Source organism: Kitasatospora sp. NPDC059827, from assembly GCF_042731675.1.
Lineage (GTDB): Bacteria > Actinomycetota > Actinomycetes > Streptomycetales > Streptomycetaceae > Kitasatospora.
Genome location: NZ_JBHWIV010000040.1, coordinates 1 through 55572 on the forward strand (window position 1 = coordinate 1; position 55572 = coordinate 55572).

Consider the following 55572-nt stretch of genomic DNA (forward strand, 5'->3'; position numbering starts at 1 on the left):
GGGCACGCGTACCGGTATCGCGGGTACCCGCCGGGGGAACTCCCCGGGTTTCTGGGGGCGCCGTTCGCCCGGGGGGGGGGGGGGGGCGGGCGGGGGGCCGGGCCCCCCCCCCCCCGCGCCCCGGTGACCTGGCTGTCCCGGTCTCCTGGCTGCCCCTCTCCTGGCTCTCCCCGGCCCGGGCGGCGGTACGGTCCTGCCGACGTGCGGTCAGAGGTCGGCCGGGCGGGGGAGGGCGCCGCGGGCGCCGAGCGCGGTGACGGCGAAGGCCCCGGCGGCGACGGCGGTGGCGGCCGCGTCGGGCAGGTCGGCCAGCCGGGCGAGACCGGCGGCGAGCGCGCCGCAGAAGACGTCGCCGGCTCCGGTGGTGTCGACCACCCGGACGGTGGGTGCGGGCAGCCGGGTGAGTGCTCCGCCGACGGCGACCAGGGCGCCCTCGCCGCCGAGGGTGACCACCGCCCCTTCGCCCTGCCGGGCCAGCGCACGGGCCGCCGCCTCGGCGTCCGCGGCGCCGGTGAGCTGCCGGGCCTCGACGGCGTTGGCGACCACCAGCGGGCGGCGTCCGGTGGGCCCGGGGTCGGGCAGCGCACCGGCCGGGGCGGTGTTGTGCAGCCAACGGGTGCCGCCGCGCGGGCCCGCGGCGGGCAGGGCCGCGGCGACGGCGCGGACGCACGCCGCGGGGACCTCGTTGCTGGTGAGGACGACGTCGACCGGGAGCAGGTGGAGCCGGGCCAGGGCCGCGCCGACCTCGTCCGGGGTCAGGTGGGCGTTCGCGCCGGGCACGACCACGATGCTGTTCTCCCCGGCGGGGTCGACCAGCACGATCGCCTGGCCGGTGGGCGCGTCGGGGTGGGTGTGGACGGCGCCCGTCTCCACGTTCGCGCCGCGCAGGTCGGCGAGCGCCGCCTCGCCCTCGGCGTCGCGCCCGACCTTGGCCACCAGGTGGGTGGCGGCCCCCATCCGGGCCGCGGCCACCGCCTGGTTGGCGCCCTTGCCGCCGAAGCCCCGGGTGGCGTCGGTGGCCAGGACGGTCTCGCCGGGCGCGGGGAGCACGGGGCAGCGCAGGATCCGGTCGGTGTTGACCGAGCCGATGACGACGACCCGGCCGGCGGGGAGCAGCTTCATCGTTCCTCTGTACGCGGCGGGGTGCGGCCCGCGCAAGCGGTGCGCGTGAAGGCGCCGGGCGGGGCGGGCACAGGGCGGTGAGGGTGCCGGGCGGGGGAGTGGGAGGGCGCAGGGACGGCGCGAGCGGCGTACGGTCGGGGCGCGCACCGGAAGTCGGCCGGTCCGACTTCCGGTGCGAACAGTGTGGCGGCGGGGTGCGGCTTTGATGGCGGCCGGTCCGCATTTATCCGTACCGGGCCCGTGGCCTGGGCACATGCCGCTGTCAAGGGGCGGGCCGGGGCGCGCGGGCGGGCGCGGCGAGCAGTTTTGGGGAGCGGCGTAGCGCGGGTACCACCACGGGTGGCGCTGGTTCGGCCGACGGGGGCGCTGCCCGGTGCGAACGGCATCGGGGCAAGTCGAGGGCAGGGGACGTTGTGATCGTCTGGGTCAATGGCACATTCGGGGCGGGCAAGACGAGCGCCTGCCGCGAGCTGGTGGAACTGCTGCCCGGGAGCGTGCTCTTCGATCCCGAGCTGGTCGGCTTCGGACTGCGCCGGATGCTTCCGGCCGACCGGCTGGCCACGGTGTCCGACTTCCAGGACCTCGCGGCCTGGCGTCGGCTGGTGCCCGAGACGGCAGCCGCGCTGCTCGGCGAGGTGGGCGGGCCGCTGGTGGTGCCGATGACCCTGCTCAGAGAGGACTACCGGGACGAGATCTTCGGTGATCTCGCCGCGCACGGGATCACGGTGCACCACTTCGTCCTGGATCCAGAAGAAACGATCCTGCGAAACCGCATAGCCCAGCGCGAGGAATGCCCGGGCGACCCGGAGCGCAGCGAGCGGGTCCGCACCTGGTGCCTGGAGCACCTGCCGCACTACCGGGCGGCCCGCCGCTGGCTGGTCGGCGACGCCCGGATGATCGACAGCGGCGCGCTCACCCCGCGCGAGACCGCGCACCGGATCGCCGAACTCGTCCGGGTCGGCGCCGCGCGCTGCCCGATCGTCCAGGCCCCCGAGCCGACCGGCGACACCGTGGCCTCGGCCGTGCTGTTCTTCGACGAGCAGGACCGGGTGCTGCTCGTCGACCCGGTCTACAAGCCCGACTGGGACTTCCCCGGCGGCGTGGTCGAACGCGGCGAGGCCCCCACCGACGCCGCCCTGCGCGAGACCGCCGAGGAGCTCGGCCTGCGGCTGGACCCCTCGGTGCTGCGGCTGCTCGCCGTCGACTGGGAACCGCGCACCGGACCGCGCCGCGGCGGCCTGCGGCTGATGTACGACGGCGGCCTGCTGGACGACGCGGGCCGGCAGAACCTGCTGCTGCAACAGGAGGAGCTGCGCGGCTGCCGGTTCGTCACCCTGGACGAGTCGGCCGAGCTGCTGCCGCCGAGCCGCTACCGGCGCCTGGCCGCCGCGCTGGACGCCCGGCGCAGCGGGGAGCTGCGCTACCTGGAGGCGGGGTGCCGGGTGGCGCTCGGCCGCCTGGCCAGCACGGCGGACGCCGCATAGGACCGGGGGAGGGCGGGCCCGGGTGCCGGTCGGCGGCGCGGCCCCGGTTGGTGGCGGGGCCGGTGCGGGGGTCAGGATGGGGGCATGCCGTTCACCTTGAGCCATCCCGCCGCCGTCCTGCCCCTGCTGCGTCACGCCGGGGAGCGCGGGCCGCTGGTGGCCTCGGCGCTGGTGGCCGGGTCGATGGCGCCCGACGTGCCGTTCTTCGCCGAGTCGCTGCTGCCCGGGGTGTACGGGCACGGCGGGCTGACCCACGCCTGGTGGGCGGTGCCGACGCTGGACGTGGCGATCGCCGGCGTGCTGGTGGCGGGGTGGCACGGGCTGCTGCGGGCGCCGCTGGTGGGCCTGCTGCCCGAACGGTGGGCGGGCGGCGCCGAGGCGTTGACGGTCCGCCGGGCCGCGGCGGCCGGTGCGGGCGGTACCGGCGGCTGCGGCGGTGCCGGGGGCCTGGGCGCGGACGCGGCCTGGTTCGTGGTCTCGGCGGCGGTCGGCGCGGCCACCCACGTCGGCTGGGACGCGTTCACCCACGGCGGCCGGCTGGGCGTGCGGCTGCTGCCCGTACTGGACCGGACGGTGGCCGGGGTCCCGGTCTACGAGGTGCTGCAGTACGGGAGTTCGGCGCTCGCGCTGGCCGCGCTGGGCGGCTGGGCGGCGCGCGCGGTGCGGGCCGTCGAACCGGTGCGCCCGGCCGTGCGGCTCGCGCCGCGGACCCGGCGGACGGCCACCGCGGTGCTGGCCGCGGCGACCGTGGCCGGGGTGCTGCACCGGATCGGCCCGCTGCGCCGCAACCTCGTCCCGGAGGTGTGCTTCGGGGCCGGGGCCGGGCTCGCGGTGGGTGCGGTCGGCTACGCGGCGGTGGTCGCGGCCGCCCGCCGCTGGCGTGGCGGGCGGCCCGGGACCGGTGCGAACTCCCGTCAGACGGTGCGCAGTTCCGCGTAGCGGCGGAGGAAGAGGGCCTCGGTGAGGGCCATCCGCTCCAGCTCCTGCGGGTCGACGCTCTCGTTGACGGCGTGGATCTGGGTGGTCGGGTCCTCGACGCCGACCAGCACGATCTCGGCCTGCGGGTAGAGCGAGCGCAGGGTGTTGCAGAGCGGGATCGAGCCGCCCTCGCCGGCCGCGACCATCGCGGTGCCGAAGGCCTCGGCCATCGCCTCGCCCATCGCCTCGTAGGCCGGGCCGGTGGTGTCGGCGCGGAACGGCGCGCCGTTGCCGTGGCGCTGGAGGGTCAGCCGGGCGCCGAGCGGGACCTGCGCCTCCAGGTGGGCCACCAGGGCGTCCTGGGCGGCCCCGGTGTCCGTGCCCGGCGGGACGCGCAGGGAGATCAGCGCCTTGGCGGCGGCCTGCACCGAGGAGGTGGCGCCGATCACCGGCGGGGCGTCGATGCCCAGGACGGTGACGGACGGGCGGGCCCACAGGCGGTCGGAGATGCTGCCGGTGCCGGTCAGGGCGACGCCGTCGAGCACCTTGGCGTCGGCGCGGAACTGCTCCTCCGGGTACTGCACGCCCTCCCAGGTCTGGTCGGCGGCCAGCCCGGCGACCGCGACGTCGCCGTTCTCGTCGTGCAGCGAGGCGAGCACCTTGATCAGCGACTGCAGCGCGTCGGGGGCGGCGCCGCCGAAGGCACCGGAGTGCAGGTTGCCGGCCAGGGTGGTGACCGAGGCCTCGACCACCGTCATGCCGCGCAGCGAGGCGGTCACGGTCGGCAGGCCGGCGGCGAAGTTGCCGGTGTCGCCGATCACGATGGCGTCGGCGGTCAGCAGCTCGGGGTGGGCCTCGGCGTAGCGCTCCAGGCCGCCGGTGCCCTGCTCCTCCGAGCCCTCCACGATGATCTTCAGACCGACCGGGTAGTCGTCGCCGTACACCTGGCGCAGCGCCCGCAGGGCGGTCAGGTGCATCAGGATGTTGCCCTTGCAGTCGGCGGCGCCGCGCCCGTACCAGCGGCCGTCGCGCTCGGTCAGCTCGAAGGCCGGGCTGTCCCAGCCGCTCTCGTCGAGCGGGGGCTGCACGTCGTAGTGCGAGTAGAGCAGGACGGTCGGGGCGCCCTCGGGGCCGGGCAGCTCGCCGTAGACGGACTGGGTGCCGTCCGGGGTGTCCAGCAGCCGGATGCCGGTCAGGCCCTCGGCGGCGAAGGCCTCGGCGACCCAGTGCGCGGCCTTCTGGCACTCCTCGACCGGGAACTGGCGCGGGTCGGCGACCGACTGGAAGGCGACCAGCTCGGCGAGGTCGGTGCGGGCACGGTCCATCAGGGACCGGACGGCGTCGGCCAGGGGCTGTGACATCGGGGCTCCGAAGGGGACGGGTCCGCCCGGGGGGTGGTGCGGGCGGAGGGGGTCGGTTGGGGTACCGCCGATCATAGGCGGAGCCGTCCGGGGGGCTTCGGGGAGCTTCCCCGCCGGGGGGTGGTGCGGCGTCCGGAAGGCCGGGCGGACGCATAGGATTGGTCGACGTGACTGACTCCGGAAGCCCTGATTCCCGTAGCCCGATCGACAGCCCGATCGACAGCCCGCCGGACGGCTCGTCGGACGAGGCGCTCGGCGTTCCGCTCGACGAGGCGCTCGACGAGGCGCCGCAGCCGCCCGACGGCGTCTGGGACGTCGTGGTGGTCGGCGCCGGACCGGCCGGGGCCTCGGCGGCGCACGCCGCCGCCGCGCAGGGCCGCCGGGTGCTGCTGCTCGACAAGGCCGAGCACCCCCGCTACAAGACCTGCGGTGGCGGCATCATCGGCCCGTCCCGGGACAGCCTGCCGCCGAACTTCGAACTGCCGCTGCAGGACCGGGTGTCGGCCGTCACCTTCGCCTACGACGGGCAGTACACCCGGACCCGGCGGTCCAAGCGGATGCTGTTCGGGCTGGTCAACCGGGACGAGTTCGACCTGCGGCTGGTCCAGTCCGCCAAGCAGGCCGGGGCGGTGCTGGTCACCGGAGTGACCGTCACCGGGGTCGAGCAGCGCGGCGGCGAGCACCGCACGGCCGTGGTCACGGCCGCCGACGGGCGCACCTTCGAGGCCCGGGCGGTGGTCGGCGCGGACGGCAGCGCCAGCCGGATCGCCCGGCACGTGGGCGTCACCTTCGACCAGATCGACCTCGGCCTGGAGGCCGAGATCCCCGTCCCGCCGCAGGTGGCCGCCGACTGGTCGGGCCGGATCCACCTCGACTGGGGCCCGCTGCCCGGCAGTTACGGCTGGGTGTTCCCGAAGACCGAGACCAGCAGCCTGACCGTGGGCGTCATCTCGGCGCGCGGCGACGGCGAGCGGACCAAGCAGTACCTCGCCGACTACATCCGGCGCCTGGGCCTGTCCGGCTTCCCCCCGCGGATCGAGTCCGGGCACCTGACCCGCTGCCGGGCCGAGGACTCGCCGCTCTCCCGCGGCCGGGTCCTGGTGGCCGGGGACGCGGCCGGACTGCTGGAGCCCTGGACCCGCGAGGGCATCTCGTACGCGCTGCGCTCCGGCCGGCTGGCCGGGGAGTGGGCGGTGCGGATCGCGGAGGCGGGCGACGCGGGCACGGTGCGGCGCGAGGCGCTGAACTACGCGTTCGCGATCAAGGCCGGGCTGGGGGTGGAGATGCGCGCGGGCAAGCAGCTGCTGAGCGCCTTCGAGCGGCGGCCGTACCTGTTCCATACGGCGGTCACCACGGTGCCGGCGGCGTGGCGGGCGTTCGCCCGGACCACCCAGGGGCACACCACCTTCGCGCAGCTGCTGCGGCAGAACCGGGCGGCGCGCAAGTTGATGGCGATGGCCGCCCGGTAGCGGGATCCGGTCCGTGCGGTGGCGGTTGCTCGGGCCCGATCACCTGAGCCCGGCTATTTGAGCCCGGTGTCGAGGGCGGACATCAGGGTGCCCGACGGGGTGTCGCCGGACATCTCCCAGATCATGCCGCCGAGCAGGTTCTTCGATTTGAGGTAGGCCGTCTTCTGGGCGATCGACCAGGCGTCGTCGAAGCTCCACCACTGGCCGTTCGCGCCCGTGTAGCCGTACGTGGCCACGGACTTGGGATCGTGGTAGACGGTGAGGCCCGGCACGCCGGTGACCAGGTTCTGGTACCCGCGGGTGCCGGCCTCCTCGGCGAACTGGCCGGGCGCCGCGCCGTTCGCGGACTGCCAGACGCCGTGGGCGCCGCCGTCCGCCACGCCCTGCCAGCCGCGCCCGTAGAACGGGAAGCCGATGGTCAGTTTGCGCGGGTTGACCCCGGCGGCGAGGTAGGTCTGGACGGCGCCGTCCACGCTGAAGTGGAAGGCGTAGGGGTCGTTCGGGTCGGGGTAGAGGTTGGAGGCCTGGCCGGTGCGGTTGGGCTCCCAGGAGTTGTCGCTGCCGGAGCCGTGGAAGTCGTAGCCCTGGACGTTGGCGATGTCGAGCGAGGTGAAGACCTTGCCGAGGTCCCAGCCGGCCGCGACCTTGGCCGGGTCGGCCGGGGTGAAGGCGGTGAGCAGCTTGTGCGGGCCGCCCAGCGCGTCGAGCTGCTTGCGGAACTCGGCGGCCAGCAGGGTCAGGTCGGCCTTGTCGTTCGCGCTCCAGTGGTTGCCCGGGTGGCCGTCGCCGGAGCCGGGCCACTCCCAGTCGAGGTCGATGCCGTCGAAGATCCCGGCGGCCACGCCGTCACCGCCGGCGCCGTTGTAGGCGGGCAGGTTGCCCTTGATCCAGGTGTCCACGCAGGACTTGACGAACTTCTGCCGGGACGCGTCGGTGGCGGCGACGTCGGAGAAGTACTTGGAGTACGTCCAGCCGCCGAGCGAGACGACCACCTTGAGGTTCGGGTACTTGGCCTTGAGCTTCTTCAACTGGTTGAAGTTGCCCCGGAGTTTGCCCCAGCCGTCGTCGGCCACGCCGTCCACCGACTGGTCGGCGCTCATCGGGCGGGCGTAGTCGGCGTCGGCGTCACCGGCGCCGGTGCCCTGGTCCGGGTCCTCGGGGTTGGCGGTGGTGCCCTTGGTGACGCCCGCGAGGCAGGTCAGGTTGACCGGATCGATGTTCTCGAAGGCGTAGTTGACGATGTCGAGCTTGGCCGCGCTGCCCGAGGTGTCGAGGTTCTTGACGAAGTACTGGCGGCCGTAGATGCCCCACTGGACGAAGTAGCCGACCCGGGCGTACTTGCCGGCGCCGACGATGTCCGCGGTGGTCACGGCGAGCGGCGCGGAGGCGGGTGAGGCGTTGTCGGCGGGGTCGCGGGCCTTCACCGTGAAGGTGTAGGCGGTGGACGGCGAGAGGCTGCCGACGGACGCGGTCAGCGTGCCGCTGTCGACCGTCGTCACCAGGGTGGCGCCCTGGTAGACGTCGTACGCGGCGACCCGGACGTTGTCGGTGGCGGCGTTCCAGGCGAGCGTCACGTCCGAGGAACCGACCGACGTGGCACGGAGGTTGGTGGGCGCGGTCGGCGGGACGGTGTCCGTGGACGGGTCGAAGGTGGCGGCGGTCACGGGCGCGCTGAGCGGGCCGGTGTTGCCGCGGCTGTCCTTGGCCCGGACGGTCAGGGTGTACGAGGTGGCCGGGGTGAGCCCGGTGACCAGGGCGTTGGCGGTCGGGCCGGAGGCGAGCACGGTGGCGCCGTTGAGCACGTCGTAGGAGGCGACCGGGAAGTCGCCGCCGGTGGCGGCCGGCCAGCTCAGGGCGAGGGTGTGCGCGGTCGACCCGGTGACGGTGGGGGTGCCCGGCGCGGAGGGCGGGACGTCGGCGGAGCCGTCGCACTTGTCGCCGTTGATGCGGCAGTTGAGCGGGGTGGAGACCGGGCCGGTGCCGACGAACCAGAAGCTGTACGGCTCGGTGGTGCTGTGGGCGTTGACGGTCGCGTTGTAGTACGCGGCGGTGGCGGTGACGTGCCGGCCGTTGACGGTCGCGGTGCCGTTGCTGGTGTTGCCCATCGTGACGCCGGTGGGCAGGTCGAAGTCCAGGGTCCAGCCGGTGACGGCGGTGGCGTTGTCGTTGTGGACGATGTACGTGCCCTGCCACCAGGAGCCGTTGTCGGCGGTGGTGAAGGTGGCGGTGAGCTTGCCCGCCGCGATCGCGGGGGCGGCGAGCGCGGTCAGGACGGCGAGTGGGAGGAGCAGGACGGACAGCAGTGCCAGCAGTCTGCTGCGCATGCGGGGGCGTCCCGCCCGGGATCGAGCGGACATGGTTCTCCCTGTGGCTGTGGGGGTTGGACAGGGTGACGTAGAACCGGGGTGATCCGTGGGCGATCGGTGCCCGCGCCGTGGGGGGCGGGGCATGGGCACTGTAGGAGGACTGGACCAATGCGTCAACAGGTCTGTACCACTGGGGAGTTGAGTGGTCGCCGGGTCGCCGGGTGGCCGGGCGGCTGGGAGGCGGGCCGGCGGGGCGCTCACCGGCCGCCGGAGAGCTCGTCCCCGAGCGCGCTGCGCCGGTAGAGCACCGAACGGCCGTGCCGGGCCCGGCTGACCAGGCCGGTGGCGGCCAGGACGGACAGGTGCTGGCTGACCGCCCCCGGGGTGACGCCCAGGCGGTAGGCGAGCTCGGTGGTGGAGGCCGGCTCGGCGAGCAGGCCGAGCAGCCGGGCCTTCGGCGCGCCGACCAGGGCCTCCAGCGCGCGCGGCGGCACCGGCGGGCCCTGGCCGGCCATGGCGGCCTGGCCGCGCGCCGGGTAGCAGATCTGCGGGGCGCGAGTGCTGTCGATCATGGTGATCGCGCCCCGGACGAAGAAGGTCGGGCTGAGCACCAGCCCGCGCCCGTCCACGGCGGTCTCCACGTCCCCGTCCGTCCAGTGCCGGTTGATCGACAGCGCGCCGTCCGCCCACTCCAGGCGGTAGTCGAGGTCGGTGAACAGCGCCGCCGCGCCGTGCTGGGCCAGCACCCGGGCCCGGTACACCAGGTCGGCCTCCAGGACCGCGCGGGCCTGCGGCCACCAGGCGGGTGCGAGGCACGCCTCCCAGTACTCCTCCAGGGAGTCGCAGATCCGGTTCAACAGCCGGGCCGGATCCGCCAGTCCGGCGTCGAGCAGGGCGGGCAGCGGCTGCCCGTGCGGCAGGAAGGTCGGCTCCAGTTCGCCGCGCAGCTGCTCCGGCGGGAGGGCGCGGACGGCGGCGAGCTGGGTGCGGAACTCCGGTGCGGGGGAGGACGGTCGGGGGGTCAGGAAGTCGGGGACCCAGCGGTTCTCGGCGACCAGGGAGAGCAGCAGCCGGGAGTCCAGGCGCGCGAACGAGGGGCCGAGCCGATCGAAGGCCGGGCTCTGGAGCCGGTACCGGCCCGGGTGGGTCCACATCCGCAGGCTGAGCACGGCCTCCAGGATCGGCGAGTAGGCGAACCAGGTGCTGGCGAGGTCGGCCAGGCGGAGGGTGAAACGGTGCACCGGGGGCCTCCCGTCGGCTGCCGGTCGTCGAGCCTTTAGCCAGAGCCTAAAGGAGTGTCGGGTACGGCCCGCCCGACGGTGGAATCCTCGGCATGACCACCACACCGGCGGAGTCCTCCGCACCCCCCTTCGGCGTGCCCGCGCACCAGCCGAACGGCCGCCTGCCCGAGGCCCTCCGGCGCCGCCTCCACCCCGATCCGACGGTCCGTCGACTGGCCGGGATCACCCTGGTCAACACGGTGGGCAACGGCCTCTCGCTGGCCGTCGCGGTGCTGTTCTTCACCCGGGTGCTCGGACTGAGCGCGGCCCAGCTGGGGTTCGGGATGACGGCCGCCGGTCTGTGCGGGGTCGCCGCCAGCGTGCCGGCCGGCCGGGCCGCCGACCGCTGGGGCGCCCGGCGGGTCCTGGTGGTGCTGGTCTCGATCGAGGCCGTGGGCACGGCCGGGTACGCCCTGGTGCACGGCTACGCCGCGTTCGTGGCCCTGGCCTGCGCCGTCTCCGCGGTGGACCGCGGCGCGGCCGCGGTGCGGAACGCGCTGTACGCCCAGGTGCTGCCCGCCGACCGCCGGGTGGCCGGCCGGGCGTACCTGCGGGTGGTGACCAACATCGGCATCTGCCTGGGGACCGGCCTCGGCGCGATCGCGCTCCAGCTCGACACCCGGCCGGTCTACCTGGCGGCGATCCTGGCCGACGCCGTCTCGTACGTGGCCGTCGCGCTGCTGATGTACCGGCTGCCGGCGGAGGCGGGCGCGGGGCCGGGCGCCTCCGCGCCTGCCTCGGCCTCGGTTTCGGGCGGGCAGGGTGTCGGGCAGGGCGTCGGGCAGGGTCGGCGGCGCAACCCGGCGCTGCGCGACGGTCCGTTCCTGGCGGTGACCGCGCTGTGCTCCGTCCTCGGTCTGCAGTTCGCCGTCCTGGAGGTCGGCGTCCCGCTGTGGATCGTCCAGCAGACCGACGCGCCGCGGATCACCGTCGCCGGCGCCTTCATCGTCAACACCCTGATGGTGATCACCCTCCAGGTACGGGCCACCCGGGGCACCGAGGAGCGGACGGCCGCCGCCCGGGCCTGCCGGCGCGCCGGACTGGTGCTGGCCGCCTCCTGCCTGGTCATCGCCATGGCGCACGGCCTGCCCGGGATCCTCGCCGCCGCCGTGGCGCTGGTCGGGATCGGGTTGCAGTCGCTCGCCGAGGTGATGGGACAGGCGGGCGGCTGGGCGCTGAGCTACGACCTCGCGGGCGAGCACGAACACGGCGCCTACCAGGGGGTGTTCAACGCGGGCTCGGCGGCCGCGATGATGGCCGGACCGGCGGTGGTCAGCACCGCGGTGATCGGGTACGGGGTGGCCGGTTGGGCGGTGCTGGGCGTGGTGCTGCTGGCGGCGGGCCTGGCGATGGGGCCCGCCGTCCGGTGGGCCGGACGGCGGGAGGCGCGGCTGCGGGCGGCCTGAGGGGGCCGGTGCGAGGAGCGCTGGTGCGAGGGGGCGTACGGGCGTTACTCCGGGACGACCGCCGTCGCCTCGATCTCGATCAGCACGTCGGGCCGGAACAGCGCCGCGACCTGCATCGCGGAGGCCGCCGGGAGCGGCAGGTCGCCCAGGTACTCGTTCCGGGCGTCCCGGATCGCCGCGAGGTGGGCGATGTCGGTCATGAAGAAGGTGAACTTGACGACGTCCGAGAAGTCGGCGCCCGCGGCGGCCAGGCAGCGGCGCAGGTTCTCGAAGATCTGACGCGCCTGGGCCTTCGGGTCACCCGCGCCGACCAGGTCCCCGTGCTCGTCGAAGGCGACCTGCCCGGAGACCTGGACCAGTCGGCCGGTGCCGGTGACGACGTGGGTGTAGCCCTTCGCGGGGAAGACGCCCGGCGGCTGGGTGATGTGGGTGAGGTGCGTGGTGGTCATGGTGCCCGATCGTGCGTCACCGCACGCCGGGACCGCAAGCGGCCGCCCCCGATCAACCCGCCGGTCAGTGCACCACTTCGGGCAGCTCGCGCAGGAACGCCCGGTCGGTGGAGAGCAGTTGGGCAGCAGGGCCGGAGGAGCGCAGCACCACGTCCAGGACCTCGCCCGGGTCGGCGGCGTAACCCCCGCTGGCCCAGGCGGCGTTGGCCTCGACCACCGCCCAGCCCCGGTCCGTCCGTCCGACGTCCACCACCACCGCGCTCGGCAGCGGGGCGTGCGAGGCCGAGGCGGCCAGCACGTCGCGGGCGAAGGCCAGCACCTCGGGGCCGTCCGCCCCGAGCGGTGCGACGGCCAGGTCACCGTCCCGCGCGTAGCGCGAGCCCGTCCGCACCGCGCCGTCCAGGACGAACAGCCGGTACTCCGTGCGGAACCGCACGACCTCGCTCACCAGCACCGGGGTGTCCCCGTCCAGCAGCCCGGGCCCGGGCAGCGCGCCGCCGTCGGGGTAGACCCGGGCGGCGAACAGCTTGTCCGCGGGCGGCTTCACGAAGGCCGGGCCGCCCAGCGCACGGGCCTCGGCCAGCGTGGTCGCGCAGACCCGGCGGCCGGTCAGCGCGAGCGGCAGTCGGGCGAGCCAGTCCTCGGCGGGCTCCAGCAGGGCGAGGCCGAGCTCCCGGCCGACCGCGTCAGCGAACAGCGGCCCGCCGTACACGTGCACCGCGGCGCCGAGCAGTTCGCGCGGCGCCCGCCAGGAGACGGCGGTGCACGCGCGCAGGCCGCGCAGCCCGGCGGCGGTGCGCAGCTGGAGGCCGGTCTCGTTGATGCGCGGGGCGAGCAGCAGGACCGGGGGGTCGGTGGTCATGGGCCCATGCTGACGGGCGGACCGGGGCTGCCACCAGCGGTTTTCGACCCGGCGGCCGGAGGGTGACGGTCGGCTCGGGCCGAGGGGCGCCGGTCGGCTCTGGCCGAGGGGCGGGTGGGCGTGCCAGAGTCGTGCGGGCGCGGTCCGGGCACCCCGGGCCGCGCCCGCAGTCCGACCCACCCTCAGCCGGAAGGCAGGCCCACGCCGATGACCAGCGCAGAGCCCCTCGTCCGCGTCAGCACCGCGGACGCCGTCACCACGCTCACCCTCGACTCGCCGCACAACCGCAACGCGCTCTCCTCGCGCCTGATGTCCGAGCTGCACGCCGGACTGGCGGTGGCCGCGGCGAACCGGGACGTCCGCGCGGTGGTGCTCACCCACACCGGCAAGGTGTTCTGCGCGGGCGCGGACCTCTCCGAGGCGACCGGCGCGGACCCGACGGTGGGTCCGCGCGGCCTGGTCGAGCTGCAGAAGGCGATCGTGGACTGCACCAAGCCGGTCATCGCCGTGGTCGACGGGCACGCCCGGGCGGGCGGCCTCGGCCTGATCGGCGCGGCGGACCTCGCCGTCGCCGGACCGGCCGCGACCTTCGCCTTCACCGAGGTCCGGCTCGGCCTGGCGCCCGCCGTCATCTCGCTGCCGCTGCGCCCCAAGCTGGAGCCGCGCGCCGCCTCCCGCTACTACCTGACCGGCGAGGTCTTCGACGCCGCCGAGGCGGCCCGGATCGGTCTGATCACCCAGGCGGCCGAGTCCAGCGAGTCCACCGGGGTGCTGGTGAAGGGTCTGCTGGACGCGCTGCGCCAGGGCTCGCCGCAGGGGCTGGCGGAGTCCAAGCGGCTGGCCAACGCCGAGGTGGCGCGCTCCTTCGCGCGGGACGCGGACGAGCTGGTGCAGCTGTCGGCGCGGCTGTTCGGGTCGGCGGAGGCGCAGGAGGGGATGCGGTCGTTCCTGGAGAAGCGGCCGGCGGCCTGGGTGCGCTGAGCTCCCTGGCTGGGCCGGGCCTGGCCTGGGCGGATCGAGCCGGGCCGGGCCTGGCCTGATCGCGGCCCGGCCCGGCCCGACCGGGGTCAGATCGCCGCGGCGGTCCGCCAGTGGTCGAACAGGTCCTGGTCGCCGCTGAGCTCGACCCGCCCGGCCCGCTCGACGGTCAGCCGGTTCCAGAGCAGCGGGTAGAGCTCGGCCGCCGGACCGCTGACCGTCAGGTCGGCGGGCTCGGGGCGCTCCTCCGTGGTGACGGCGAGCGGCTCCGGGGAGAGCGTCAGGTGCCAGGAGCCCGCCCCGTCGGTCGGCCGGATCCGGATGGTGCGCAGGTCCTCGCTGTGCACCGTCGGCCGACCGCGGAGCAGGAAGCCGCGCAGCAGTTCGTCGATGCCGTCCAGGGCGAGCGCGCCGTCGACGCCCGGGCCCGGCGAGCCGGCCGCCGCGTCGGCGTCGAAGCGGTGGACGGCGGTCTCGTGCGCCTGGCGCCGGGCCCAGAAGGCCAGCGGGCTGGGCGCGGGCAGGAAGGTCCAGCACTCGACGTCGGCGGGGGCCTCGGACAGCACGGTCAGCAGGGCGGCGTGGCCCTCGCGGTACCAGTCGAGCAGTGCGGCGTCGGAAGGGATCGGGCCGACCACGGCCTGCCGGTCCGCGTCGTCCGGCGGGGCGCTCAGGCCCTTCGCAGGGAAGGCGGCAGCCCAGCGGTGGACCTGGCCGATGTGGCGCAGCAGGTCGCTCAACCGCCAGTCCGGGCAGGTCGGGACGGGGGCGGTGAGGTCGGTGCGGGCGGCGGCGTCGGCCAGCAGCGCGCCCTCGCGGCGAACTGCTTCGATGTGCTCGGAGATCTCCATGGGACGGAGTCTTCCACTGCCGACGGACATCGGTGGCGGATTTCGGACGGCCGCGGGGGACGGTCCGGGAGTGGCCCGGGGGCGGGTCCGAAGGCGAGTCCGGGGGTGGTGCGGAAGGGGGGCGGTGGGGCCGGTGTGATGTCGGCCTCCCGGTCACCGGACGGACGCTACGGGCCGGTAACGTGAGCGCATGCCGATAACCCGTTCCCTCCTCTCCGCCGTCCGGGACGGCGGCCGCCGGGCCGCCGGGCGCCTCGTCCACCGGGGCTGGCGCTGGGTGCAGCGGACCGGCGCGGTCAGCAACCGGAACCCCGGTCCGTACCGGTTCGGCGAGCTGGGCGACGGCACCACCCTCGCCTTCCCGCTCGGGGCGGTGTTCAACGAACGGTGGATCACCATCGGGCCGTTCTCGATCATCGGCGAGCGGGTCACCATCAGCGCGGGCTTCCTGCCCGGGCTCGACCTCGGGCCGGAGCCGATCGTACGGATCGGCGGCGGCTGCGTGATCGGGCGGGACAGCCACATCGTCGGCCACCAGTCGATCGTGATCGGCGACGACGTCTGGACCGGCCCCGGGGTGTACGTCAGCGACCAGGCGCACGAGTACCGGGACACCGAGCTGCCGATCGGCAAGCAGTGGCCGCGCAACGAGCCGGTGGAGATCGGCACCGGCAGCTGGATCGGCACCGGCGCGGTGATCATGCCGGGGGCGCGGATCGGCCGCAACGTGGTGGTCGCGGCCGGTGCGGTGGTGCGCGGCGAGGTGCCCGACCACAGCGTGGTCGCCGGGGCCCCGGCCAAGGTGGTCCGGCGCTGGACCGAGGAGGAGGGGTGGCAGCCGCCGCTGCGGCACGAACCGCCCCGGCCACTGCCGGACGGGGTGACGGCGGAGCAGCTGCGGGCCCTGGTGGGGTGGGACCTGCGGCTGCCGGGGGAGCAGGACTGAGGGCGTTCTGTCGACCCCGAGTTGCTGACCCCGGGGTGTTGGCCCGGGGGTGTTGGCCCGGGGGTGTTGAGTTCGGGACGGCACCCGCGCCGCGGTCGGCGCGGGTGCCGTCGTTTCACGACCAGTGGGCCGGGGCCGACCGCTCGGCCGTACGGGCCGCGATCGCGGCGGTGATCCGTAGGACGTCGGCCGGGCGCGCCGGATCCAGCCCGGTGAGCACGGCGATCCGGCGCAGCCGGTAGTCGACCGTGTTGGGGTGCAGGTGCAGGGCGCTCGCGGTCTGTCGGCGGTTGAGGCCGCCGGCCAGGTGGATGCGCAGGGTGGTGAGCAACTCCCCGCCGTCGGCGAGGGGTTCGAGCAGGGCGGCGAGCCGGGCGCGGGCCTGGCTGGGCCGGGTGAGCTGGTACTCCAGCAGCACGTCGTCCAGCCGGTGCAGCCCGGGCGGTCGGCCGAACGCCCGGGCGACGTCCAGGACTTCATAGGCGAGGGCGGCGGCGCCGGGCACCTCCGCCGGCACCGCGGCGGCTGCTCCGGCCAGCACGGGCACCCCGGCGGCTCGGGCCGAGGCGGCGAGGGTGGCGCCGAGCCGGGGCCAGTCGGCCCCGTCCTCGGAGCCGTCGGCGGGCCCGTTGTCGGAGCCGTCGGCGGGTCCGTCGGCCCGGTTCGGCGGGGCCGGCAGCGGGAGGAGCAGCAGTCCGCCCGAGGGGGTGAGTGTGGAGAGCGCCGACTGCCGTGTGCGGTGGTCGAGTTCGGCGACGAAGCGGCGCAGCTTGCGGCGGGCGGCGATGGCCGGGTCGATGCCGGGGGAGTGTTCGTCCGGGTGGTCGGCGAGGGACAGGCAGAGCACGGCGTAGCCGGCCGGCAGTTCGGTGCCGGCCCGGGCGGCCACCTCCTCGGCGGGGGTGCCGGCGAGCAGTGCGGTCAGGAGGGACTGCCGGGCGGTGGAGCTCCGGTCGCCGGCCGACTGCTGCCCGTCCAGGTAGCCGGCGCCGGCGGCGGTGGTGGCCCGGCGGAGCTGGTCGAGCAGCAGACGGTTGAGCAGCACCAGGTCGGCGGCGTCCCCGGCGTGGGCGTCCCGGGTGAGGAACTCCCAGCAGACCTCCAGTCCGAGGTGGTGGGCGAGCAGGACGGCGTCCAGCGGCAGGCCCTCCTCGGCGCGGCGCGCTGCGGCCTCCCGTACGGCGGTGAACTCCTCGGCGGGGGCGGGGAGTCCGGTGCGGACGGCGTGGGCCAGGCCGCGGATGCGGCGCTCGGTGTCCCGGGTGAGTTCGCCGGTGAGCTGCTCGCGCGGGAGGCGGTGGTAGACCGGCACCCGTTCCAGCAGGGCGGCGACCACGACGGCGGCCAACTCGCGGGCGCCGCCGAGGAGTCTCTGGTCGGCCGGGAGCCCGCCGATCACCGGGATGCGCCACGGCGAGGGGTGGTCGGCGGCGCCGGTGGCCGGGTCGGCGGCGCCGGTGGCCGGGTTGGTGGCCGGGCCGGCGGAGGCGTCGGCGGGCCGGTGCGCGGGGAGTTCGGCGGAGCGGCTGGTGGGGCTGCAGTGGGGCGCGTTGTGACCGGTCACAGAGAACACCGTCCAGGTCTGGGGGACGCCCAAGGGCCGGGCCGGAGGGGTGACCGCATCATTGAGCCACTCGGGTTACCTGTTGGTAACAAACTTCCGCTGTGGAGGCAACAGTTGAGAACCCCACTTCTCCGCTTCTCCGCAACTCCGCTGCGCCGTCGGTTCGGCGGAGCCTTCGGTGCGGCCGTCCTGGCGGGCGCGCTGCTGGTCGCCGCCGCGGCCCCCGCCGCGGCCGCCCCGGCCGTCGCCACCCCGGCCGCTGCCGCGGCTGCTGCTGCGGCCGCGCTCCCGCCCGACGGTGACTCGGTGGCCTCGCCGCCCGGCGCCAACGACTGGAGCTGCCGGCCGTCCGCCGCCCACCCCGACCCGGTGGTGCTGGTGCACGGCACCTTCGCCAACCGCTACGAGAACTGGCTGGCGCTCTCCCCGCTGCTCAAGGGCCTCGGGTACTGCGTCTTCGCCCTCGACTACGGCACCGTTCCGGGCGTCACCTCCACCGGCAGCGGTCTGCTGCTGCCGATCGGCGGCCTCGGTCCGGTGCCCGCCTCGGCGGCCCAACTCGCCCACTTCGTCGACCTGGTGAGGTCCGCGACCGGTGCGGCCAAGGTCGACATCGTCGGCCACTCCCAGGGCGGCATGCTGCCGAACTACTACCTCAAGTTCCTCGGCGGAGCCTCCAAGGTGGACAGGCTGATCGGCCTGGCACCGTCCAACCACGGCACGACCCTCGACGGGATCACCAAGCTGGCGCCGTACTTCCCCGGCGTCGCCGACCTGATCTACACCGTCTGCCAGGCCTGCCGCGACCAGGCGGTGGGCTCCGCCTTCAACGCCACCATGGCCTCCCGGCCGGACACCGTGCCGGGCGTGCACTACACGGTGATCTCGACCGTGTACGACGAGGTCGTCACCCCGTGGCGGACCCAGTTCCTGAACGGGCCGGACGTGGACAACCAGGTGCTCCAGGACCACTGCCCCGTCACGCTCGCCGAGCACGTCGCCATCGCGTTCTCGCCGACGGCGCTGCACCTGGTGACCAACGCGCTGGACCCGGCGCACGCCACGCCGGTCTTCTGCGGCTGACGCGGCCGGTGCCGCCGCTGCCCGTGCCCCCGGTTCCGGCGGGGGTACGGGCAGCGGGCTGCTCGGTCGGTGGTGCCCAGCCCGTGGTGCCCAGCCGGTGGTGCTCAGTCCGTGGTGCGGAGCGCGGCGGTGCGGAAGGTGATCGCGGCGGTGACGCCGTCGGGCCGCAGCTCGTGGGTGCCCGGTGCGTCGAGGGCCGGTGTGTCGAGGACCGCGGCGTCGTAGCGGCCGAGTTCGGTGCCGCCGTCGACGACGGCCGTACCGGCCAGGCAGACCAGCAGGACGGTCGACCCCTCCGGGACGGCGACGCTGCCGGGCCCGGTCCGGAGCTCCACGACGGCGTCGGTCCGGCCGCGGCGGGTCATCACGTTGAAGTCCACCACCGGGCCGCCGAGCAGTCGGCAGTCGGTGGCGGCGTCGCCCGGGAAGGCGAACGGGCGGAACGGGGCGTCGACCAGCTGCTCGACGCCGTCCACGGTGAGCGCCATGCCGGCGCCCTCGACCAGGGTGATCACCCGGTCGATCCCGGGGAACGGCGAGAACGGGCCGGCCGAGGCGACATCGGCGAGGCTCACCCGCCAGTCGAAGTCGGCCATCCCGGCCCCGGCGGGGGACCCGGCGACCTCCCGGGTCACCCCGCCCCCGTTGAGCCACGGGGTGGCCGGGCGCTCGCTCGCCCGCAGTACCTGGATGCGTCCGGTGGTGGTCATGGGTCCGCATCCTGCCACTGTCGGGGCGGGTCCGTCAGCGCCGCCCGGCCGTCAGCGCGGTTCGGCCGTCAGTGCCGCCGGACCGTCCGGCCGCCCGACCGCGAGCGCCGCCCGACCGTCAGTGCCGCCGGACCGTCAGCGGCAGCAGGGCCGCGGCGGTGGCCGCGACCGCGACCGTGGTCAGGGCGAGCGGCAGTCCGATCGCGTCGGCGAGGAAGCCGATCACCACGGGCCCGATCAGCATCCCGCCGTACCCGAGCGTCGAGGCGAGCGCGACGCCCTGCGGCCCGCCCGCCGCGCCGGCGCGCGCGATGGCGAGCGGGAACAGGTTGGCCAGCCCGAGGCCGACCAGGACGAACCCGCCGATGGCCACCGGCACCGAGGGGGCCAGGGCGGCGAGCAGCATGCCGGCCGCGGCGGTGAGCCCGCCGAGCAGCATCAGCCGGTTCTGGCCCAGCCGGATGGACAGCCAGGTGCCGCCCACCCGTCCGCTGGTCATGGCGAAGGCGTACGCGGCGTACCCGGCGGCGGCGGTGCCCGCGCCCGCGTGGACGTCGTCGGTGAGGTGGAGGGTGGTCCAGTCGGCGACGGCGCCCTCGCCGTACGCCGTGCACAGGGCGGTGAGGCCGAGCAGCAGGACCAGCAGTCGTACGTGCCTCCCGCCGGCCGGAGCGGTGGCCGGAGCGCTGGCCCGGTCGGGGGTCGGGCCGTCGGCCGGGCCGGGGGTCCGGTCCGGGGCGACCATCGGTGCGGCCGGGCTGCGCAGCAGGACGACGCCCGCGCCGACGGTCACGGCGAGTCCCAGCAGTCCGCCGAGCGCGAGCGCCCACGCGGTGGTCAGTCGTTCGGCGAGCAGTCCGCCGATGCCCGCGCCGAGCAGTCCGCCCAGGCTGTACCCGGCGTGGAAGCTGGGCATGACGGGCCGACGCAGCTGGGCGACCAGGTCGACGGCGGCGCTGTTCATGGCGACGTTGGCGCCGCCGTACCCGGCGCCGAACAGCACCAGCACCCCGCCGAGCGAGTACACCGAGTGGGTGTGCGCGGGCAGCGGGACGGCGAGGGCGAGCAGGGCCAGCGAGGCCACGGTGACCGGGCGCGAGCCGTAGCGCAGGCAGAGCCGGCCGACGGCCGGCATGGTGAGGACGGCGCCGACGGACAGGCAGAGCAGGGCCAGGCCGAGGGCGCTGTGCGAGGCGTTGACCTGGCTGCGGACGTCCGGGATGCGGACGACCCAGGCGGCGAACAGGAAGCCGTCGACGGCGAAGAAGGCGGTGAGCGCGAGCCGTGCGGCGCCCCAGGGGCTGTCCGCGACCGGGGGTGTGCTGCGAGACTGGGGGGAGGTCGGGTCGGCGTGGCGGTGGGAACTGATTTTGTTTCGAAGCGACACAAAGTCACAATAGGGGCGTGCAGCTCTCACCTTCAAGCCCGCGGCCCCGCTCCGGGACCGACGCCGACGCGCAGCGCGACGCCCACCGCCGCGCGGCGCCCGACCGCGGTCGGACGCTGCTCGGCCCGGCGCTCTCGCTCATCCACACCGGCCAGACGCCCACCCGGTCCGCGCTGACCCGCGCGCTGGACGTCACCCGGGCCACCGCCGGCGCCGTCACGGCCGAACTGGAGGCGCTCGGCCTGATCACCGTCGACTCCCGCCCGGCCGGCGGCGGCCGCGGCCGTCCCTCGCACCGGCTGGCGATCGACCCGCAGGGCCCGGTCGTGGTCGCCGGCCAGATCCACGCCGACGGGCTGAGCGTCACCCTGGCCGGACTCGGCGGACTGCTCGACCCGCCCGTCCACCTGCCGCTGCCCGCCGCCACCGATCCGGTCCGGATGCTGCGCGCCGTCGCCCAGGCCGGAGCCGAGCTGGCCCGCGCGACCGACCGCCGCTGCCTGGCCGCTTCGCTCGCGCTGCCCAACCCGGTCACCGAGCCGGACGGCACCGCGCTCGCCGCGCTGCACTTCGCCTGGCCCAGCGGCACCCCGGTCGCCGACCTCTACGACGTCGAGGTCGGCCGCGCCGACCACGGCCCGAAGGCCGTGCGGCCGCTGCCCGCCGTCATCGCCAACGACGCCAACCTCGCCGCCCTCGCCGAGTACCGGCACGGCGCCGGGCGCGGTGCCCGGCACCTGCTCTTCGTCACCTCCGGCCACCGCGGCGTCGGCGGCGCGCTGGTGATCGACGGGCACCTGCACACCGGCAGCGCCGGGCTCGCCCTGGAGGTCGGCCACCTCACCGTCGACCCGCAGGGCCGCCCCTGCGCGTGCGGCAACCGGGGCTGCCTGAACGCCGAGACCGACCCGGACGCGCTGTTCGCCGCCGCCGGCCTCACCCCGGAGCCCGGCCGCCCGCTGCTCGACCAGGCGCGCGAGCTGTGCTGGGCGGCCGCGACCGACGAGCGGGCGCGGGCCGCGGTGGAGCACGTGATCGACCGGCTCGGGCTCGGGCTGGCCGGGGTCGCCAACATCCTCAACCCGGACCGGGTGGTGCTCAGCGGCCTGCACCTCGACCTCCTGGAGGCCGCCCCCGACCGGCTGCGCGCGGTGGTCGCCGACCGCAGCCTGTGGGGGCGCAGCGGGCGGGTGCCGATCGTCGGCGCGGAGCTGGCGCACGGCGCGCTCGCGGGCGCGGCCGAGCTCGGCTGGGGGCCGTACCTCGCGGACCCGCAGTCGGTGCCGGTCTGACGCGGCGGGCGGGGCGGGGAGTGGTGCGGCGGGCGGGCCGCGAGGGGCGATAAGCGGAAGCTGGGTCTACGAAAACGGTCACTTATCGTGACTCTCGTACACTCGTAGTGAGCAGCGGGGGGCCGCAACGAGGGAGTACGTAACCATGAGCACCCAGTCCGGTGGGACCGTCGGCGCCGAACCGGCCGTCGGGATCGAGCCGACCGTCGACGTCGACCGCTCCGACCAGCAGTACCGCGACTGGCTCAAGGAGGCGGTGCGCAAGGTCCACGCCGACGCCAACCGCTCCGCCGACACCCACCTGCTGCGCTTCCCGCTGCCCGCCGAGTGGGGGATCGACCTCTACCTCAAGGACGAGTCCACCCACCCGACCGGCTCGCTCAAGCACCGGCTGGCCCGCTCGCTCTTCCTCTACGGGCTCTGCAACGGCTGGATCCGCCCCGGAAAGCCGGTGATCGAGGCCTCCAGCGGCTCCACCGCCGTCTCCGAGGCGTACTTCGCCCAGCTCATCGGGGTGCCGTTCATCGCCGTCATGGCCAAGAGCACCAGCCAGGCCAAGATCGACCTGATCGAGTTCCACGGCGGCGAGTGCCACCTGGTAGAGCGCTCGGACGAGGTCTACGAGGCCTCCGCGCGGCTCGCCGAGGAGACCGGCGGGCACTACATGGACCAGTTCACCTACGCCGAGCGGGCCACCGACTGGCGCGGCAACAACAACATCGCCGAGTCGGTCTTCGCCCAGCTGCGCCTGGAGCCGCACCCGGAGCCGGCCTGGATCGTGGCCACCGCCGGCACCGGCGGCACCTCGGCGACCATCGCCCGGTACGTGCACTACATGCAGTACGACACCCGGATCTGCGTCGCCGACCCGGAGAACTCCTGCTTCTTCGAGGGCTGGGTGAACCACGACCCGGACGCCGTCTGTACGAGCGGCTCCCGGATCGAGGGCATCGGGCGGCCCCGGATGGAGCCGAGCTTCGTGCCCGGGGCGGTCGACCGGATGATGAAGGTGCCCGACGCCGCCTCGATCGCCGCGGTGCGGCTGCTGGAGCAGGTGCTCGGGAAGAAGGCCGGCGCCTCCACCGGGACGGGTCTGTGGAGCGCGCTGCGGATCGTCGCGGAGATGCGGGCGGCCGGCCGGACAGGCAGCGTGGTCGGCCTGATCTGCGACCCGGGGGACCGCTACCTGGACAAGTACTACTCGGACGACTGGCTGGCCGGTGAGCGGATCGACATCGCCCCGTACCGGTCCGCCCTGGAGGACTTCCTGGCGGGCGGCGCCTGGACGGGCTGACGGGCTGACGGGCCGCCGGCTGGCGGGTGACGACTGACAACTGACGGATGACAACTGACAGATAACAGATTTCAAAATCTGTTATCTGTCAGTTGTCATCCGTCGCCCGTCACCCGCCCGCACCCCGCCGGATCACCGCCCGGCCGCCCGCGAGGTCGATCCCGGTGCGCTTCGGCGCACCGTCGTGCTCGTCGTCCCGCAGCACCAGCTCGACCCGGCGCTGCTCCAGCTGCGCCCGCTTGCCCGGGTAGAGCAGCGCGTGCAGCTCCTCCGTCGCGGTCGCACCGGCGCCGCGCCCGGCCGGGGCGGCGTGCCGACTGCGCAGTCGCCGCACCACCGCGCCGAGGAAGAACAGCACCACCAGCCCGGCCGGTAACAGCAGTCCGCCCGCGGCGCCCGTCAGAAGTGTTTCCATGACCGGCCCAACGCCCCGTCGCCGACGGGGAGTTCCCGTGTCGCCCCGCCGCCCCGCCGGCCGGCCTACGGCAGAGTTGCAGCCGGTAGGTCCGCCGGGACGAGCAGCTGCAGTTCCTCCGTGGACGGGTCGGCCAGCGAGGCCACCCGCACCGCGTGGCGCTCGACCATGGTCTCGAACACCTGCCGCGCGGTGCGCCCGTTGCCGAAGTTGGGGCCGCGCTCCAGTCCGCCGAAGTGGTCCAGCAGTGCGCCCTCGGCCGCCTCGGAGAGCGCGTACTCGTGCTCCGCGCACTGGGCCCGGGCGATCTCCAGGAGTTCGTCCGCCGTGTAGTCGGGAAAGGTGACGGTCCGTGAGAAACGGGACGAGACACCGGGGTTGGCGGAGAGGAAGCGCTCCATCTCGGCGGTATAACCGGCCACGATGACGACCACCTCGTCCCGGTGGTCCTCCATCAGTTTGACCAGGGTGTCGATCGCCTCGCGCCCGAAGTCCCGGGCGCCGTCCTCGGGGGCGAGGGCGTACGCCTCGTCGATGAAGAGGACCCCGCCGCGGGCCCGGTCGAAGGCGGCGGCGGTGCGGATCGCGGTGGAGCCGATGTGCTCGCCGACGAGGTCGACCCGGGCCACCTCGACCAGGTGGCCGCGCTGGAGCACCCCGAGCGAGGCGAGGATCTCGCCGTACAGCCGGGCGACGGTGGTCTTGCCGGTGCCGGGGGCGCCGGTGAAGACCAGGTGGCGGCGGAGCGAGGGGGCCTTGAGGCCGGCCTGGCGGCGGCGCCGGCCGACCGAGATCAGGTCGATCAGCGTGCGCACCTCCTGCTTCACCGTGGCCAGGCCGACCAGCGAGTCCAGTTCGGCGAGCGCCTCGTCGGCCGGGCGGCAGTCCGGGATCGGTGCGATCGTGGCCGTCGCCGGGGTGGCGGAGCCCGCCACCGGGGGGGTCGAGAGGGCGGTCAACACCGGTGCCGCCGTGGCGTGTTGGGCGGGCCTCGGGGCGGGCAGCTCGGGCCGTCCGGCGGTGCCCGGGCCGGCCGGGGCGGGCGGGGCCACGTCGTCCGAGGTGCACCCTTCCGCGACCGGTCCGGGCTCGGAGAACTCGAAGCCGGCCCGTTCGTTCTGCTCCGCCCGGCAGCGGGTGAGCTGGGTGCGGCACCCGTCGATGATGTGGAAGCCGAAGCCCTTGCCGTGCGAGACCCGGCAGTTCTCGAAGGTGCCGCGGCCCTGGGCCGAGACGTACACCCCGGCGTCCGTGCTGGCCCGTACGGTGCACTCGCGCAGCACCGGGTCGGCGCCCTTGGTGACGATCACCCCGGTGGCGACGTCGGAGATCTCGCAGTCGGTGAGCAGTCCGCCGCTGCCGTGGTCGCGGAACCAGAGCCCGGTCCCGGCCTCCTGCACCTGGCAGGAGGCGAGTGTGACGGTGGCCCCGCCGCTGACCGAGACGGCCGAGCTGCGGATCCGGCTGAACGAGCAGCCCCGGGCGACGGCCGCGGAGTCCCGGTCGAGGACGAACAGCGCGTCCGGCAGGTCGTACAGCGAGCAGTCGGTGAGGGTGAGCCGGGCGCCGTCGCTGACCCACAGCGCCGGGTACTCGCCGGTGGAGCCGTGGATCCGGCAGGACTCGGCGACCGCCTCGGTGCCCTGGTCCCAGACCGAGAGCGCGCCGCGCCCGAAGTCCCGCACGGTGCTGTTGGAGAGGCGGAGTTTGGCGCGGCCGCGCAGGTCGGCGCCGTTCTCCGGCAGGTCGTGCACCCGGCAGCCGGTGAGCACCAGTTCGGCCTCGCCGTCCAGGGTCAGGCCGTTGCCGGTGACCCGGTGGATGTCGCAGTCGACCAGCCGTCCGCCGGCCTGGGCCTCGGCCTGCACGCCGCTGCCGCGGATCTCGTAGATCTCGCAGCCGGTGAGCTCCGCGGCGCTGCCCGGGTCGGAGAGCAGCACGCCGGCGCCGGAGGCGTGGTGGATCCGGCAGCGGTCCAGGGCGGCGGTCGCCCCGCCGAGCACGGCGAGCCCGGCCTGGCCGGCCGCGGCGACCTCGCAGTCCTCGAAGGCGGCGGCGGTGCCCTCGCCGCGCAGCCGCAGCCCGAGGCCGCCGGGGTTGGCGACCACGCAGCCGCGCAGGGTCGGGCGGGCGCCGCCGCCGATCTCGACCCCGGTGGCGGAGCGGGTCTCGATCCGGCAGCCGCTGAACGCGGGCGTCGCCTGCGCTCCGGTGACCAGGACGGCCGGGGCGGAGCTGTCGCCGCCCTCGACCACCAGGTCGCGCACGGTCGCGGCGGCGGTGACGGTGATCGCCACCCCGGAGGCCGGTTCGATCCGGACGGTGCCCGGGCCCTGGGCCGCGACGATCGTCACCGGCTTGTCCAGCAGCACGTTCTCCCGGAAGGTGCCGGGCCGGACGGTCACGGTGTCGCCCGGCTCGGCGGCGGCCAGGGCCTCCGCGAGCGTGTCGTACTCGCCCGCGCGGCGGCGCCAGCGGGATGCGCTGTCCTGGGTGACCCGGACCCTGTGCTCAGCCATGACGGTCTGTCGTCCCCACCTTCGTCGTGCCGGCGATCAACGGGCCGTGGGCGCGGGGGTGCGCGGGCCGTCCGCCCACCGTAGCGCGCCCGGACGGGTGATCCGTCCGTCCGTCCGGACCGGCCGGTGCGCCCGCCCGGAGCCGCTCGGCACGGGCGGGCACCGGGGGCGCCCACCGCGGCCACAGGTTCCGACCACTTGCTTCAACGAGCGCGCACAGCCGGAGTTCCGTGCCGGCGGGCCGGAGGCCGCGCTCCGGGCAGGGCGCGGGAGTCGGGGCAGGGCGTGGTGGTGGCGTCAGCGCCGGTCGGCGGACCAGTGCGCCCCGTCCTCCAGGACCTCGACGTCGTCGCCGAGGCGCAGCGTCCCCAGCACGTCGCCCTCGACACCGGCCGGGCGCTCGGGGATCAGGTTCTGTCCGAACGCGGCCATCCGCAGCAGCCGGTGGTGCCGGGCCAGGGTGCGCAGCGGCTCGGGGCCGCGCCGCTCGCCGCTCTCCTGGTCGGTGGTGGTGACCACGCAGCGGCCGCAGGGCTTGACCACCTGGAAGGTGAGCGCGCCGATCCGGATCCGGCGCCAGCCGTCCTCGGCCCAGGGCTCGGAGCCGGCGACCACCACGTTGGGGCGGAAACGTTCCATCGGCAGGGTCTCGTGGCCGTCCGGGTGCTCGGCGGCGATCAGTTCGTTGAGCCGCTCCAGCGAGCCGGTGGCGGTGAGCAGCAGCGGGAAGCCGTCGGCCATCGAGACGGTGTCGCCGGGCCGGCCGTACTCCGGGTCGACGGGCCGGGCGCGCGGGTCGTCCAGGTGCACCAGGCGGTAGTCGCCGAGGCGGTCGGCGATCCACTCGTGGGCGTCCTTGGCGGCCTCGACGGCGCGGAAACGGGTGCCCCAGACCTCGACCTCGGCGATCGGGTCGCCGGCGTCGGCGGCGGGCGCGGCGACCTCGATCCGGGAGCCGTCGGGGGCGGTCAGCGCCAGTGCGCCGTCCGGCAGCAGGTCGACCCGGACCTGTCCGAGGGCGGCGTTCTCGCGCTGGCTGACGAAGCGTCCGGCGGGGTCGGCGAGCATCCAGCGGCGGTCTCCGGCCAGACCCCAGGGATGGACCGCGGCGCTGTCGGGGCTCAGGCGGTACATCGACTTGACGGGGTAGACGTGGAGTCCGGTGAGGTGCATCCCTCCATCCTGCCAGCAGCGATCGGGCTGGTCGCGGCCCCCGTACGCGCACGGACCGCCCGGTACGCCGTGGGGGGCGTTCCGGGCGGTCCGTGGATGACCCGTTCTCCGTTCGCCCGGCGTTCGGGGGGCGCCGGGTGGTGCTCAGGTGGTGCGGGTGGCGGCCGGTGGGGGCGGCCCCGTGGTGCGCTCGGGCTCAGTAACCCTGGCCCTGCGGCTGGTAGCCGCCCTGCTGGTAGCCGCCGGGCTCGCCGTACGGGCCCGGGCGCTGCGGCTGCATCGGGCGGACCGGCGCGACCGGCGCCATGGCCGGGCGCAGCTGGGCGCCGCCGAAGCTCTGGTCGCCGCCCTGGCCCTGGAAGCCGGGGCCGGCCGGGTTCTGGCCGCCGAAGGACTGCTGGCCGCCGAAGCCCTGCGGACCGCTCTGCGGGCCGCCGGGCTGGCCCTGGCCGAAACCGGCCGGTCCGCCGGTCGGCTGCGCGCCGAAGGTCTGCTGCCCGCCCTGGCCGATGAAGGTGTTCTGGCCGCCGAAGCTCTGGCCGCCGGTCGGCTGGTAGCCACCGCCGGCGGTCTGCGCGAAGGTCGGGGCGGCGGGCTGCGGTCGCTGGTACGGCTGGGGGGCGCCGTAACCGGGGACGGGCGGCTGCGGCGCGGAGGCGTACGCGGGCGCGGGCTGCGCCGGGATGTACGCCGTGGCCGGGCCGGCGGAGGGGCCGCTGCTCGGGCCGGGGCCCAGGGCGAGGCGGGCGGGCGGCAGCGCGGGGAGGTTGCTGCCGGCACTCTCGTACCCGTTGCCGTACCGGTTCTCGTAGGACTGGCCGAGGCCGGATCCGTAACCGGAGGACAGCGCCGGGGGCAGGGCCGCCGGCACGTTGATGGGTGCGATCTGGGGGACGCCGCGCTCAGCCACGAGGCTGTCGTAGATCGGCGTGCCGGAGGAGAAGGACGGAGAGGGGTAGCCGACTCCGTCGTAGGAGCGGGGCGAGGTCATGGGGCATACGGTAAGCCCACAATGCGCCTGCTGAGGAGAGCGGGAGGGGGAGCAGTTCGAGTGTTTACACAGTCTTCGCCCGCACAAAGGTTTCGAAAGTAGGAAGAACGGACATACCGGCGTTCAGTTCCGGACAGTCCTGGCACCCCGTCAGTGATCGAACAGCACCCGGACGCAGCCCCCGCAAGGCCTTGTGGTGACCGGCCGATGGCCGTTCGGGGACGCCGTGGAGAAACTTTTGCGGACAGGGCGTGCGCCGGCGCATTCGAGCCCCCGCCGACGGTCCGGCGGAGGCTCGTGAATGTTTGGGGAATAAATTTCCCGTCAGCGCCCACAGCGGGCGTTCCGGACGCGGTCCGGACGCGGTCCGGTAGTGGTCCGGCAGCGATCCGCACGCCGTCCGGATGCCATCCGGGGCGTCAGTGCGACTGCAGCGCCTGGGACTGCGCGGGCAGACCGGGCCGGGCGGCCACCTCGCTGGTGCAGAAGGAGCAGCGGGTCGCGGCGGCCGGGATCGAGCTCAGGCACTCCGGGCAGTCGGCCTTGGCGGCCGGCGCCGAGGCCTTCTCGAAGCGGTCCTGCAGCTTGCCGACCGGCACCACCACGGCGAAGTAGATGAGCGCGCTGACCAGCACGAACCCGATCAGCGCGTTGACGAAGAGGCCGTACGGGAACTTGGTGCCGCCCACCTCGAAGGTCTTCTGGGTGAAGTCGCCGACCGCGCCGGTGGCGACCCCGATCAGCGGGGTGAGGAAGGCGCTGACGAACCCGGTGACGACGGCGGTGAAGGCCGCGCCGATCACGATGCCGACCGCGAGGTCCACCACGTTGCCGCGCAGCAGGAAGCTGCGGAATCCCTTGAACACCGGGTGACTCCAAATCCGAACGGGGAAGGGGGAGATGGGGCAGAACGGCGGGAGCCCCGGCCGGACATCCTGCCGACCGGCGCGGGCCGAGGTCCAACCGCGTTCACCCGATCCGCGTAACCGGTCGGCGGCCCGGAGCGGGCGCGCCCGGGCGGGGCACGGGCCCTGCGCGTACCGGCCGTCCGGCCGCCCGCGGCCCGAGGTTGACCCGTTGGGGTGACGCGCGGGTACGCGCCGTCGATGCGAGCCGCCGGTGCGCGCCGTCGGTGCGGCCCCGTCGGTGCGGCGCCGGCGGCGTGAGCCGGTCCCCGACGCGGCGTGCGGGGGAGCGGAGGGCGGCCCTGTGGAGCGGCGGGGGGCGAGGCGGGGCGCACGGCGGTCGCAACCGGCGCACGACGGCGGGTCCTCAGCGCACACCGGGTGTACGGGCGCGGGCGCACGGGCCACCACGAGGTTGCGCGAAGGGGCTGTACCGCGCCGGGCGCTGTGCCAAGGTCGGTCCATGCCCGACCCTACGGCGGCCGATTCGGCCGGAGCCCGCCCGCGCGTCCTGCACCTGATCAGCGACGAACGCCGGGGCGGCGCCCAGAACTTCGCCCGTGACCTCCACCGGGAACTGCGCCGCCGGGGCCAGGCCTCCGCGCTGTGCGCGCTCGCCCCGCACCCGGCCGTACCACCCGCCCGACCGGGTGCGGGTGCGGCCGGGGTGTGCACCGCGGGGACGGTCGTCCCGGGGACCTGCGGCGAGGGCTGCCCCGACACCGCCCGGCTGCGTGCCGCCGCCGTCCTCGGCCCCGGCCGCCTGCGCCCGAGCACCCTGTGGGCGCTGCGCTCCGCCGCCCGCGCCGCCGACGTGGTGCTCGCCCACGGCTCCGACACCCTGGCCGCCTGCGCCCTCGCCCTGGCCGGCACCCCCACCCCCTTCGTCTACGTCTCGGTCGGCCACCCCCGCTACTGGACCGCCAACCGGCTGCGCAGGCTGCGCGGGGGCGCCCTGATGCACCGCGCCGCCGCCGTCACCACGCTCACCGACGAGGCGCGCGAGGTGCTGGAGGAGCAGTTCGAACTGCCCGGCGGCAAGGTCCGGGTGATCCCCAACTCCCGTGCGGCCGAGAGCTATCCGCCCGCCGACGGCCGGGACGACCGGCGTGCCGCCCGGCACGCCCTGGGCCTGCCCGCCGACGTCCTGCTGGTCGCCTGGATCGGTGCGATAGCTCCCGAGAAGCGGCTCGACCTCGCCCTCGACGTGCTCGACCGGCTGCCCGACGTCCGGATGGCCGTCGCCGGGGACGGCCCGCTGCTGGAGGCCCTGGCCCGCCACCCGGCCGCCGCCCGCGCCCACTTCCTCGGCCCGCTGCCCGACCCGGCCCCGCTCTACCGGGCCGCCGACGCGCTGCTGCTCACCAGCGACAGCGAGGGAGTGCCCGGGGCGCTGATCGAGGCGGCGCTGGCCGGGGTGCCCGCCGTGGCCACCGACGTCGGCTGGGTGCGCGAGGTGGTCCGGGACGGCGCCACCGGAGCGCTGGTCGCCCCCGGGGACCCGCTCGCGCTGGCCGAGGCGCTGGCCAAGGTGCTGGCCTGCAACCGTGCGGGCCTCGGCGCCGCGGCCCGGGCGCACGCGCTGGAGCACTTCGAACTGGGCGCGGTGGTGGACGACTGGCAGCGGCTGGTCGCCGAGGTGTGGGCGGGCGGCCCGCCGAGCTGAGCCGCGGCCCGGCTACGCCGTTCGGGCGAATCCGGGCCCGCCGCCCCGCACCGACTCGCCGGTAACGGGGCGTCGGCACCACACTGCCCGGTGTGAACTCGAAGTCGCTGCTGCGGTCCACCGTCCTGCTCGCCATCGCCGCCGGGATCGCCGTGTCACCCGTCCAGGCCGGTGCGGTGGCCCACCGATCCCCCTCCGAGGGAACGCAGTTCGTCAAGCTCGACCACCCGCAGCCGGTGCGCGAGGACACCCGCACCGAGGCGGTCGAGTTCTTCTGGTACGACTGCGGCCACTCCCAGGCGCTGGAGCAGCCGCTGGAGGCCTGGGCCGAGAAGCACCGCTCCGACGTCGCGCTCCGCCGGGTCCCGGCGATCTGGCCGGGCGGCTCGGACGAGGGCGTGCAGCGCGCTCACGCCCGGCTGTACTACACCGTGGAGCGCCTCGGCCTGGTCGACCGCCTCCAGGTCAGCGCGTTCCGCTCGATCCACACCGACCACGCCGACCTCACCACCGAGGCCGCCGCCACCGACTGGGCGGTGCGCCACGGCGTCGACGCCCAGCGCTTCCGCGCGGCCTACCGCTCCGCCGAGGTCGGGCGGTCGGTGGACGACGCGGCCGCCCAGTTCGTCCGGTACGGCATCAACGAGCTGCCGACGGTGGTCGTCCAGGGCGAGTACCGGACCTCGCCGACCAAGGCCGGCGGCGTCGGGGCGATGCCCGAGGTGCTCGACTACCTGGTGCAGCAGGAGCAGGTGAAGAGCCACCGGACCCCGACCGGCGAGTGACACCTGGTCAGCTCGCTCCCGCACAGGCCTATGCCTAACCTTTCAGATGCGCTTTAATGGTTAGCATGAGTGAGCTGACGATCCCCCAGGTCCACCACCGCCACGTCGACCTCGACGGTCTGCGCGTCTTCTACCGCGAAACCGGCCCGGCCGACGCCCCCGTCCTCCTGCTGCTGCACGGCTTCCCCTCCGCCTCCCACCAGTACGCCCGGCTGCTCGACGCGCTCGGCACCCGCTACCGCCTGATAGCCCCCGACTACCCCGGCTTCGGTCACAGCGACAGCCCCTCGCCCGAGACCTTCCCGTACCGCTTCGACACCCTCGCCGACGTCATCGAGCGCTTCTGCCTCGCCCTCGGCCTGGACCGCTTCGCGCTCTACGTCTTCGACTTCGGCGCCCCCGTCGGCCTGCGGCTGGCCACCCGCCGGCCGGAGTGGATCACCGGCCTGGTGGTCCAGAACGGCAACGCCTACGAGGAGGGACTCTCCGACCAGGCGAAGGGGTTCATCGCCAACCGGCGCGGCGTCCCCGGCGCCGAGGAGGCCGCCCGCTCGATCCTCACCCTGGACGTCACCCGCAGCCAGTACGAGGGCGGCACCACCGACCCGAGCCTGGTCGCCCCCGACGGCTGGACCCTCGACCAGCACTTCCTCGACCTGCCCGGCCGCAAGGACATCCAGGTCGAACTCGCCCTGGACTACTTCTCCAACGTCGAGCTCTACCCGGCCTGGCAGGCCTGGCTGCGCGCCGAGCAGCCGCCCACGCTGGTGATCTGGGGGCGCAACGACCCGTTCTTCATCGAGGCCGGCGCCCGCGCCTACCTGCGCGACCTGCCCGGGGCCGAACTGCACGTCCTGGACACCGGGCACTTCGCCCTGGAGGAGAAGCTGCCCGAAATCGCCCCGCTGATCGACGACTTCCTCGCCAGGACGCAGAAGTAGCGCCTTCGGAAGGGGAGTTCAGCCCCGGCGCAGCAGGTAGCTGACGAAGCCGAGCGCCCCCCGGTAGCCGTGCAGCCATCCGGTGCGGTGCGCGTCCGCGGCCTCGCGGGCGGCCGCCGCGTCCGGGTCCTCCGGGTGGTCCAGTGCCCACTCGGCCAGCGAACCCGTCCAGGAGAACTCGTAGTCGTCCCACTCGCGCACCGAGCTGACGTGCCCGTACACCGGTGTCCAACCCGCCGCGAGCACCCGGTCGGTGGTCGTCGCGAGGTCCGCGAAGACCTCCGGGACGGCGCCCAGTCCGTCCAGCGCGGCCCGGGACGGCTCCCGCTCCCAGAACCCCTCACCGACCAGCAACCGCCCACCAGGAGCGAGCAGTTCGCGGGCCGCCGCGAGCGTGGGCAGCAGTCCGTCGAAGGCGTGGGTGGCGCCCACGCACAGCACCAGGTCGAAGGGCTCGCGGTCGGTGAACTCCCGGGCGTCCCGGTGGTGCAGGCCGATCCGGCGCACCACGCCGAGCGCCGTCGCCGCCTCCCTCGCCCGGGTCAGCGCCGCGGCGTCCACGTCCACCCCCACCGCCCGCCAGCCCGGCCGCGCGGCCAGCGCCCGCAGCAGCCAGGCGCCCTCCCCGCAGCCGAGGTCCAGCACCCGGCCGCTGTCCCGCCCGCCCAGCGCGCGCTCCAGCAGCCGGGACACCGAGCCGTCCGACAGGGGCGCCGCGATCGGGCGGTGGGCATGGGCGAGCCGGGAGATCCGCTGACGGTCCATCCGAGCAGTATGGGCCCCGACCGGCCCGCCGTGCCCGCTTTTCCCCGCCTCGGGGATCACCTCGGGGCTCACCGCCCGGCTCACCGCCCGGCTCACCTCCCGGAGTACGTCCGGCCCTTCCAGGCCGCGCCCCGGCCGCGCCAGTGCTGCACCGCCGAGTCCACCGTCATCAGCAGGTACAGCGAAGCGGTGAACGGCAGCAGCAGCACGGCCACGGCCGGCTGCCCGTAGTACCGGACCATCGGCAGATAGGTGCCCGCCATCAACGCCCAGGCCGCTCCGCCCGCCGCCGCCACCCACGGCGCCCCCGCCACCAGCCCGGCCACCAGCGCCACCGGCGGCACCAGGTACACCAGCGCCAGCCCCAGCACCGTCCCCAGCAGCAACAGCGGCGAGTGCCGCAACTGGGCGTACGCGCTGCGCGACACCATCCGCCACAACTGCTCCAGCCGCGGGTACGGGCGGACGCTGTCCACCTCCTCGGCCAGGCCCAGCCAGGTGCGCCCGCCCGAGGACTTCACCGACCGGGCCAGCGAGACGTCGTCGATCACCGCGCCCCGGATCCCCGCCACCCCGCCCGCCCGCTCCAGCGCCTCCCGCCGCACCAGCGAACAGCCGCCCGCCGCGGCCGCCGTCCGCGCACCCGGGCGGTTGCTCCGGCGAAAGGGGTACAGCTGGGCGAAGAAGTACACGAAGGCCGGCACGACCAGCCGCTCCCAGCCGGTCTCCACCCGCAGCCGGGCCATCTGCGACACCAGGTCCAGCCCGTTCGACTCGGCCGCGGCCACCAGCTCGGCCAGCGAGTCCGGGCCGTGCGCGATGTCCGCGTCCGTCAGCAGCAGGTACTGGACGTCCGGGCCGGCCAGCTCCACCCCGTGCCGCAGCGCCCACAGCTTGCCCGTCCAGCCCTCGGGCAGCGGGGGAGGGGTGGTGACCGTCAGCTCCAGTCCGTCCAGCGTCCGCAGCTCCGCCGCCACCGCGCCGGTGCCGTCCGAACTGTGGTCGTCCACCAGGATCACCCGCGCCCGACCCGGGTACTTCTGCGCCAGCAGCGTCGGCAGGCTCACCGGCAGCACGGCCGCCTCGTCCCGGGCCGGCACCACGATCGCCGCCTCCGGCCAGCGCGCCGGCGGACGGCGCGGCGGCAGCCGGACGTCGGTGCGCCAGAACGAACCGTGGCAGCACGCCAGCCAGAACCAGACCAGCAGGGAGAACGCGGCGATCCACAGCAGCACGGTCACCCCGGCAGTCTGCCGCAGAACCGGCGGCGAGGGGTGGATCGACTAAAGTCTTGCCTCGTGAAGATCGCACTGATGGACTCCGGAATCGGCCTGCTGGCCGCCGCCGCCGCGATCCGGGAGCTGCGCCCGGACGCCGATCTGGTGCTGTCCTCCAACCCGGCCTCGATGCCGTGGGGGCCCCGCACGCCCGAAGAGGTCACCGAGCTGGCCCTCGGCTGCTGCCGGGCCGCGGCCGCCCTCGGACCCGACGCCCTGGTGATCGCCTGCAACACGGCCTCGGTCCACGCCCTCGACACGCTGCGCGCCGAACTCGAACCCGGACTGCCCGTCATCGGCACCGTCCCGGCGATCAAGCCCGCCGCCGCCCTCGGCGGCCGCGTCGCGATCTGGGCCACCCCCGCCACCACCGGCAGCGCCTACCAGCGCGGGCTGATCCGTGACTTCGGCGGCACCGCCGAGGTCACCGAGGTCGCCTGCCCCGGCCTGGCGGACGCGGTCGAGCACGGCGACGACGCCGCCATCACCGCGGCCGTCGCCGACGCGGCCGCCCGCACCCCGGAGGGCACCGACGTGGTGGTGCTCGGCTGCACCCACTACGAGCTGGTGGCCGACCGCATCCGGGCGGCCGTCGCCCCCACCGCCGCCCCGGGCCTGATCCTCCACGGCTCCGCCGAGGCCGTCGCCGCCCAGGCCCTCCGCCGGGTCGCCGACCCCACCCGCATCGGCGGCGGCACCCTCACCGTCCTCCACGCCGGCGCCCCCGCCACCCTCCCCCCCACCGCCACCCTCTACCCCCAGGGCCTCACCCTCACCCCGATCCCCGCCTGACCCCAGCGCCCCGGGGGCCGCAGCCGGTGACCTATCCCTGCGCGGCCCCTTCGGCGCTCCCGCGCACAGGAAGTCGGTCCAGCCGACTTCCCATGCTGCGGCGCCTCAGCCCGAAATCCGTTGCGTCGGGGGGCAATCCCCTCCCGTCGGCGCCCGGCATGCCTCGATCCGTTGCTGCGCCGCCCATCGGCACCCCGTACCGGAAGTCGGGCGGGCCGACTTCTCCTGCGTCAGGGCCCGCCGGTGAGGGGGCGGGGCGATTGCTGGTGCGGTCCCGTGCTCCAAGGCCGCCAGGCCCCCACGACCGCGTGCCGCACGGAAGGTCGGCCTGGTCGACTTCCCGTGCGCGGGGTGGTGCCGTTCGGGCAGGGAGCCTGCCTGGGAGGCAGGTCGGGGTGCGTCCCGGAGCCCCGCGTCGCGCCGCGCCGCGCGGGGAGTCGCCCGGGTCCGACTTCCCGCGCGGCGGTGTCGCCGGTCAGGCCACCTCTTGGCGGCGCCAGCGGCGGTAGGCGGGTTCGAGGCCGGAGAGGATGGTGTCGAAGCGGCGGATGCTGGTGGTGGAGTCGACCTGGAGGCGGCTGATCTGGAGCGGGTGGGAGGGGAGCCGGGGGCCGAGGCGGTGGTCGGAGAGGAAGCCGAGCCGGTAGCCGAGCTCCTGCAGGACGGTTTCGGCACGGGGGTCGTGGCCGCCGTCGGGGTAGGCGAAGGCGGTGGGGGGTTCGCCGAGCCAGTGGGTCAGGGCTTCGTGGGCGCCGGTGATCTCGGCGCGGACGGTGGCGTCGTCGCAGCGGCCGAGGCACGGGTGCCCCTGGGTGTGGTTGCCGATGGCGACCCCGCCGTCCCGCAGGGCGAGCAGGTCGGCCGGGGTGAGCTGTTCCTGGCGGGGCGGCCGGCGGTCGGCGCTGACCCGTAGTTCGTGCAGGCTGCGGCGCCGGTCCGGGTCGGGCATGGCCTTGAGCCGGGGGAGCAGCTGGGAGGGGTGGCCGCAGTCGAGTGAGCGGGCGCGGCCGCCGTGGCGGGCGAGGAAGTCGGCCTCGTGCCACCAGAAGGGGCGTTCGGTGCCGATGAGTTCGGAGATGACGAAGGCGGTGGCGGGGATGCCACGGGCGTCGAGGGCGGGCAGGGCGTGGGTGAGGACGCTCCGGTCGGCGTCGTCGAAGGTGACCAGGACGCTGCGCGGTGGCAGCGGCCGCCGCTCGGTGACGGCCTGGAGGACGGCCTCCAGCGAGACGGGGGTGGCGAGCCGTCGGAGCCGGTCGAGCTGGGCGCCGAAGGAGCGGTGGTCGGTCACCCCGTGGTAGGCGAGGACGGCGAGGCGCTGGGCGGCCCGGGCCCGGAACAGCGGTTGTACGGGGGCGAACCGCAGCCATTCGCCCCGTGCGTCCTGCTGTTCCTTCGCGGTGTGCTGTGCGTCTGCCTGCTTCGTCTCCAGATGTTGGGTGTCGAGGCGTCTGGCGGCGAGCCGGGTCGAGTCGAGCAGGGTCGGGTCGATCCGCACCGTTTCGAGCCGACCCGCGTCGAGGCGCTTGGTCTCGACGGCCGGTCGGGGTCGGCCGGCGCCGTGGTGGTCGGACGCGCAGCCGGTGGTGGGTGGGAGGGGGCGTAGGCCGGGCCGGGGCCTGGCGCGTGCAGTGGCGGTCGATGGGGTGGACTGGGTCTGCGGCAACGGTTCCCCCTTGGTCGCCGAGCGGCGTGGCGGTACCGCCGGAGGACGGAGCCCGGCCTCCGGCTCCAGGGGGCGGCGGCTCCGCTCCCTGGGTATTCCGGTTCTCGGTGGGGGTTTCTCGCCCGTCCCGTGAACGGCTCCTGGATCACTCGATGCCATTGAGACCGCTGCACCGGACGGATGGTTGTACCGGGGGGACGAGGATTTTTCGTGGACTGATTGTGGAGCCCGTACACGCGTGACCAGGCCAGGGGCACCCCCGCGGGGGTGCTCGCGCAGGGTGTCCGGAGCCTCACTCCCTGCGGGCTGCCTCGGGGGCCCGCCCGGGGTACCTTGGGCTCATGGCAGATGCGGACCGTGATCACTTCCACCTGCACGGCGCGACCCGTTGGAACCGCGCGTGCAGCGGCGGAGCCCTGGTCACCCACCGGATTCCGCTGGCGGCGGCGGGTGTGGCCTGTCTCGTGCTGGGCATCGTGGTAGCCGTGATCATTCCGGACAGTGACGGTCCGGCGTGGGCGATGGCGGTGGCCGGCTGCCTGGCGGCGGGGGTCCTGCTGCTCGGTCGGATCGCCTTCGGGGTGGTCCGGCGGCGGGGTGCCGCGCTCTGACGGAGCCCTCGGGGTCACTCCGTCGGACGTCCGATCGGATGGTCCGGCGTGAGCCGATCAACTTTTCAACAGATGTATTAACAGATAGAGCGAATTTGGTCAGAACGACCGAATTTCATCTCATCGGACAATCCAGCACCCCCTTCTCCCGCAATTCCGGGCGACGCCCCTTCCCCCCTCTCCGGATAATGCGTTCCCGCGGCCCCGACCGCCCCGACCAGCTGGTGGCGGTGACCGCCGGAGGCCCGAGTGGCGGGCTGGATAGGCTGCGTCGCATGGCGATCCCTCCCTTCCTCCTCGAACTCCGCTCCCTCGTGGGCCACCGTCCGCTCTGGCTGAGCGCCGTCGCCGCCGTCGTCGTGGACGACCGGGGGCGGGTGCTGCTCGCCCGCCGGGCCGACGACGGCCGGTGGGCGTCGGTCGGCGGCATCCTCGACCCCGGCGAGCAGCCCGCCGACGGCGTGGTGCGCGAGTGCCTGGAGGAGACCGGCGTGGAGGTCGTGCCCGAGCTGCTCGCCTCGACCACGGTCACCCCTCCGGTCCACTACCCGAACGGCGACGTGACCCAGTACCTGGTGCTGACCTTCCGCTGCCGGGCGGTCGGCGGCGAGGCCCGGGTGAACGACGACGAGTCGCTGGAGGTGGGCTGGTTCGGGCTGGACGAGCTGCCGCCGATGCTCGACTTCGAGCACGACCGGCTGCGCCACGCGCTGGAGTGCCAAGGCCCGGCGGTCTTCACCTGGGAGGGCCGGGAGCGCCCGTAGCGGGCCCGGCGGCTCTCCGTCCCGGCGGAGGCCCTCCGCCCTCGTGGCGGGCCTCGGCCCATCCGACGGACCTCGGCCCGTGGGACGGATCTCAGCCCTTGTGCTGCCGGTAGGCCTCCTCCGCGGCGTCCAGCACCGCGGCCAGGTCCCCGCCCGCCGTGGCGGTCGCGGTGGCGGCCACCGCGCCCTCCACGAACGGCGCGTTCGCGAAGCGGACCGGGAACGGCAGGCCGTGCTCGTCGGCGTCCGAGAGCAGGGCCCGCACGGTGGTGACGGCTCCGCCCAGGTCGGCGAGCACCACCACGCCGTGGCCCTGGTCGACCCGCCGGGTGGCGGCGGCCACCAGGACCGCGCTGATGCCCGGTCCGTCCGCCGGGTCGCCGCCCGTCGCGGCGACCGGCGCGGGGGAGTCGGATCCGGTCAGCGCGAGCGCCAGGGAGCGTACGGCGGTGGCCAGTTCCTGGCTGTGCGAGACCAGGACGATCCCGACCCGGCCGTGCGTGGCTGTCCGCGCCGGCGTGGGGCGGGGCAGCGGGGTGGGCGAGGGCGGGGTGCGGGGGGCCGGCGGGTGGGCCGAGGGAGCGTCGGAGATGGGGATGACGTCGGCGCGGGTGCCGTCCCGGCGGCTCATCGGCTGCTCCCTGGGGCGAGGTGGCGGTTGGGGTGGTGAAACGGGGCGCGGGCGGGACCGTACGCGCCCTGGCAGCACTCTGGCAGCTGCCCGCGGCCCGGTCCGGCGGGACACGCCCCACCGGGCCCCGACCGCTCCTCCGTGGACCCCCGGCCTCGCGCGGCCGAGGCGCGGCAGGAGACCGGGCCGAAGCGTGGCGCAGACGTGGGGGGTGACCTCGCCAACCCGCTGACCGGGGCCGGTGGCTGTGGTTAGGCTGGCGCTGGAATGCCGTCGGGAGGAGATCGGTCAGTGGCAGTCAACAGCGGTACGGACACCGGGGCGAGCACCGGGACGGTCGGCGCCGAGCCGGAGCTCGCGCGGAACGGGAAGCCGAAGGTGGACTTCACCGGGGCCGAGTGGCTGTGCAGCAGCCAGGGCGTCGGGGACGTCCAGATCGCGTTCGTGGACGGGTACATCGGGATGCGGGACGGTCGTCAGGAGGACGGGCCGGTCCTGGTCTTCACCCCGGCCGAGTGGCGGGCCTTCGTGCTCGGCGCCCGGGACGGCGAGTTCGACCTCACCTGATCGTCCGCGCCGTCCGGGCGCACCCGCGGAGCGGTCCGAGCTGCAGGGAGAAGTGCGGCGTCCGGGTCCGCTCCGTCGGTGTGTCCGGGGCGGGCGGGTCGGGTGGGTCGCTGATTCCGGTACCGAACATCACAACTGATGATCTTTTGAGCGTGCCCCGTCAGAATTTCTGTTGACTGTTAGACAAACGCAGCTCAGAGTATGAGCACAGGCAGACGCCGTGCCCACCGCCCCCACGCGGCCAGACACGGCGCCTGCTGTTGCGGCCCGGCAGCACTGCCAGGCCATACCTCCCAGTCATCCCCTGCGCACCGGGGTGCGTCGGCCGGTCCCGGCCCACGAGGGGCCGGCAGTCGCCGGGAGGCTGGCACCACCGCCGAGAGCGACTCGGCGGACGGCACCGTTTGCTCGGGACCCGCACGCCCCCACGCGGCGGCGTCCCGAGCAGATCCACGGGAGCGACGGGCCGGGGCCCCGCGGATCTGGCTCTTGTTGCATGGAACTGCAGTGGAACTGTTGGCTTGTGTGTTCGTGCTGTGTGCGACGACGAAGCTGGGTGCTCGGCAGTTCGGCACGACGAGTGCACAGTGAGGGATACGCGTGTAGGGCCGCGTTGCGACATGCCGTCCCCCCGGAGGGTGAAACCCAGAACGGCTGTCGTGCTGAACCGAACGTAGCCCGGACGGTTGCTCAGAGTCAACATTGGTCTCTGAGCGTCGACCTCCCGCCCGCCCCCCGTCGGCGTCCCACCCGCCTCGCGAGTGTGGTGTGCCGGACACGTACGATGTTCCCATGTCTTTTCTCCGCCGTCGCTCCGGACAGCCCGCCGGCCCGGACTTCGACGTGCTCGCGATGGACCCGGGTGACTGGCCCGGTGACTTCGGTGCGGCCATGATGACCGGCCCGGACGGCTCCTGCCAGGGGATTTTCCTGCGCTACGACCTGTTCGGCGGCAGAGGCCCGGCGATGTTCATCGGCAACCTCCCCGAGGGGTCGCCCGCCCGGGACACCGGCGACGAGGTGCCCTTCGAGGTGCGGCAGCTGCTCGCGGCGCTGGAGAACGACGAGCCGGTCGAGTTCGCCTCGGCCGAGGACTTCCCGGTGATGCTCGGGGACGACCTGCTGATCGTGAAGAAGGTCAAGGTCAGCGAGGAGCGCGTGTTCTGCGCCCAGTTCGGCCGCAGCGACGGGGTGCTCGTCACCATCGCGTCGTGGGACCGACCGATTTCGGACGACCTGTATCAGCTGTTGAAGCCGCTGCCGGCCGACATGTTCCAGCAGGGCTGATTCCGGCGGGGCCGATTCCGGTACGGCCAACCGTGCCCGCCCGCGGCCCGGTCGGAGCCCGGTCAGGGCTCGGACGCTGCTTGACGGTATCGATCACCGGTTCGTACAGTCGCGAACATGCCGTGCCGTCTCCCGCTGTTGACCCGTCGCAGGCATCTGGACCTGTGCCGGACCGCCGGCGCGGTGTGTCCGGGTCGCTGAGGGGGGATCTCGCCCCCGTGGCGGCGGGTGGCCGACCGGACCGGGTCGGCGCCGAGACCGGGGGGCGGGCCGCGGGCCGGCCTCCGGGGCCGCCGGCCCGTTCGCGCGCCCGTACGGCGTGCCGTCCGCACCCGCTGAGCCCATGCTGCCGCCCGGAGGCACCAGCCCCATGACGACCATCGCCGCCAACGATCGTTCACCGAACGATCGTCCCCGAACCGATCCGTCGGATTCCGGCCATCCCGCACCTTCCGCCCCGCCCGCGCGCCCGGCGGCCCCCGCCCGGCCCTCCCGCCCCACGGCGCCCGTCCCACCCGCTCCCACCGAGACCGCCGCGACCGCCGAGCCCGACCGCTCGGCGGTCGAGGCCGCGCTGGCCGGCCTGCCCCGGGTGGTCGACCTGCTCGCCGCCCGCGCCGAGGAGCACGACCGCGACGCGACCTTCCCGTACCAGGGCATCGAGGCGGTCCACGAGGCCGGGCTGCTCACCCTGACGGTCTCCCAGCGGTACGGCGGACCGGGCGGGACGCTCGCCGACACCGTCCGGGTGCTGGCCCAACTCGGCCGCGGGGACGCCTCGGTGGCCGTGGTCACCGCCTTCACCCTGCTCCAGCACGCCGAGCAGGCCCGCCGCGCGAGCTGGCCGGCGGCCGGCTACCGGCGGCTGCTGACCGAGTCCCGGCGTGGGCCCGCGCTGGTCAACACGCTGCGGGCGGAGCCCGGCGGCCGGCCGGACGAGCCGCTCGGGACGGTGGCCCGACGGGACGACGAGGGCTGGCTGCTGACCGGCCGCAAGACGTACTGCACCGGCGCCGAGGCACTCGCCTGGATGGCCGTCACCGCGCGGACCGACGAACCCGAGCCGCGGGTCGGCACGTTCCTGGTCCGCGGGGAGAGCGAGGGCCTGGAGATCGACCCCACCTGGGACCAGCTCGGCCTGCGGGCCAGCGCCAGCCACGACGTCGTCCTCGACGCGGTGCGGGTCCCGCTCGAACTCGGGCTCGGGCTGCGCACGCCCGGCCGGGAGGACGCGCAGGAGGCCGAACTCGCCCGCGCCTGGCACGACCTGGCCCTCGCCGCGGTGGCGGTCGGGGTCGCCCGGGCCGCCGAGGCCTGGCTGGTCCGCTTCCTGAACCAGCGCACTCCGGCCAATCTCACCGAGCCGCTCGGCACCCTGCCGCGCTACCGCGCCGGGCTCGGCGAGATCGACGCCCAGCTGATCGGCGCCGAGGAGCTGCTGCACGGCCTGGCCCCCCGGGTGGACCGGGGCGAGGCGGACGCCGTGGCCCGGACCGGACCGGCCCACCTGCTGGCCACCCGGGCCGCCACCGCGGCCGTCCAGCAGGCCGTCGCGCTCACCGGCAACCCGGGGCTGAGCCGGCGTCACCCGCTGGAGCGCTACCTGCGGGACGTGCTCAGCAGCCGGGTGCACCTGGCGCCCGAGGAGGCGGTGCTGGACGCCGCCGGCCGGGCCGCCCTGGCGCAGGGCCGCCGGGCATAGCGTCACCGGCCGAGGCGCCGTGCGCCAGGGCCGGTGACGGGTGGTTCGGCGGAGGTGGTCAGCGGGTGCCGACCGCCGCCCGGACCGCGCGGCGGGCCAGTGCGGCGTCGTCGTAGAGCCGGCGGATCATGATCCGCTGCTCCTCGCCGGCGCCCGGCACGTCGTACAGCCGGATCTCCCGCATCAGCACCAGCACCAGGTTCACCAGGAACGCGTCCCGGGCCATGGTGCCGCCGCTCTGGGCGAGTTGGCTGATCTGGCGGCGGGCGGCGGTGTCGCCGGAGAGCACGCCCCAGAGCACCGCCAGGTCGTAGCCCGGCAGGTACCAGCCGGCCTGCTCCCAGTCGACCAGGACCGGCCCGGACGGCGCCAGCAGCATGTTGCTGAGCAGCGCGTCGCCGTGGCACAGCTGCAGCGGGGTGTTGCCCAGGCCGTGCAGCAGGCCGCGCAGGTCGCCGGCGTCCCGGTCGGTGAGCTGGCCCACCGAGTGGTAGCGGGCGATCTCCAACTGGTAGTCCAGGCGCGGCTGGAACACGTCGCTCGGCGGCCGCCAGAGGTTCAGCGTCCGGACGGCGCCGAGCAGCGCGCGGACCTCGCCCGGGGTGGGCGCGTTGACCGGGTGGCGCTCCCGGGCGGCCGGGCGGCCGGGGATCCGCTCCATGACCAGCACGCACCGGTCGTGGTCGGCCGCGACCAGCCGGGGCAGCCGCACCGGCGGGCGGTGCCGGACGAACGCCCGGTAGACCGCGACCTCGTGGTGGAAGTCGGCCACCAGCTGCTCGAAGTACTCACTCCGCACCGCCTGCGGCGCCAGGCACTTGGCGACCACCGGCGCCCGCCCGATGGTGCCCGCCACCAGGATGTGGCGGCTGCCCTCGCGCAGGACCTGGCGCGGGGTGAACGCCGGACATATCCGCGCGATGCTCCCCAGCGCGGCCCGCACCGACGGGGTCTGCAGCGCCGCCGGGTCGATCCGCTCGGGCCCGAGCGGCTGGCCGGGTCGCCGGGTGCGCAGCACCTGGCCGTCGGCCTGCCGGGCCAGCGGGAGGCGGTGGCCGGCCGGGGGGGCGGCCTCGGGGGTGCGCAGTCCCAGCGCCGTGCGGCCGACCGGGACGCGGGCGTCCGCGGCCCGGCCCTCGGTGCCCCGCGGGGCCACCGGACGGCTCGCCGGGGGCACCTGCCTGGGCCCCGGACGGCCGGTGGCTGCGGTGGGGGGGCGCAGCGCGGTGCGGCTCGCGGTCGGCGTGGGGGTCGTCGCTGAGGAGTACATGGGCTGAGGGTGGTCCCTTCCGGTCCGTCTGCGGGTTCGCCCCGCGGGGCGGGGGAGGGCTGGTGCCGCGTGCTTCCTGGCGTGACGGCGGCCCTGCTTCGGTGGGTGGTGCGCGGGCGCCGGGCACGGACGAGGGGTCAGGAACCCCTGTTCGACGGCGTCCCGGTCGTCCGCACCCTGGGGAATGCGGTCGACCGGACTGCCGTGGCCGTGCCCGGCGCCCCCGCGCCACCCGGCCGCGCCACCCCCTCGGGTGAGGACCGGGAGCGTCCCGTGCCACGGTCGGGGGACTGCCCCGACGCTGGTGGGACGCCGCCCGACCCGAGGGGCGAGGTGGCGCATCCCTACAACACACCCGTCGGGCACTGGCTTAGTAGTCTGGCGGGCCCTGGCGAACGGTGGCGAATGCTCGCCTGGCACTTGCCGGAGCCTCTAGCCTCGGAGGTGCCGAGGAACCTGGGGGCTTCATTTGAGCAGGGAACCCAACACCCGACTCGCCGATCTGTTCGTCCTGACCGGATGGTCCAAGGGCGAACTGGCCCGGCTGGTCAACCGTCGGGGTGCCGCGATGGGTCAGCAGCAGCTGTCCACCGACACGTCGAGGGTACGGCGGTGGATCGAGCAGGGGGAGATCCCGCGCGATCCGGTGCCGAGGGTGCTGGCGGCCGTGTTCACGGAGCGGCTCGGACGTGTCGTCACCACTGAGGACCTCGGTCTGGAACGACACCGGCCCACCAGGTCCGGAGCGGAGCCGTCCGCAGCAGTCCCGTGGTCGCCGGATCGAACAGCCGCGGTCCTCACCGAGTTCACGGGAATGGACCTCATGCTGAACCGACGTGGATTGGTGGGCGCCGGAGCCGCGCTCACGGCCGGGGCGGTCGTCGCCGACTCCCTCAAGGGCTGGCTGGGCGGGGACGCGGTCGCGTACGCGGCCTCCCTGCCGGGCCCGCGCCAGGTGGTCACCGGGGGCGGCGCGCGCCCGGTGGTCGAGGTGTACGACGCGGGCCCGGTCGGGCTCGACGAGGTGGAGTCGCTGGAGCGCTCGGTGCAGGTGTTCCGGGCCTGGGACGCCGCGCGCGGCGGCGGGCTCCAGCGCAAGGCGGTGGTCGGCCAGCTCAACGAGGTCGGCGGCCTGTTGACGCACCGGCACGCCCCGGTGGTGGAGCAGCGGCTGTGGCTGGTCGCGGCCAACCTGGCGGTGCTGGCCGGCTGGATGTCGCACGACGTGGGCCTGGAGCCCACCGCCCAGAAGTACTTCACGATGGCGGCCGAGGCCGCCAAGGAGGCCGGCGACCGGCCGCGGGCCGGCGAGGCGATCTCCCGGGCGGCCCGGCAGATGGTGCACCTCGGCCGGGCCGACGACGCGATCGACCTGATGTCGGCGGCCAAGGCGGGCGGCGGCCTGCTGCTGCCCAGAGCGCGGGCGATGTTCAACACCGTCGAGGCCTGGGCGCACGCCTCGATCGGGCACTCCCAGGACACCTACCGGCTGCTCGGCGAGGCGGAGGACCTCTTCGCCGAGGACGCGCCGGAGCCGCCGCCGACCTGGATGCAGGTCTTCGACGAGGCCGAGCTGCGCGGCATGCAGGCGCTGGTGCTGCGCACCCTGGCCGAGCACGACCCGGCGGCGGCCCCGCGGGCGCGGCGGCACGCGGAGCGGGTGATCACCCTGCGGGAGGGCACCGGACAGCTGCGGTCGGCGCTGTTCGACCGGATCACCCTGGCCTCGGTGCACTGGATCACCGGGGAGCCGGACGCGGCGGAGTTCCAGGCCAAGATGGTGATGAACCTGATCGGCCAGAACTCCTCGCACCGGACCTGGGACCGGCTGCGGGAGATGTACCGGCTGACCGCCCGGTACCGGGGGCTGCCGGTGGTGGACGAGCTGCGGGTGGAGCTCGGGCGGGAGCTGCGGGCGGCGGACGCGAAGAACCGGCCGCGGCCGTCGTGAGACGGGCGGCCGGTCCGGGGTCGGAGCGGGACGGAGCCGGTCGGGCGGGGCGCGAGCGGGAAGGGCCCGGTCGGGAAGGGCGCGAGGGGGAAAGGCCCGGGCGTGAAGGGCCCGGGGTTCAGGTCGGCGGGGCCGGCCGGAGCAGCATCCGCAGCGCGGTGACGGTGCCGTCGGCGTCGAGCACGGGCTCGCCCGCGCACTCGACGTGGTCGTGCCGTCCGCCGGGGCGTCGGATCCGCAGGGTGCCGGCGGCCGGCCGGCCGTGCACCAGGGCGTCGGTCATCATCCGCCGCAGCAGCGGCCGGTCCGCCTCGGGGAGGCGGTCGGGCAGCCGGTCCAGGCTGAGCGGGCCGCGGCCCGGGTCGCAACCGAGGAGGAGGTAGGTCGCCTGGTCCCAGCGGACTCCGTCGGTCAGCAGGTCCCACTCGGCCGAGCCGACGGGCCGGTCCTCGCCGGTGCCGCCGCCGAGGTGGGGCCCGGACGGCTCCTGCGCCGTGCCGTCCACTCTGCCGTCCGTTCCGCTGTCGGAGCCGTCGTCGGCGTTGCCGTCCGCGCCCGCCCGGGCGCCGTCCACCACCGTGGCGGTGTCCGGCGGGCGGGCGGTGCCTGAGGACATGTTCATGACGGGTCCATCGCTCGGTGTGTCCCCCCGTGTGCGGGGTGTCGTGGTGGTGAGAAGACTGTCGCACAGCGTTCCGGGCGGTGTGGGCGATTTGGACAGAACGCAGGCAAAGTTCCCCTGGCATATGCCACTGTGGCAGCGGCCTTCGTCGCCCTGTGTGCGGAAGGGGGTCCGAGGCGGTAACCTTCGGTGATTCCGGCGCCCGGGCGCCCACCGCAGTACCGACCAGAGACCCCGGCGACGGAAATCCCGTTGCCACTACGACCGCCGCAACGGATGCTGACCTCATGTTCGAGCCAGTGATAGCACCTAGCGCCAGCCTCCTTGGCCTCCTGCAACGAGGCCGTGGTGACGGGCAGCTCCATGCGCTGGCCGCCGACCGTGCCGAGGCCATCGCCGCGCTGGAGGAATGCGTCACCAGGGATCCGCGGGCCGACTGGCAGGTCGAGAGCCGCTCCCTCTACTACGCACGCCTCTACATGGAGCTGGAGGCCTCCCTCGAGGGCATCGAGGACCACCTCCACTCCGCCGAGGACCTCGTCAGCGACGACGAGAGCCGCACCGGCCTCGCCCTCTCCGTCCTGGGCCACCTCGCCGCCTACGGCCGGCGCGACGCGCTGCTGATGCTGCGCGAGTACGCCGCCACGGGGGCCAACTGGGCCTGGGCCCTCGACGAACTCGCCCTGCGCGACGACGACCGGGGCCTGCTGCTGCTCGGGACGGCCGTGCTGGACCGGTTCCCGCCGGGCCCGGAGGGCGACGCCGAGCTGCGCGACTTCATCCGCAACGCCTACGAACCCAGGCCCTGGCGGCTCTGGGCGGCCTACCACCCGAGAGTGGCCGCCGCCGCCGAGCAGTCGCCCTTCGACCTCTGGCAGCGCCAGCTCAACCGCGGTGGCGTCACCCCGGGCTGGTCCACCGCCGACGTCCTGGCCTGGGCCGACCAGGGCCAGCTGGGCGACCTCGGCGCCGGTGCCTTCCTGAGCCGCCCCGAGCCCGTGCGCACCGACGAGGACCGTTCCGGCCCCGACGCGGTGGACCGCCGGGCCGCCGCGGCCGCCCGCTGTCTGACCGCCGTGGTCCGCCCCGAGGACCGTCCGCTCCTGCTGGAGGCCGCCCGGGACGGCCTGCCCGGCGCCCGGCGGGCCGCCCTGCGCTACCTGGTCGACCAGCGCGACCGGGCCGCCCTCGAACTGATCGAGGCCGCCGCAGCTGACGTGGACGACCGGATCGTCCGGGCCGCGTTGGAGCTGCTCGGCCGGATGCGCGGCCCCGAGGTGCTGGCGCAGGCCCGCCGCTGGGCCGACCCGGCCAGCGGGGGCGCCGACAGCGCGCTCGGCGAGACCGCCGTGCGCCTGCTCGCCGACGCGGGCGAGCCGGCCGACGCCCCGCTGGTGGTCGCCGGTCTGCGCCGCTGGATCTCCGTGCACGGGGTCAGCGGTACCGGGCTCGGGTCCCTGGTCGACGGTGCGGGGCGGCTGGCCGCCGCCGACGCCGTCCCGGTCCTGCGCCACGTCTACGGGGAGGCCGCCTCCTCCGAACTGCGCGGCCGCGCCGCCCGGGCGCTGGCCGTGACCGATGTGCGCTTCCCCGAGGGGCCCGCCGTCGAGTGCCTCTGGGACTGCGAGGAGTCCACCCGCGAGCTCGCCGCGCGCCACGTCGCCACCACCGGCGACGCGCGTGTGCTGGAGCGACTGCGCAGGCTCGCCGCCGACCCGGCCGAGGAGGCCGAGGTCCACGCCGCCGTACGCGGCCGGCTGACCGCCCGGGAGCCCGGGCGGTAGGTCCGTCGGCACCGGGTGGGCCGGGGCACCGTGTCGGTGCCCCGGCCCACCGCTTTCCCGGGCCGTTCCGGCCACCGGTGGAACGGCGTTCTACTTGACCGAGCCCGCGTCCGGCGCCAGCACGCCGCCCGCCACCAGACCGATGATCAGAACGCCGAGCAGCACCCGGTACACCACGAACGGCAGGAAACTGTTGTTCGAGATGTACCTGAGGAACCAGGCGATCGCCGCGTAGCCGACCGCGAAGGCGATCAGGGTGGCCAGGATCGTCGGACCCCAGGCCGGTGCCGGGCCCTCGCCGATCTTGAACAGCTCCAGCGTCCCCGAGGCGAGCACCGCCGGGATCGCGAGCAGGAACGAGTAGCGGGCCGCCGCCTCCCGGCTGTAGCCGAGCAGCAGGCCCGCGCTGATCGTGCCGCCGGAGCGGGAGACCCCGGGGATCAGCGCCAGCGCCTGGGCGAAGCCGTAGGCGGCCGCGTGCGGCAGGGTCAGGTCGGTGATCGGACGGGCGTGGCGGACGGCGCGGGTGCGGTCCGCGAGGGCCAGCACGAGGCCGAACACGATCAGCGTGGTGCCGATGACCCGCAGGTCGCGCAGGTGGGTCTCGATGGAGTCCTGGAACAGCTTGCCGAGGACGCCGATCGGCAGCGTCCCGAGGATCACGAACCAGCCCGTCCGGGCGTCCGGATCGGAGCGCAGCGCCGGGCGGAACAGCGACAGTGCCCAGGTGCGGACGATCGAGGCGATGTCCCGGCGGAAGTAGATCAGTACGGCGGCCTCGGTGCCGAGCTGGGTGACGGCGGTGAAGGCGGCGCCCGGGTCGTCCCAGCCCAACAGGGCCGAGAACACCCGCAGGTGGGCGCTGGAGGAGATCGGCAGGAACTCGGTGAGCCCCTGGACCAGGCCGAGAACGGCCCCGTGGAACCAGTCGATCACCGAACACCCGCCGGGGGTATCGGGCGGGCGTGGCGGGGGTGCGGCATGGGCGGGTCCTCGCGGGTCGGAGCGGGCGTGCGGACGACCGCGACCCGCGCGACCCCGGGCCGCGCACGGGCCCGGCGCGCGGCCGATGGTACGGGGTGAAGGTAACAGTTCTTTGTTCACCCTTTAATCGGACTTTGCGCACCGGGCTCGCACCGGGCTCGCACCGGGCCCGCGCCGGGCTAGCCGGCGGGCCGGGCCCGGACCCAGGTGCGATCGTCCGTCAGGTACGTCTCGATCCGCAGCCCGGCGTCCGCCAGGGCCTCCTCGAAGGCCGCCGTCGAGAGCGGGCGGGACAGGAAGGTCTGGGTCCAGGTGCCGTCCGGGAAGACGTACTCCGTCCGGACCGAATTCACCCCGGCACCGACCGGTGTCGCCGAGAGGATCCTGGCCACCCCGTCCGTCCCGGCGATCCGGCTCTCCCGCGGCACGTTCCGGTGCCAGTCCTCGCCCTCGCGCTGCACCAGGACGCAGCCGTCCCCGGCGACGTGGCGACGGCAGGTCTCCAACAGGCCCTGGCGGACGGCCGGATCGCCGGCGTGCACCAGGAAGGAGGCGAGCAGCACGACGTCGAAGCGCTCGCCGAGGTCCAGCCGCTCGATCGGGCTGCGCACCGTACGGACCTCCGGGCGCACCCGGGCGAGCATCTCGGCGGACTCGTCCACCGCCGTCACGGCGAAGCCGCGCTCGACCAGCGGGTGGGTCATCCGGCCGACGCCGCAGCCCAGTTCGAGGATCCGGGCGCCGGGCGGGGCGGCCGCCTCGATCACGTCCGGGGCGTCGCCCACCGGGAGGCGGGTCCACACCTCCACCGCGCAGCCGTCCGGGGTGATCGCGCCCGCGCCCGTGCCCTCGTAGCCCTCACGCCGCCCGTGGTGCTCGTGCGCGCCGCCGTTCTCGTGCAAGTCGTTGCCCATGGGGGCCATCGGAACACGCGCGGGGCGGGGAGGGAAGGCGGTCCGGGCGGCTTTCGGTCAGCCCGTCAGGAGCTCCAGATCCGCCAAGGTGGCGCGCAGCCAGGCGAGTTCGGCCTCGGTGGTGGCCCGGGCGGTGAGCAGCAGGCCGCGCCGGAAGGGGTCGGCGAACTCCTCGGCGCTGCGTGGGCGCTCGCCCTCGTAGAAGAAGCTGGCCGGCTCGGACAGGAAGGTCAGCCGGCGGCGGAGCACGGCGGCCTGGGCGGCCGGGTCGTCGAGGTGGCGGAGGAAGGAGACCACGGTGGTCCAGCGGTTGCCGTCGCTGATGTCGAGCGGCTCGGGTGCGCGCAGCCGGTCGAGCAGTGCGGTGCGGCCGGCTCCGGTCAGGTGGAGGGTGTGCCGGGGCGCGGCGGCGCTGCCGGGCTCGGTCTCGCGCACCAGCAGGCCGTCGGCCTCCAGTCGCTTGATCGCGGGGTAGAGCGAGCCGTCGCTGATCGGGCGGATGTGACCGGTGAGCGCGGCGAGGTGGCGACGCAGTTCGTAGCCGTGCAGCGGGCGGTCGTACAGGAAGCCGAGGATCGCGAGCTTGAGCATGGGGCCACTCTCCCAGATCGGTGTCTCGGTGCGCCGGTATATCGATTCCGGTATACCTCGGTTTCGAGGTATGGTCTGGCCTCGGCAGTCCCGAACCGGAACCGCCGAGCGACCCGACCCAGGAGTGTGTGCACGTGCGCGAGGCCCCCGTCACCCCGAACGGCGACCGGATCCGCTGGGTCGAGCTGCCCGGCGCCGAGCCCGCCCGGCTCTACCTGCACGGCCTCGGCGCCAGCTCGCCGGTCCACTTCGCGGCCGCCGCCGCCCACCCGCTGCTCACCGGACGCCGCGCACTGCTGCTCGACCTGCTCGGCTTCGGGATCAGCGACCGGCCCACCGACTTCGGCTACACCCTGGAGCAGCACGCCGACGCGGTCGCCACGGCCGTCGCGGCGGCCGGGCTCCGGCAGGTCGAGGTGGTCGCCCACAGCATGGGCGGCGCGATCGCGATCGTCCTGGCGCACCGCCACCCCGGGCTGGTCTCCCGGCTGGTCCTGGTGGACGCCAACCTCGACCCGATCGCGCCCGACCCCGAGCGGATCGGCAGCAGCGGGATCGCGGCCTGCACCGAGGCCGAGTTCCTGGCCGGTGGCCGGGCGGAGGTCGCCGAACGGGTCGGCCCGTCCTGGTGGGCGACCATGCGGCTGGCCGGGCCCGAGGCCCTCCACCGCAGCGCCGTGCACCTCGCCCGGGGCAGCGAGCCGACCATGCGCGCACTGCTGCTCGGACTCGACCTCCCGCGCACCTTCCTCCACCCGGAGGCGGACGCCCCCGCGGACGCCGACGGCCTGCGCGCGGCCGGGGTCCGGGTGGTGGAGGTGCCGGACTGCGGGCACACCATCATGCTCGACAACCCGGACGGCTTCGCGGTGGCGGCCGCCACGGCGCTCGGGGGGCCGACTCAGGCTGCCGACCAGGTCGGGGGGCCGACGCAGACTGCCGACTAGGTCGGACGGGACGGCCGGAGAGGTTCCGGACGGTGGTCGGCGGCCCGTACCGCCGTGAACCGGACCCGTACCCCCGGCGCCAGCAGTGCCGCCGGCTCCCGGGCCGGGTCCCAGAGCGCCAGCGCCGTCCGCCCGATCAGCTGCCAGCCGCCGGGGGACGGGCTCGGGTAGACGCCGGTGTACGTCCCGGCCAGGGCCACCGAGCCGGTCGGGACGGCGCTGCGCGGGGTGGCCCGGCGCGGCACCCCGTACCGCGGCGGCAGTCCGGTGAGGTAGCCGAAGCCGGGGGCGAAGCCGCAGAAGGCGACCACGTACTCGGGCTCGGTGTGGATCCGTACGGCCGCCTCGGCGGAGACGCCCCAGCGTGCCGCGACCTCCGCGAGGTCGGCGCCGTCGTACACGGTCGGGATCTCCACCAGCGGCCCGCCCGCGGTCGTGGCCGCCGTCGGGCGGGCGGTGCGCAGCAGCGCCGCCAGCGCGGTGACGTCCGCGACCTCGTCCAGCAGGACGGTGCGGGCGGCGGGCACGATCTCGCCGACCTCGCCGAGCTCCCCGCCGGTCTGCCGGTCGCGCAGCCAGCCGTACAGCGCGGCGACCTCGGCCGTCCCCGGGAGCTCGACCAGCAGCGCCCGCTCGCCGACCCGCCGCACGGACGCGCCCGCGCCGAGCGGGTCGCCGAGCGGTCCCCTGTCGGGCGGGTCCCCGCCGAGCCGCTCCCCGGCGCCGCCCGTCACGCGAACGCCTCGACCCGCACCCCGGCCGAGGCGAGTGCCCCACGGATCCGCCAGGCGAGCTGGGCGGCGCCGGGGGTGTCGCCGTGGACGCACAGCGAGCGGGCCTCGACGGCGATCCGGTCGCCGCCGACGGCCTCCACCGTGCGGTCCCGGGCGATCCCGACGGCCCGGGTGATGACCGTTTCGGGGTCGTGCACCACCGCGTCGGGCTCGCGGCGCGGCACGAGGGTGCCGGCCCAGGTGTAGGCGCGGTCGGCGAAGGCCTCGGCGACCACCGGCAGTCCGACCCCCTCGGCGACGGCGAGCAGCCGGGAGCCGGGCAGTCCGAGGACGGGCAGCGGCCCGTCGCAGACCGCGCCGGCCCGCAGCACCCCGGCCACCACGGCCTCGGCCTGTTCGGAGTCGGAGACCACCCGGTTGTAGAGCGCGCCGTGCGGTTTGACGTAGGAGACCCGGGAGCCGGCGGCCCGGGCGAAGACCTGGAGGGCGCCGATCTGGTAGGCGATCTCGTCGGCGAGTTCCTCCGGTGGGACGTCCATGGCGCGGCGGCCGAAGCCCGCGAGGTCGCGGTAGGAGACCTGGGCGCCGATCCGGACGCCGCGTTCGGCGGCCAGGGCGCAGACCCGGCGCATCGTGGACGGGTCCCCGGCGTGGAAGCCGCAGGCGACGTTGGCGCTGGTCACCACGGAGAGCAGGGCCTCGTCGTCGGTCAGGGTCCAGCGTCCGAACCCCTCGCCGAGGTCCGCATTGAGATCGATCACCGCATCGGCCACGCCCGTCCGCCTCCCAGCAGCTGTTGAGCCAGATGGTAGGGCCTGGCGGTGAAGCCCGTTGCCCGTCACCCGGACGGCCGACGGACCCACCGGCGCGCAGCCGTCACGCACGCGCCCCGGGGCGGCACCCCGGGGCGGTCGGCTCAGTTCGCGGCAAGGCGTTCCTGGAAGGAACGTTCCAGCGGGCGCAGGGCACGGAGCACGATCAGCAGCGGAATGACACCGAAGACGCCGAACGACATGTCGATGAATCGCCACGCCAGCGGGATCCCGCGCAGCGGTCCGCAGATCAGCGCCAGCGGGATCACCGCGCCGCAGGCGAGCACCGCCCAGCGGATCACCCAGATGTTGCGGACCGGGTCCTTGAGCGGCCCCCAGAAGGCGGCGCCGATCACCAGGTGGGCGAAGGCCAGCCAGTCGCTGCCGTACGCCAGGAAGGGGTAGCTCCGGTTGGTCTCGACGAGGCCGGTGTGGACCCGCTCGAACCAGGCCGCGGCGCCCGGGAAGCGGTCGGCCAGCGGGGCGGCCGGGCCGGTGGCGAGGTCGACCAGCCAGCCGGTCTCGGTCTCCAGCGGGAAGGCGGTCAGGCCGCTCAGCACCAGGCAGACCAGGAAGAACCCGAGCCAGCGCCGGACCCGCCGCAGGATGACCGCAGGATCGCCGTCCATCACGCACACCTCCCGCGCGCGCCGGGCGCGCGCCCATGCCGGTTGTGCAGGCGGGCCTTGTCCCGTCTGCGTACGGCCGACTCTAGACCCTCGATTTGAACGTGTTCAACACGGCCCCCGGGAAGCCGACGACGCTCGGGCGACCGCCCCCGGACGACCGCCCCCGGACGCACCGGTGCCCGGGCGCCGAAGCGGCACCCGGGCACCGGGAGGGGGTGCGGCTACGCCGTGTACGTGAACGTCATCGGCGCGCTGGTGCCGCCCGCCGTGGTGACCGTCACGTCCACCGGCCCGGGCCCGCCGGCCGGCGGCGCGTACGCCGTGCAGTACTGCGGGCCGCAGGAGACCCGGTTGGCGGGCACCCCGCCGAACCGCACCGCGCCGTACGTCAGGTTGCGGCCCGCGATGGCGACCGAGGTGCCGCCGGCCACCGGCCCGGTGGCCGGGCCCAGGTAGGTGACCACCGGCGCGGGCGGCGCCGGCGGGGCGGCGCCGGTGTAGTCGAAGGTGACCGGTGCCGCGGCCGTGCCGCCCGGGGTGACCACGCTGACCGGGGCGCTGCCGGATCCGCCCGGGGTGGTCACCGTGCAGGCGGTGTCGGTGCAGCTGCCCGGCGCCGGGACGCCGCCGACCAGCACCATGCCGTGGGCCAGGTCGCTGCCGCTGACGGTGACCGCGGTGCCGCCGGTGCCCGGGCCGGTGGTGGTGTCCAGGCCGGTCACGGCCGGCGCGTTCGGGACGGCCGGCGTCGGGGTGCTGCCGTCCAGTGCCACGATCGCGACGTGGCCGGTCGGGTCGGTGTCGTTCGGGTTGCCGACGGTGGCGACCAGCCGGCCGGACGCCTTGGTCGGGTCGCCGTAGAGCTTCACCTTCATGAACTCGGAGAACCCGGCCCGCCGGGAACCCACCAGGACGGCGTCCAGGTGGCGGCCGTCCGGCGAGACGGTCTCGGTGAAGGTGTAGTCGTACGGCGTGGAGTAGAACATCGCGCCGTCGGTGGTGAGGCCCTGCGGCAGGTCGAGGGTGATGTGGGTCGGCCCGGTGAGGTCGGCCGTGCCGGCCGAGGTCCAGCTGACCGAGAACTGGCCCGGTCCGGGCGGGGCGGTGCGCGGCAGGTAGCCGTTCAGTGAGACCGTCACGTGCTGCGCGGAGGGGCCGGGCGTATCGGTCGGCGCGGCCGTGGCGGCGGCGGCGCCGGTGACGAGGGTGGTCACGGACAGCGCGGCGGCGAGGCCGGCTTTCGCCAGTCGGGTGATCATGGGTCGATCATCACCGAACCATCGCGCTGACCTCACGGTTTTCTCGCATGACCGTTCGAGAATGGCGGAATCCCGTCGAAACCCCGTTCCGTTTCGGCCCCGGGGACCGCCGCCCAGCTGCCGCTCCGCCCGTCCACAAGGTCCGTTTCGGTCGATGTCGGTGCGAACCTCTAATCTTGTCCACCGTGACCGTCATCGCTGACCCGCCCACCGAGCCCGGCCTCCGCCCGGCCGCCGGCGCCGCCGTGCCTGCACCGCGGCCCGCGCCCGGCCCCGCCGCCGACGAGGGCCTGGCCCGCCGGCTCAAGGCGCTGGCCTGCACCGCCCCGCTGCACGACCTGGACAACCGCAAGGTCAACCTGGCCGGCGAGTACGGCGGCTACGCGATGGCCGAGGTCGGCCTCGCCGCGATCGACCTGGTCACCCTGCACATGGACTTCGACACCGGGGCCGACCGCGAGATAGTGCTCGCCCGGATGCTGCCCCGGGTCGCCGCCCAGGCCCCGCGCCGGCCCGCCCCCGAGCACGAGCGGGTCGCCCGCTGGGTGCTGGAGTCGCTGATCAACGTCGGCAGCGTGGACCGCGGCTTCCGCGCCGTCTACGGCACCTTCGGCGCCGACGGCGAGTACGTCCGCCGGGACTACGACTTCAAGCTGATCGAGGAGGTCCCCGGCCCCGACGGCGGCGTCTACCTGCGCACCACCGACGAGGCGGTCAACGTCCTGGTCGGCGCGCTCGACACCGACGTCACCTCGGCCCAGATCGCCGCCGAGGTCAAGCTGGAGGTGCTGATCCGCCGCGGCCGCCTGGCCGACGCCCAGCTCGCCGCCGAACAGGCCCGCTACCGCACCGTCCA

The 55572-nt window shown here is 75.0% G+C and carries 51 protein-coding genes (1 of these 51 only partly in view); 23 read left to right on the forward strand and 28 right to left on the reverse strand.

The window, feature by feature from the left end; translation table 11 throughout:
* Positions 1–207: 207 nt before the first annotated feature.
* Positions 208–1122, reverse strand: a complete 915-nt coding sequence (locus ACFV8H_RS23955; protein ID WP_380403377.1) for a PfkB family carbohydrate kinase — start codon at positions 1120–1122, stop codon at positions 208–210.
* A gap of 413 nt (positions 1123–1535) precedes the next feature.
* On the opposite strand from ACFV8H_RS23955, the gene ACFV8H_RS23960 reads away from it, so the two are divergent.
* Both ACFV8H_RS23960 and ACFV8H_RS23965 read left to right on the forward strand, forming a co-directional pair.
* Complete coding sequence (locus ACFV8H_RS23960) at positions 1536–2606, forward strand: NUDIX domain-containing protein (RefSeq protein ID WP_375892402.1); 1071 nt, start codon at positions 1536–1538, stop codon at positions 2604–2606.
* A gap of 84 nt (positions 2607–2690) precedes the next feature.
* Entirely contained in the window at positions 2691–3545 is an 855-nt protein-coding gene (locus tag ACFV8H_RS23965; protein ID WP_380403380.1) for a DUF4184 family protein, read from the forward strand.
* On the opposite strand, the gene ACFV8H_RS23970 is transcribed toward ACFV8H_RS23965, so the two are convergent.
* On the reverse strand, positions 3521–4885 hold the full coding sequence (locus ACFV8H_RS23970; RefSeq protein WP_380403383.1) for a dipeptidase: 1365 nt from the start codon (positions 4883–4885) through the stop codon (positions 3521–3523). The two genes, ACFV8H_RS23965 and ACFV8H_RS23970, sit on opposite strands and share 25 nt — an antisense overlap.
* Positions 4886–5202: 317 nt before the next feature.
* On the opposite strand from ACFV8H_RS23970, the gene ACFV8H_RS23975 reads away from it, so the two are divergent.
* Entirely contained in the window at positions 5203–6354 is a 1152-nt protein-coding gene (locus ACFV8H_RS23975) for a geranylgeranyl reductase family protein (RefSeq protein WP_380403516.1), read from the forward strand.
* A gap of 53 nt (positions 6355–6407) precedes the next feature.
* Here the strand turns inward: ACFV8H_RS23975 and ACFV8H_RS23980 are convergent, their stop codons facing one another.
* Both ACFV8H_RS23980 and ACFV8H_RS23985 read right to left on the reverse strand, forming a co-directional pair.
* Positions 6408–8678: a glycosyl hydrolase family 18 protein gene (locus ACFV8H_RS23980; RefSeq protein ID WP_380403386.1), complete on the reverse strand. Its 2271-nt coding sequence runs from the start codon at positions 8676–8678 to the stop codon at positions 6408–6410.
* Positions 8679–8917: 239 nt separating this feature from the next.
* Positions 8918–9901: an ArsR/SmtB family transcription factor gene (locus tag ACFV8H_RS23985; protein WP_380403389.1), complete on the reverse strand. Its 984-nt coding sequence runs from the start codon at positions 9899–9901 to the stop codon at positions 8918–8920.
* 92 nt (positions 9902–9993) lie between these two features.
* On the opposite strand from ACFV8H_RS23985, the gene ACFV8H_RS23990 reads away from it, so the two are divergent.
* On the forward strand, positions 9994–11346 hold the full coding sequence (locus ACFV8H_RS23990; protein WP_380403392.1) for an MFS transporter: 1353 nt from the start codon (positions 9994–9996) through the stop codon (positions 11344–11346).
* Positions 11347–11390: 44 nt separating this feature from the next.
* Here the strand turns inward: ACFV8H_RS23990 and ACFV8H_RS23995 are convergent, their stop codons facing one another.
* Both ACFV8H_RS23995 and ACFV8H_RS24000 read right to left on the reverse strand, forming a co-directional pair.
* Positions 11391–11795 carry a RidA family protein gene (locus ACFV8H_RS23995; RefSeq protein WP_375892389.1) on the reverse strand — a complete coding sequence of 135 codons (405 nt, stop codon included), beginning with the start codon at positions 11793–11795 and terminating at the stop codon, positions 11391–11393.
* Between the two features lie 64 nt (positions 11796–11859).
* A complete protein-coding gene (locus ACFV8H_RS24000; RefSeq protein WP_380403395.1) occupies positions 11860–12657 on the reverse strand; it encodes an ATP-grasp domain-containing protein in 798 nt (265 codons plus the stop codon).
* Between the two features lie 207 nt (positions 12658–12864).
* Between ACFV8H_RS24000 and ACFV8H_RS24005 the strand changes: the two genes are divergently transcribed.
* Positions 12865–13638, forward strand: a complete 774-nt coding sequence (locus ACFV8H_RS24005; protein WP_375892385.1) for an enoyl-CoA hydratase family protein — start codon at positions 12865–12867, stop codon at positions 13636–13638.
* A gap of 86 nt (positions 13639–13724) precedes the next feature.
* On the opposite strand, the gene ACFV8H_RS24010 is transcribed toward ACFV8H_RS24005, so the two are convergent.
* On the reverse strand, positions 13725–14486 hold the full coding sequence (locus tag ACFV8H_RS24010) for a maleylpyruvate isomerase family mycothiol-dependent enzyme (protein WP_380403398.1): 762 nt from the start codon (positions 14484–14486) through the stop codon (positions 13725–13727).
* 190 nt (positions 14487–14676) lie between these two features.
* On the opposite strand from ACFV8H_RS24010, the gene ACFV8H_RS24015 reads away from it, so the two are divergent.
* Entirely contained in the window at positions 14677–15432 is a 756-nt protein-coding gene (locus ACFV8H_RS24015) for an acyltransferase (protein ID WP_380403401.1), read from the forward strand.
* Between the two features lie 115 nt (positions 15433–15547).
* Here the strand turns inward: ACFV8H_RS24015 and ACFV8H_RS24020 are convergent, their stop codons facing one another.
* Entirely contained in the window at positions 15548–16996 is a 1449-nt protein-coding gene (locus ACFV8H_RS24020; RefSeq protein WP_380403403.1) for a PucR family transcriptional regulator, read from the reverse strand.
* A gap of 189 nt (positions 16997–17185) precedes the next feature.
* On the opposite strand from ACFV8H_RS24020, the gene ACFV8H_RS24025 reads away from it, so the two are divergent.
* Positions 17186–18079, forward strand: a complete 894-nt coding sequence (locus tag ACFV8H_RS24025; protein WP_380403519.1) for an esterase/lipase family protein — start codon at positions 17186–17188, stop codon at positions 18077–18079.
* A 104-nt stretch (positions 18080–18183) separates the two neighbouring features.
* Here ACFV8H_RS24025 and ACFV8H_RS24030 read toward each other — a convergent pair whose 3' ends face one another.
* Complete coding sequence (locus ACFV8H_RS24030) at positions 18184–18789, reverse strand: HutD family protein (RefSeq protein WP_380403406.1); 606 nt, start codon at positions 18787–18789, stop codon at positions 18184–18186.
* 118 nt (positions 18790–18907) lie between these two features.
* On the reverse strand, positions 18908–20176 hold the full coding sequence (locus ACFV8H_RS24035; protein WP_380403408.1) for an MFS transporter: 1269 nt from the start codon (positions 20174–20176) through the stop codon (positions 18908–18910).
* Positions 20177–20193: 17 nt separating this feature from the next.
* On the opposite strand from ACFV8H_RS24035, the gene ACFV8H_RS24040 reads away from it, so the two are divergent.
* Both ACFV8H_RS24040 and ACFV8H_RS24045 read left to right on the forward strand, forming a co-directional pair.
* The gene (locus ACFV8H_RS24040; protein WP_375892374.1) at positions 20194–21468 is read left to right on the forward strand and encodes an ROK family protein; all 1275 of its coding nucleotides are present in this window, start codon (positions 20194–20196) and stop codon (positions 21466–21468) included.
* 145 nt (positions 21469–21613) lie between these two features.
* Positions 21614–22762 carry a PLP-dependent cysteine synthase family protein gene (locus ACFV8H_RS24045; protein WP_380403411.1) on the forward strand — a complete coding sequence of 383 codons (1149 nt, stop codon included), beginning with the start codon at positions 21614–21616 and terminating at the stop codon, positions 22760–22762.
* 109 nt (positions 22763–22871) lie between these two features.
* On the opposite strand, the gene ACFV8H_RS24050 is transcribed toward ACFV8H_RS24045, so the two are convergent.
* The 5 genes from ACFV8H_RS24050 to mscL form a co-directional block, all read right to left on the reverse strand.
* A complete protein-coding gene (locus ACFV8H_RS24050; protein WP_380403414.1) occupies positions 22872–23177 on the reverse strand; it encodes a DUF6191 domain-containing protein in 306 nt (101 codons plus the stop codon).
* Positions 23178–23242: 65 nt separating this feature from the next.
* A complete protein-coding gene (locus ACFV8H_RS24055) occupies positions 23243–25696 on the reverse strand; it encodes a right-handed parallel beta-helix repeat-containing protein (protein ID WP_380403417.1) in 2454 nt (817 codons plus the stop codon).
* Positions 25697–25993: 297 nt separating this feature from the next.
* Positions 25994–26869: an MOSC domain-containing protein gene (locus ACFV8H_RS24060; protein ID WP_380403420.1), complete on the reverse strand. Its 876-nt coding sequence runs from the start codon at positions 26867–26869 to the stop codon at positions 25994–25996.
* Between the two features lie 196 nt (positions 26870–27065).
* Entirely contained in the window at positions 27066–27860 is a 795-nt protein-coding gene (locus tag ACFV8H_RS24065) for a DUF6643 family protein (protein ID WP_380403423.1), read from the reverse strand.
* Positions 27861–28279: 419 nt separating this feature from the next.
* Positions 28280–28726, reverse strand: a complete 447-nt coding sequence (gene mscL / locus ACFV8H_RS24070) for a large conductance mechanosensitive channel protein MscL (protein WP_375892363.1) — start codon at positions 28724–28726, stop codon at positions 28280–28282.
* 502 nt (positions 28727–29228) lie between these two features.
* Here mscL and ACFV8H_RS24075 point away from each other — a divergent pair.
* The 3 genes from ACFV8H_RS24075 (at position 29229) to ACFV8H_RS24085 (ending at position 32157) form a co-directional block, all read left to right on the forward strand.
* Positions 29229–30431, forward strand: a complete 1203-nt coding sequence (locus ACFV8H_RS24075) for a glycosyltransferase family 4 protein (RefSeq protein ID WP_380403426.1) — start codon at positions 29229–29231, stop codon at positions 30429–30431.
* Between the two features lie 92 nt (positions 30432–30523).
* Positions 30524–31216, forward strand: a complete 693-nt coding sequence (locus tag ACFV8H_RS24080; RefSeq protein ID WP_380403429.1) for a thiol:disulfide interchange protein DsbA/DsbL — start codon at positions 30524–30526, stop codon at positions 31214–31216.
* 65 nt (positions 31217–31281) lie between these two features.
* Positions 31282–32157: an alpha/beta fold hydrolase gene (locus ACFV8H_RS24085; RefSeq protein ID WP_380403432.1), complete on the forward strand. Its 876-nt coding sequence runs from the start codon at positions 31282–31284 to the stop codon at positions 32155–32157.
* 18 nt (positions 32158–32175) lie between these two features.
* Here ACFV8H_RS24085 and ACFV8H_RS24090 read toward each other — a convergent pair whose 3' ends face one another.
* Positions 32176–32922, reverse strand: a complete 747-nt coding sequence (locus ACFV8H_RS24090; RefSeq protein WP_380403435.1) for an SAM-dependent methyltransferase — start codon at positions 32920–32922, stop codon at positions 32176–32178.
* Positions 32923–33014: 92 nt separating this feature from the next.
* A complete protein-coding gene (locus ACFV8H_RS24095; protein ID WP_380403437.1) occupies positions 33015–34163 on the reverse strand; it encodes a glycosyltransferase in 1149 nt (382 codons plus the stop codon).
* 57 nt (positions 34164–34220) lie between these two features.
* Here ACFV8H_RS24095 and ACFV8H_RS24100 point away from each other — a divergent pair, with 57 nt between their 5' ends.
* Positions 34221–34991 (forward strand): glutamate racemase, encoded by a 771-nt coding sequence (locus ACFV8H_RS24100; protein WP_380403440.1) that lies wholly within the window; start codon positions 34221–34223, stop codon positions 34989–34991.
* Positions 34992–35466: 475 nt separating this feature from the next.
* On the opposite strand, the gene ACFV8H_RS24105 is transcribed toward ACFV8H_RS24100, so the two are convergent.
* Positions 35467–36489 carry a polysaccharide deacetylase family protein gene (locus ACFV8H_RS24105; protein ID WP_380403443.1) on the reverse strand — a complete coding sequence of 341 codons (1023 nt, stop codon included), beginning with the start codon at positions 36487–36489 and terminating at the stop codon, positions 35467–35469.
* Between the two features lie 509 nt (positions 36490–36998).
* Between ACFV8H_RS24105 and ACFV8H_RS24110 the strand changes: the two genes are divergently transcribed.
* Together ACFV8H_RS24110 and ACFV8H_RS24115 are read left to right on the forward strand one after the other, a co-directional pair.
* Positions 36999–37268: a hypothetical protein gene (locus ACFV8H_RS24110; RefSeq protein ID WP_380403446.1), complete on the forward strand. Its 270-nt coding sequence runs from the start codon at positions 36999–37001 to the stop codon at positions 37266–37268.
* A gap of 275 nt (positions 37269–37543) precedes the next feature.
* Positions 37544–38032 carry an NUDIX domain-containing protein gene (locus ACFV8H_RS24115; protein ID WP_375892347.1) on the forward strand — a complete coding sequence of 163 codons (489 nt, stop codon included), beginning with the start codon at positions 37544–37546 and terminating at the stop codon, positions 38030–38032.
* A gap of 91 nt (positions 38033–38123) precedes the next feature.
* Here ACFV8H_RS24115 and ACFV8H_RS24120 read toward each other — a convergent pair whose 3' ends face one another.
* Entirely contained in the window at positions 38124–38663 is a 540-nt protein-coding gene (locus tag ACFV8H_RS24120) for a PTS-dependent dihydroxyacetone kinase phosphotransferase subunit DhaM (protein ID WP_380403449.1), read from the reverse strand.
* Positions 38664–39041: 378 nt separating this feature from the next.
* Between ACFV8H_RS24120 and ACFV8H_RS24125 the strand changes: the two genes are divergently transcribed.
* The 4 genes from ACFV8H_RS24125 (at position 39042) to ACFV8H_RS24140 (ending at position 42219) form a co-directional block, all read left to right on the forward strand.
* Positions 39042–39230 (forward strand): DUF397 domain-containing protein, encoded by a 189-nt coding sequence (locus ACFV8H_RS24125; protein WP_360243590.1) that lies wholly within the window; start codon positions 39042–39044, stop codon positions 39228–39230.
* 792 nt (positions 39231–40022) lie between these two features.
* Complete coding sequence (locus ACFV8H_RS24130) at positions 40023–40517, forward strand: hypothetical protein (RefSeq protein ID WP_375892343.1); 495 nt, start codon at positions 40023–40025, stop codon at positions 40515–40517.
* Between the two features lie 117 nt (positions 40518–40634).
* A complete protein-coding gene (locus ACFV8H_RS24135; protein WP_375892426.1) occupies positions 40635–40718 on the forward strand; it encodes a putative leader peptide in 84 nt (27 codons plus the stop codon).
* A gap of 169 nt (positions 40719–40887) precedes the next feature.
* The gene (locus ACFV8H_RS24140; RefSeq protein WP_380403452.1) at positions 40888–42219 is read left to right on the forward strand and encodes an acyl-CoA dehydrogenase family protein; all 1332 of its coding nucleotides are present in this window, start codon (positions 40888–40890) and stop codon (positions 42217–42219) included.
* A gap of 58 nt (positions 42220–42277) precedes the next feature.
* On the opposite strand, the gene ACFV8H_RS24145 is transcribed toward ACFV8H_RS24140, so the two are convergent.
* Complete coding sequence (locus ACFV8H_RS24145; RefSeq protein ID WP_375892338.1) at positions 42278–43489, reverse strand: phosphotransferase; 1212 nt, start codon at positions 43487–43489, stop codon at positions 42278–42280.
* Between the two features lie 469 nt (positions 43490–43958).
* On the opposite strand from ACFV8H_RS24145, the gene ACFV8H_RS24150 reads away from it, so the two are divergent.
* Positions 43959–45440 carry a hypothetical protein gene (locus tag ACFV8H_RS24150; protein WP_380403455.1) on the forward strand — a complete coding sequence of 494 codons (1482 nt, stop codon included), beginning with the start codon at positions 43959–43961 and terminating at the stop codon, positions 45438–45440.
* A 118-nt stretch (positions 45441–45558) separates the two neighbouring features.
* Here the strand turns inward: ACFV8H_RS24150 and ACFV8H_RS24155 are convergent, their stop codons facing one another.
* The gene (locus ACFV8H_RS24155) at positions 45559–46062 is read right to left on the reverse strand and encodes a PAS domain-containing protein (protein ID WP_380403458.1); all 504 of its coding nucleotides are present in this window, start codon (positions 46060–46062) and stop codon (positions 45559–45561) included.
* A 287-nt stretch (positions 46063–46349) separates the two neighbouring features.
* Here ACFV8H_RS24155 and ACFV8H_RS24160 point away from each other — a divergent pair, with 287 nt between their 5' ends.
* The gene (locus ACFV8H_RS24160; protein WP_380403461.1) at positions 46350–47846 is read left to right on the forward strand and encodes a HEAT repeat domain-containing protein; all 1497 of its coding nucleotides are present in this window, start codon (positions 46350–46352) and stop codon (positions 47844–47846) included.
* A gap of 90 nt (positions 47847–47936) precedes the next feature.
* On the opposite strand, the gene ACFV8H_RS24165 is transcribed toward ACFV8H_RS24160, so the two are convergent.
* The 3 genes from ACFV8H_RS24165 to ACFV8H_RS24175 all read right to left on the reverse strand — a co-directional run bounded on the left by ACFV8H_RS24165 (position 47937) and on the right by ACFV8H_RS24175 (position 50335).
* The gene (locus tag ACFV8H_RS24165; RefSeq protein WP_380403523.1) at positions 47937–48779 is read right to left on the reverse strand and encodes an undecaprenyl-diphosphate phosphatase; all 843 of its coding nucleotides are present in this window, start codon (positions 48777–48779) and stop codon (positions 47937–47939) included.
* Between the two features lie 230 nt (positions 48780–49009).
* Entirely contained in the window at positions 49010–49744 is a 735-nt protein-coding gene (locus tag ACFV8H_RS24170; RefSeq protein ID WP_380403464.1) for a class I SAM-dependent methyltransferase, read from the reverse strand.
* A gap of 57 nt (positions 49745–49801) precedes the next feature.
* Positions 49802–50335 (reverse strand): PadR family transcriptional regulator, encoded by a 534-nt coding sequence (locus ACFV8H_RS24175; RefSeq protein ID WP_375892330.1) that lies wholly within the window; start codon positions 50333–50335, stop codon positions 49802–49804.
* Between the two features lie 134 nt (positions 50336–50469).
* On the opposite strand from ACFV8H_RS24175, the gene ACFV8H_RS24180 reads away from it, so the two are divergent.
* On the forward strand, positions 50470–51282 hold the full coding sequence (locus tag ACFV8H_RS24180) for an alpha/beta fold hydrolase (protein ID WP_380403467.1): 813 nt from the start codon (positions 50470–50472) through the stop codon (positions 51280–51282).
* On the opposite strand, the gene pxpB is transcribed toward ACFV8H_RS24180, so the two are convergent.
* From pxpB to ACFV8H_RS24200, 4 genes are all read right to left on the reverse strand, one after another.
* Positions 51279–52016, reverse strand: a complete 738-nt coding sequence (pxpB, locus tag ACFV8H_RS24185) for a 5-oxoprolinase subunit PxpB (RefSeq protein ID WP_380403470.1) — start codon at positions 52014–52016, stop codon at positions 51279–51281. The two genes, ACFV8H_RS24180 and pxpB, sit on opposite strands and share 4 nt — an antisense overlap.
* The gene (locus ACFV8H_RS24190) at positions 52013–52789 is read right to left on the reverse strand and encodes a LamB/YcsF family protein (RefSeq protein WP_380403473.1); all 777 of its coding nucleotides are present in this window, start codon (positions 52787–52789) and stop codon (positions 52013–52015) included. The genes pxpB and ACFV8H_RS24190 overlap by 4 nt, the downstream gene beginning before the upstream one ends.
* Before the next feature lie 143 nt (positions 52790–52932).
* Complete coding sequence (locus ACFV8H_RS24195) at positions 52933–53457, reverse strand: hypothetical protein (protein ID WP_380403476.1); 525 nt, start codon at positions 53455–53457, stop codon at positions 52933–52935.
* 221 nt (positions 53458–53678) lie between these two features.
* On the reverse strand, positions 53679–54716 hold the full coding sequence (locus ACFV8H_RS24200; RefSeq protein ID WP_380403479.1) for an IPT/TIG domain-containing protein: 1038 nt from the start codon (positions 54714–54716) through the stop codon (positions 53679–53681).
* Positions 54717–54961: 245 nt separating this feature from the next.
* On the opposite strand from ACFV8H_RS24200, the gene ACFV8H_RS24205 reads away from it, so the two are divergent.
* Positions 54962–55572: the 5' portion of a hypothetical protein gene (locus tag ACFV8H_RS24205; protein WP_380403526.1), read on the forward strand. It continues 874 nt past the right edge of the window; only the first 611 of its 1485 coding nucleotides appear in the window; it begins with the start codon at positions 54962–54964; its stop codon lies beyond the right edge, outside the window.

What these genes read in the sequence shown, in the direction of transcription:
- ACFV8H_RS23955 (WP_380403377.1), bottom strand. Translation starts at nt 1,122, where the DNA reads ATGAAGCTGCTCCCCGCCGGCCGGGTCGTCGTCATCGGCTCGGTCAAC.
- ACFV8H_RS23965 (WP_380403380.1), top strand. Translation starts at nt 2,691, where the DNA reads ATGCCGTTCACCTTGAGCCATCCCGCCGCCGTCCTGCCCCTGCTGCGT.
- ACFV8H_RS23970 (WP_380403383.1), bottom strand. Translation starts at nt 4,885, where the DNA reads ATGTCACAGCCCCTGGCCGACGCCGTCCGGTCCCTGATGGACCGTGCC.
- ACFV8H_RS23980 (WP_380403386.1), bottom strand. Translation starts at nt 8,678, where the DNA reads ATGCGCAGCAGACTGCTGGCACTGCTGTCCGTCCTGCTCCTCCCACTC.
- ACFV8H_RS23990 (WP_380403392.1), top strand. Translation starts at nt 9,994, where the DNA reads ATGACCACCACACCGGCGGAGTCCTCCGCACCCCCCTTCGGCGTGCCC.
- ACFV8H_RS23995 (WP_375892389.1), bottom strand. Translation starts at nt 11,795, where the DNA reads ATGACCACCACGCACCTCACCCACATCACCCAGCCGCCGGGCGTCTTC.
- ACFV8H_RS24000 (WP_380403395.1), bottom strand. Translation starts at nt 12,657, where the DNA reads ATGACCACCGACCCCCCGGTCCTGCTGCTCGCCCCGCGCATCAACGAG.
- ACFV8H_RS24005 (WP_375892385.1), top strand. Translation starts at nt 12,865, where the DNA reads ATGACCAGCGCAGAGCCCCTCGTCCGCGTCAGCACCGCGGACGCCGTC.
- ACFV8H_RS24010 (WP_380403398.1), bottom strand. Translation starts at nt 14,486, where the DNA reads ATGGAGATCTCCGAGCACATCGAAGCAGTTCGCCGCGAGGGCGCGCTG.
- ACFV8H_RS24015 (WP_380403401.1), top strand. Translation starts at nt 14,677, where the DNA reads ATGCCGATAACCCGTTCCCTCCTCTCCGCCGTCCGGGACGGCGGCCGC.
- ACFV8H_RS24030 (WP_380403406.1), bottom strand. Translation starts at nt 18,789, where the DNA reads ATGACCACCACCGGACGCATCCAGGTACTGCGGGCGAGCGAGCGCCCG.
- ACFV8H_RS24045 (WP_380403411.1), top strand. Translation starts at nt 21,614, where the DNA reads ATGAGCACCCAGTCCGGTGGGACCGTCGGCGCCGAACCGGCCGTCGGG.
- ACFV8H_RS24050 (WP_380403414.1), bottom strand. Translation starts at nt 23,177, where the DNA reads ATGGAAACACTTCTGACGGGCGCCGCGGGCGGACTGCTGTTACCGGCC.
- ACFV8H_RS24055 (WP_380403417.1), bottom strand. Translation starts at nt 25,696, where the DNA reads ATGGCTGAGCACAGGGTCCGGGTCACCCAGGACAGCGCATCCCGCTGG.
- ACFV8H_RS24060 (WP_380403420.1), bottom strand. Translation starts at nt 26,869, where the DNA reads ATGCACCTCACCGGACTCCACGTCTACCCCGTCAAGTCGATGTACCGC.
- ACFV8H_RS24065 (WP_380403423.1), bottom strand. Translation starts at nt 27,860, where the DNA reads ATGACCTCGCCCCGCTCCTACGACGGAGTCGGCTACCCCTCTCCGTCC.
- ACFV8H_RS24075 (WP_380403426.1), top strand. Translation starts at nt 29,229, where the DNA reads ATGCCCGACCCTACGGCGGCCGATTCGGCCGGAGCCCGCCCGCGCGTC.
- ACFV8H_RS24085 (WP_380403432.1), top strand. Translation starts at nt 31,282, where the DNA reads ATGAGTGAGCTGACGATCCCCCAGGTCCACCACCGCCACGTCGACCTC.
- ACFV8H_RS24090 (WP_380403435.1), bottom strand. Translation starts at nt 32,922, where the DNA reads ATGGACCGTCAGCGGATCTCCCGGCTCGCCCATGCCCACCGCCCGATC.
- ACFV8H_RS24110 (WP_380403446.1), top strand. Translation starts at nt 36,999, where the DNA reads ATGGCAGATGCGGACCGTGATCACTTCCACCTGCACGGCGCGACCCGT.
- ACFV8H_RS24115 (WP_375892347.1), top strand. Translation starts at nt 37,544, where the DNA reads ATGGCGATCCCTCCCTTCCTCCTCGAACTCCGCTCCCTCGTGGGCCAC.
- ACFV8H_RS24120 (WP_380403449.1), bottom strand. Translation starts at nt 38,663, where the DNA reads ATGAGCCGCCGGGACGGCACCCGCGCCGACGTCATCCCCATCTCCGAC.
- ACFV8H_RS24130 (WP_375892343.1), top strand. Translation starts at nt 40,023, where the DNA reads ATGTCTTTTCTCCGCCGTCGCTCCGGACAGCCCGCCGGCCCGGACTTC.
- ACFV8H_RS24135 (WP_375892426.1), top strand. Translation starts at nt 40,635, where the DNA reads ATGCCGTGCCGTCTCCCGCTGTTGACCCGTCGCAGGCATCTGGACCTG.
- ACFV8H_RS24140 (WP_380403452.1), top strand. Translation starts at nt 40,888, where the DNA reads ATGACGACCATCGCCGCCAACGATCGTTCACCGAACGATCGTCCCCGA.
- ACFV8H_RS24145 (WP_375892338.1), bottom strand. Translation starts at nt 43,489, where the DNA reads ATGTACTCCTCAGCGACGACCCCCACGCCGACCGCGAGCCGCACCGCG.
- ACFV8H_RS24155 (WP_380403458.1), bottom strand. Translation starts at nt 46,062, where the DNA reads ATGAACATGTCCTCAGGCACCGCCCGCCCGCCGGACACCGCCACGGTG.
- ACFV8H_RS24160 (WP_380403461.1), top strand. Translation starts at nt 46,350, where the DNA reads ATGTTCGAGCCAGTGATAGCACCTAGCGCCAGCCTCCTTGGCCTCCTG.
- ACFV8H_RS24170 (WP_380403464.1), bottom strand. Translation starts at nt 49,744, where the DNA reads ATGGGCAACGACTTGCACGAGAACGGCGGCGCGCACGAGCACCACGGG.
- ACFV8H_RS24175 (WP_375892330.1), bottom strand. Translation starts at nt 50,335, where the DNA reads ATGCTCAAGCTCGCGATCCTCGGCTTCCTGTACGACCGCCCGCTGCAC.
- ACFV8H_RS24195 (WP_380403476.1), bottom strand. Translation starts at nt 53,457, where the DNA reads ATGGACGGCGATCCTGCGGTCATCCTGCGGCGGGTCCGGCGCTGGCTC.
- ACFV8H_RS24200 (WP_380403479.1), bottom strand. Translation starts at nt 54,716, where the DNA reads ATGATCACCCGACTGGCGAAAGCCGGCCTCGCCGCCGCGCTGTCCGTG.